The organism is Streptomyces sp. NPDC019937 (genome assembly GCF_040631655.1).
GTDB lineage: Bacteria > Actinomycetota > Actinomycetes > Streptomycetales > Streptomycetaceae > Streptomyces.
Genome location: NZ_JBEYAL010000007.1, coordinates 224852 through 271438 on the forward strand (window position 1 = coordinate 224852; position 46587 = coordinate 271438).

The 46587-nt window shown below is 71.9% G+C and carries 48 protein-coding genes and 2 pseudogenes (1 of these 50 running past the window's edge); 23 read left to right on the forward strand and 27 right to left on the reverse strand.

The window, feature by feature from the left end:
* Nucleotides 1-353: the end of a GvpL/GvpF family gas vesicle protein gene (locus ABZ562_RS09430; RefSeq protein WP_361475924.1), read on the forward strand. Its footprint begins 469 nt before the window's first position; the window shows 353 of its 822 coding nt (coding positions 470-822); its start codon lies beyond the left edge, outside the window; the stop codon is at nt 351-353.
* Between the two features lie 7 nt (nt 354-360).
* Here the strand turns inward: ABZ562_RS09430 and ABZ562_RS09435 are convergent, their stop codons facing one another.
* The 3 genes from ABZ562_RS09435 to ABZ562_RS09445 all read right to left on the reverse strand — a co-directional run bounded on the left by ABZ562_RS09435 (nt 361) and on the right by ABZ562_RS09445 (nt 2822).
* Nucleotides 361-1368 carry a hypothetical protein gene (locus ABZ562_RS09435; protein ID WP_361475926.1) on the reverse strand — a complete coding sequence of 336 codons (1008 nt, stop codon included), beginning with the start codon at nt 1366-1368 and terminating at the stop codon, nt 361-363.
* Nucleotides 1369-1587: 219 nt separating this feature from the next.
* Nucleotides 1588-2034, reverse strand: coding sequence for a hypothetical protein (locus tag ABZ562_RS09440; protein WP_361475928.1), 447 nt, complete (start codon nt 2032-2034; stop codon nt 1588-1590).
* Nucleotides 2035-2150: 116 nt separating this feature from the next.
* Nucleotides 2151-2822 carry a PepSY domain-containing protein gene (locus ABZ562_RS09445; RefSeq protein ID WP_361475930.1) on the reverse strand — a complete coding sequence of 224 codons (672 nt, stop codon included), beginning with the start codon at nt 2820-2822 and terminating at the stop codon, nt 2151-2153.
* A gap of 240 nt (nt 2823-3062) precedes the next feature.
* On the opposite strand from ABZ562_RS09445, the gene ABZ562_RS09450 reads away from it, so the two are divergent.
* Nucleotides 3063-4154: a hypothetical protein gene (locus tag ABZ562_RS09450; RefSeq protein ID WP_361475932.1), complete on the forward strand. Its 1092-nt coding sequence runs from the start codon at nt 3063-3065 to the stop codon at nt 4152-4154.
* Here the strand turns inward: ABZ562_RS09450 and ABZ562_RS09455 are convergent, their stop codons facing one another.
* From ABZ562_RS09455 to ABZ562_RS09465, 3 genes are all read right to left on the reverse strand, one after another.
* A complete protein-coding gene (locus ABZ562_RS09455; RefSeq protein ID WP_361476033.1) occupies nt 4155-5237 on the reverse strand; it encodes a transposase in 1083 nt (360 codons plus the stop codon).
* On the reverse strand, nt 5234-5449 hold the full coding sequence (locus ABZ562_RS09460; protein ID WP_361475934.1) for a transposase: 216 nt from the start codon (nt 5447-5449) through the stop codon (nt 5234-5236). Before ABZ562_RS09460 ends, ABZ562_RS09455 begins: the two co-directional genes overlap by 4 nt.
* A gap of 324 nt (nt 5450-5773) precedes the next feature.
* Nucleotides 5774-6346 carry an XRE family transcriptional regulator gene (locus tag ABZ562_RS09465; RefSeq protein ID WP_361475936.1) on the reverse strand — a complete coding sequence of 191 codons (573 nt, stop codon included), beginning with the start codon at nt 6344-6346 and terminating at the stop codon, nt 5774-5776.
* 103 nt (nt 6347-6449) lie between these two features.
* Between ABZ562_RS09465 and ABZ562_RS09470 the strand changes: the two genes are divergently transcribed.
* The 3 genes and pseudogenes from ABZ562_RS09470 to ABZ562_RS09480 form a co-directional block, all read left to right on the forward strand.
* Nucleotides 6450-7307 (forward strand): EamA family transporter, encoded by an 858-nt coding sequence (locus tag ABZ562_RS09470; protein WP_361475938.1) that lies wholly within the window; start codon nt 6450-6452, stop codon nt 7305-7307.
* Nucleotides 7308-7362: 55 nt separating this feature from the next.
* On the forward strand, nt 7363-7851 hold the full coding sequence (locus ABZ562_RS09475; protein ID WP_063733689.1) for a prolyl-tRNA synthetase associated domain-containing protein: 489 nt from the start codon (nt 7363-7365) through the stop codon (nt 7849-7851).
* A gap of 80 nt (nt 7852-7931) precedes the next feature.
* Nucleotides 7932-8512 (forward strand): annotated as a pseudogene (locus ABZ562_RS09480) (methyltransferase); the annotation flags it as partial.
* A 93-nt stretch (nt 8513-8605) separates the two neighbouring features.
* Here the strand turns inward: ABZ562_RS09480 and ABZ562_RS09485 are convergent.
* Nucleotides 8606-9895, reverse strand: a complete 1290-nt coding sequence (locus ABZ562_RS09485; protein ID WP_361475940.1) for an MFS transporter — start codon at nt 9893-9895, stop codon at nt 8606-8608.
* 93 nt (nt 9896-9988) lie between these two features.
* Between ABZ562_RS09485 and ABZ562_RS09490 the strand changes: the two genes are divergently transcribed.
* On the forward strand, nt 9989-10942 hold the full coding sequence (locus ABZ562_RS09490; protein WP_361475942.1) for a LysR family transcriptional regulator: 954 nt from the start codon (nt 9989-9991) through the stop codon (nt 10940-10942).
* Here the strand turns inward: ABZ562_RS09490 and ABZ562_RS09495 are convergent.
* A complete protein-coding gene (locus ABZ562_RS09495; RefSeq protein ID WP_361475944.1) occupies nt 10899-11639 on the reverse strand; it encodes a TetR family transcriptional regulator in 741 nt (246 codons plus the stop codon). The two genes, ABZ562_RS09490 and ABZ562_RS09495, sit on opposite strands and share 44 nt — an antisense overlap.
* A gap of 210 nt (nt 11640-11849) precedes the next feature.
* On the opposite strand from ABZ562_RS09495, the gene ABZ562_RS09500 reads away from it, so the two are divergent.
* Genes ABZ562_RS09500 through ABZ562_RS09510 form a run of 3 tightly spaced genes read left to right on the forward strand, consistent with a single transcriptional unit; the run spans nt 11850 to nt 16130 of the window.
* On the forward strand, nt 11850-13160 hold the full coding sequence (locus ABZ562_RS09500) for a UDP-glucose/GDP-mannose dehydrogenase family protein (protein ID WP_361475946.1): 1311 nt from the start codon (nt 11850-11852) through the stop codon (nt 13158-13160).
* 48 nt (nt 13161-13208) lie between these two features.
* Nucleotides 13209-14441, forward strand: a complete 1233-nt coding sequence (locus ABZ562_RS09505; protein WP_361475948.1) for a glycosyltransferase — start codon at nt 13209-13211, stop codon at nt 14439-14441.
* Between the two features lie 60 nt (nt 14442-14501).
* Nucleotides 14502-16130: an MDR family MFS transporter gene (locus ABZ562_RS09510; protein ID WP_361475950.1), complete on the forward strand. Its 1629-nt coding sequence runs from the start codon at nt 14502-14504 to the stop codon at nt 16128-16130.
* Between the two features lie 16 nt (nt 16131-16146).
* On the opposite strand, the gene ABZ562_RS09515 is transcribed toward ABZ562_RS09510, so the two are convergent.
* Both ABZ562_RS09515 and ABZ562_RS09520 read right to left on the reverse strand, forming a co-directional pair.
* On the reverse strand, nt 16147-16401 hold the full coding sequence (locus ABZ562_RS09515; protein WP_361475952.1) for a hypothetical protein: 255 nt from the start codon (nt 16399-16401) through the stop codon (nt 16147-16149).
* A complete protein-coding gene (locus ABZ562_RS09520; RefSeq protein ID WP_361475954.1) occupies nt 16398-17738 on the reverse strand; it encodes a S8 family serine peptidase in 1341 nt (446 codons plus the stop codon). The genes ABZ562_RS09515 and ABZ562_RS09520 overlap by 4 nt, the downstream gene beginning before the upstream one ends.
* Before the next feature lie 215 nt (nt 17739-17953).
* Here ABZ562_RS09520 and ABZ562_RS09525 point away from each other — a divergent pair, with 215 nt between their 5' ends.
* On the forward strand, nt 17954-19120 hold the full coding sequence (locus ABZ562_RS09525; RefSeq protein ID WP_361475955.1) for a hypothetical protein: 1167 nt from the start codon (nt 17954-17956) through the stop codon (nt 19118-19120).
* A gap of 92 nt (nt 19121-19212) precedes the next feature.
* On the opposite strand, the gene ABZ562_RS09530 is transcribed toward ABZ562_RS09525, so the two are convergent.
* Nucleotides 19213-19977, reverse strand: coding sequence for an alpha/beta hydrolase (locus ABZ562_RS09530; RefSeq protein WP_361475957.1), 765 nt, complete (start codon nt 19975-19977; stop codon nt 19213-19215).
* A 102-nt stretch (nt 19978-20079) separates the two neighbouring features.
* Between ABZ562_RS09530 and ABZ562_RS09535 the strand changes: the two genes are divergently transcribed.
* The gene (locus ABZ562_RS09535) at nt 20080-21246 is read left to right on the forward strand and encodes an adenosine deaminase (RefSeq protein WP_361475959.1); all 1167 of its coding nucleotides are present in this window, start codon (nt 20080-20082) and stop codon (nt 21244-21246) included.
* 138 nt (nt 21247-21384) lie between these two features.
* Nucleotides 21385-21696 carry an ATP-binding protein gene (locus ABZ562_RS09540; RefSeq protein ID WP_361475961.1) on the forward strand — a complete coding sequence of 104 codons (312 nt, stop codon included), beginning with the start codon at nt 21385-21387 and terminating at the stop codon, nt 21694-21696.
* 96 nt (nt 21697-21792) lie between these two features.
* Here ABZ562_RS09540 and ABZ562_RS09545 read toward each other — a convergent pair whose 3' ends face one another.
* From ABZ562_RS09545 to afsQ1, 5 genes are all read right to left on the reverse strand, one after another.
* On the reverse strand, nt 21793-21996 hold the full coding sequence (locus tag ABZ562_RS09545) for a PspC domain-containing protein (protein WP_055546981.1): 204 nt from the start codon (nt 21994-21996) through the stop codon (nt 21793-21795).
* 68 nt (nt 21997-22064) lie between these two features.
* Entirely contained in the window at nt 22065-22640 is a 576-nt protein-coding gene (locus tag ABZ562_RS09550) for a VanZ family protein (RefSeq protein ID WP_361475963.1), read from the reverse strand.
* A 147-nt stretch (nt 22641-22787) separates the two neighbouring features.
* Nucleotides 22788-23405 carry a hypothetical protein gene (locus tag ABZ562_RS09555; protein WP_361475965.1) on the reverse strand — a complete coding sequence of 206 codons (618 nt, stop codon included), beginning with the start codon at nt 23403-23405 and terminating at the stop codon, nt 22788-22790.
* Nucleotides 23402-24916, reverse strand: a complete 1515-nt coding sequence (locus ABZ562_RS09560) for a HAMP domain-containing sensor histidine kinase (protein WP_361476035.1) — start codon at nt 24914-24916, stop codon at nt 23402-23404. The genes ABZ562_RS09555 and ABZ562_RS09560 overlap by 4 nt, the downstream gene beginning before the upstream one ends.
* 142 nt (nt 24917-25058) lie before the next feature.
* Nucleotides 25059-25736, reverse strand: a complete 678-nt coding sequence (gene afsQ1, locus ABZ562_RS09565) for a two-component system response regulator AfsQ1 (RefSeq protein WP_009717259.1) — start codon at nt 25734-25736, stop codon at nt 25059-25061.
* A 196-nt stretch (nt 25737-25932) separates the two neighbouring features.
* Between afsQ1 and ABZ562_RS09570 the strand changes: the two genes are divergently transcribed.
* From ABZ562_RS09570 to ABZ562_RS09585, 4 genes are all read left to right on the forward strand, one after another.
* The gene (locus tag ABZ562_RS09570; RefSeq protein ID WP_361475967.1) at nt 25933-26727 is read left to right on the forward strand and encodes a SigE family RNA polymerase sigma factor; all 795 of its coding nucleotides are present in this window, start codon (nt 25933-25935) and stop codon (nt 26725-26727) included.
* A gap of 260 nt (nt 26728-26987) precedes the next feature.
* Nucleotides 26988-27305 (forward strand): hypothetical protein, encoded by a 318-nt coding sequence (locus tag ABZ562_RS09575; protein WP_361475969.1) that lies wholly within the window; start codon nt 26988-26990, stop codon nt 27303-27305.
* A gap of 14 nt (nt 27306-27319) precedes the next feature.
* Nucleotides 27320-28237 carry an aminoglycoside phosphotransferase family protein gene (locus ABZ562_RS09580; protein ID WP_361475971.1) on the forward strand — a complete coding sequence of 306 codons (918 nt, stop codon included), beginning with the start codon at nt 27320-27322 and terminating at the stop codon, nt 28235-28237.
* A 249-nt stretch (nt 28238-28486) separates the two neighbouring features.
* Nucleotides 28487-28759: a hypothetical protein gene (locus tag ABZ562_RS09585; RefSeq protein WP_361475973.1), complete on the forward strand. Its 273-nt coding sequence runs from the start codon at nt 28487-28489 to the stop codon at nt 28757-28759.
* Between the two features lie 161 nt (nt 28760-28920).
* Here the strand turns inward: ABZ562_RS09585 and ABZ562_RS09590 are convergent, their stop codons facing one another.
* Nucleotides 28921-29550 carry an ATP-binding protein gene (locus ABZ562_RS09590; RefSeq protein WP_361475975.1) on the reverse strand — a complete coding sequence of 210 codons (630 nt, stop codon included), beginning with the start codon at nt 29548-29550 and terminating at the stop codon, nt 28921-28923.
* A gap of 120 nt (nt 29551-29670) precedes the next feature.
* Here ABZ562_RS09590 and ABZ562_RS09595 point away from each other — a divergent pair, with 120 nt between their 5' ends.
* Genes ABZ562_RS09595 through ABZ562_RS09605 form a run of 3 tightly spaced genes read left to right on the forward strand, consistent with a single transcriptional unit; the run spans nt 29671 to nt 31452 of the window.
* Complete coding sequence (locus ABZ562_RS09595; protein WP_361475977.1) at nt 29671-30276, forward strand: TetR/AcrR family transcriptional regulator; 606 nt, start codon at nt 29671-29673, stop codon at nt 30274-30276.
* A 10-nt stretch (nt 30277-30286) separates the two neighbouring features.
* A complete protein-coding gene (locus ABZ562_RS09600; RefSeq protein ID WP_361475979.1) occupies nt 30287-30958 on the forward strand; it encodes an enoyl-CoA hydratase-related protein in 672 nt (223 codons plus the stop codon).
* A 50-nt stretch (nt 30959-31008) separates the two neighbouring features.
* Nucleotides 31009-31452, forward strand: a complete 444-nt coding sequence (locus ABZ562_RS09605; protein ID WP_361475981.1) for a PaaI family thioesterase — start codon at nt 31009-31011, stop codon at nt 31450-31452.
* 50 nt (nt 31453-31502) lie between these two features.
* Here ABZ562_RS09605 and ABZ562_RS09610 read toward each other — a convergent pair.
* From ABZ562_RS09610 to deoC, 4 genes and pseudogenes are all read right to left on the reverse strand, one after another.
* Nucleotides 31503-32733 (reverse strand): annotated as a pseudogene (locus ABZ562_RS09610) (GNAT family N-acetyltransferase).
* 148 nt (nt 32734-32881) lie between these two features.
* Nucleotides 32882-33742: an aldehyde dehydrogenase family protein gene (locus tag ABZ562_RS09615; RefSeq protein WP_361475983.1), complete on the reverse strand. Its 861-nt coding sequence runs from the start codon at nt 33740-33742 to the stop codon at nt 32882-32884.
* Nucleotides 33735-35168, reverse strand: a complete 1434-nt coding sequence (locus ABZ562_RS09620; protein ID WP_361475985.1) for an aldehyde dehydrogenase family protein — start codon at nt 35166-35168, stop codon at nt 33735-33737. The genes ABZ562_RS09615 and ABZ562_RS09620 overlap by 8 nt, the downstream gene beginning before the upstream one ends.
* Nucleotides 35169-35174: 6 nt before the next feature.
* The gene (gene deoC / locus ABZ562_RS09625; RefSeq protein ID WP_361475987.1) at nt 35175-36170 is read right to left on the reverse strand and encodes a deoxyribose-phosphate aldolase; all 996 of its coding nucleotides are present in this window, start codon (nt 36168-36170) and stop codon (nt 35175-35177) included.
* A 134-nt stretch (nt 36171-36304) separates the two neighbouring features.
* Between deoC and ABZ562_RS09630 the strand changes: the two genes are divergently transcribed.
* On the forward strand, nt 36305-36970 hold the full coding sequence (locus tag ABZ562_RS09630; RefSeq protein WP_361475989.1) for a PH domain-containing protein: 666 nt from the start codon (nt 36305-36307) through the stop codon (nt 36968-36970).
* Between the two features lie 10 nt (nt 36971-36980).
* Here the strand turns inward: ABZ562_RS09630 and ABZ562_RS09635 are convergent, their stop codons facing one another.
* The 4 genes from ABZ562_RS09635 to ABZ562_RS09650 all read right to left on the reverse strand — a co-directional run bounded on the left by ABZ562_RS09635 (nt 36981) and on the right by ABZ562_RS09650 (nt 41485).
* Nucleotides 36981-38672, reverse strand: coding sequence for a phospho-sugar mutase (locus ABZ562_RS09635; RefSeq protein WP_361475991.1), 1692 nt, complete (start codon nt 38670-38672; stop codon nt 36981-36983).
* Nucleotides 38673-39079: 407 nt separating this feature from the next.
* Nucleotides 39080-39910, reverse strand: coding sequence for a purine-nucleoside phosphorylase (locus ABZ562_RS09640; RefSeq protein ID WP_361475993.1), 831 nt, complete (start codon nt 39908-39910; stop codon nt 39080-39082).
* 80 nt (nt 39911-39990) lie between these two features.
* Nucleotides 39991-40926: a hypothetical protein gene (locus ABZ562_RS09645; protein WP_361475995.1), complete on the reverse strand. Its 936-nt coding sequence runs from the start codon at nt 40924-40926 to the stop codon at nt 39991-39993.
* Between the two features lie 121 nt (nt 40927-41047).
* Nucleotides 41048-41485 carry a gamma-glutamylcyclotransferase gene (locus ABZ562_RS09650; protein WP_055547017.1) on the reverse strand — a complete coding sequence of 146 codons (438 nt, stop codon included), beginning with the start codon at nt 41483-41485 and terminating at the stop codon, nt 41048-41050.
* A gap of 108 nt (nt 41486-41593) precedes the next feature.
* Between ABZ562_RS09650 and ABZ562_RS09655 the strand changes: the two genes are divergently transcribed.
* Both ABZ562_RS09655 and ABZ562_RS09660 read left to right on the forward strand, forming a co-directional pair.
* Complete coding sequence (locus ABZ562_RS09655; protein WP_361475997.1) at nt 41594-43099, forward strand: NAD(P)H-quinone dehydrogenase; 1506 nt, start codon at nt 41594-41596, stop codon at nt 43097-43099.
* 148 nt (nt 43100-43247) lie between these two features.
* Nucleotides 43248-44255: a DeoR/GlpR family DNA-binding transcription regulator gene (locus ABZ562_RS09660; RefSeq protein ID WP_361476037.1), complete on the forward strand. Its 1008-nt coding sequence runs from the start codon at nt 43248-43250 to the stop codon at nt 44253-44255.
* 31 nt (nt 44256-44286) lie between these two features.
* On the opposite strand, the gene ABZ562_RS09665 is transcribed toward ABZ562_RS09660, so the two are convergent.
* Complete coding sequence (locus ABZ562_RS09665; RefSeq protein WP_361475999.1) at nt 44287-44886, reverse strand: helix-turn-helix domain-containing protein; 600 nt, start codon at nt 44884-44886, stop codon at nt 44287-44289.
* A gap of 261 nt (nt 44887-45147) precedes the next feature.
* Here ABZ562_RS09665 and ABZ562_RS09670 point away from each other — a divergent pair, with 261 nt between their 5' ends.
* Nucleotides 45148-46326, forward strand: coding sequence for an alpha/beta hydrolase-fold protein (locus ABZ562_RS09670; protein ID WP_361476001.1), 1179 nt, complete (start codon nt 45148-45150; stop codon nt 46324-46326).
* Nucleotides 46327-46392: 66 nt separating this feature from the next.
* Here the strand turns inward: ABZ562_RS09670 and ABZ562_RS09675 are convergent.
* Nucleotides 46393-46587: biotin/lipoyl-containing protein (locus ABZ562_RS09675; RefSeq protein ID WP_361476003.1), on the reverse strand; the 195-nt coding region annotated here is incomplete at its 5' end.

The window sequence follows — 46587 nt, forward strand, 5'->3', positions numbered from 1 at the left end:
GGGCCCGGTCACCCGGTATGCGCAGGCTCCTGGCCAAGCAGCGGGAGCAGGACGCCCGCAACGCGGCCGGGCAGCTCGCCGACACGCTGCACGCCGAGATCCGGCGCCGTCTGCTGTCCGTCGCCGAGGACTTCCGCGACCGCGGACCCACCCACCGAGCCGCCGACGAGACGGACGTCCTGTCCGCCGCCCTGCTCGTCCGGCACGAGGACGTCGACACCGTCGGCACGGTGCTGAGCGAAGCGCGGACCCAGCACCCCGCCCTGCGCATCCGCTTCCTCGGCCCCTGGCCCCCGTACTCCTTCACCGACGCCCGGACCGATCCCCTCGCCGCGGCGGAACGCCTCCAGTAGGAGCGCGTCACCGGCGCGAAGTCGTGGACGCCTCCTCACGAGCGCGCAGCTCTCCATGGAGACGGGCGAACACCGCGCACACCACCGGCATGACCACCGGCGGCAGCAGGAGAAGGGCCACGGCTGTGGGCAGGATCTTCACCAGCACGCCGGTGATCCACACATTGTCGTCGCTGAGCCACAGCATGCCGAGTCCGGCGGGGTGGGTGAGGGGAACGGCCGCGTACCGGCCGAGCCAGAAGACGAGCACGGCGGCCGCGGCGACCAGCGCGCCCATGCCGAGGGTGCGCCGTCGCGCGCGGCGGGTCAGCACCCACGAGCGGTACAACGCCACGAACGGGGAACGACGCTCCAGCACCGTCTCGGCGGTGGCCACCGACAGGCGGGAGTACAGCAGCGGGCCGAGACACCCGATGGCGATCGGCAGCACCCACCCCACCAGCGTGTACTGCGGGCTCGCGGTTCCGCCCAGAGGGGTGGGTTCGACACCGGGCACCTCGTGGCTCTCCACAAGGCTCCACCACATCAAAGCCGCCACCTCCACTGCACCCACGGCCAGTCCGGCCAGCACGTTGACCGAGAGGGCGGCGGGAAACCGCCGACGGCCGCGCCGCCACAACTCACGGGCGGTCAGCGGCCCGCCGTCGCGCGCGGCGTGGGAGGCGCCGACGGCATACGCGGTGTGCAGGACGGAGACGACGAGGAGCCCCAGCACGAGCAGCAGCAGCGACACCACGAAACCGACCCTGACCAACGGGGCCAGGCCGCCGTCGGCGTAGGCCACGTAGGAGTCCTCGTTGGCGATGTTGCGGTCCGCGTACTCCCGGACGTTCTCGAAGCCGTCCCATGCCGCCGCGAATCCACCGGCCACGATCGCGCAGCCGAGCACGGCCGTCACGGCGGCCACGCGGAGGGTGAAACCGTACAGCGCGCGCCGGTAGCGCCCGACGACGCCGAGCACCCCGCCAATGCCGTCTGCCGCCAGGCCGGTCGACGGGTTTTCGTCCTGTGCCATGAGCTGATCTGACCTGACCTTCGTACGGCTCTGTGGTGACGGCAGCCAAGACGTGTGCCGGACGCGTGGGGTTCCGTGGGAGTGGCATCGCCGCCCACGATGTGGGGCTGGATCAGACGGAACATGGCCGTCATGCGCTGATCCGCGCGACCCGACCGCACCAGCCGGTAGTCGTCCAAAGCCCGGCCAGGCTTCACCTGCACGTGGCAGGGACGGCTTCTAGTCGCCGACGACGGCCTCCACCGCCTCGGGGACGAGCACGACCTCCTGCGGGGTCCAGCAGTCCGAACGCTCGGTGGCCACTTCGGCCGCGCACTGGCGGCACACCAGGTTCGGGCCGTCGCAGCCGTCCAGGCCGCAGCAGCCGTTCCGCCGGCCGCGCAGCGAGGTCGGCTCGGTGCCGTGCACATCCGCCCGGGCCAGGACGATGCCGTTCAGCCCCGCGCGCCGCAGCCCCAGGGCCGCACCCGCGAGGTGTGGCCGGAAGACTCGCTCCCCGGCCTCGGGCGGATCGTAGGCGAAGGTGCCCGGACGCATCCGTGGCGGGCACTCCTCGCCCCTCGGCAGCTCGTACGGCGCCGGGGCGCTGTCCACGTCGGGCAGCGGTACCTCGCGTACGGGTCCGGCGACATCGCCGTGGCAGCGGCGGCAGCGGAAGACGACCATGCCCGCCATTGTCCGCCCGCTCCCGGGCTCCGGTGGCTCAGGACAGGAAGCGGGCGAAGGGGCCGCGCCCGCAGGACAGTTGCGGGCGCGGCCCCTTCGGGCTCGGGGGAGGCCGGTCAGTCGTCGTGTCGGTCGTCGTCCTGGTCGACGTGCCGGCCCAGGACCTTGCCGTTGGCGGCGTCGACGGTCACCTCGTGGCTCTTGTGGTCCTTGCCGAGGACGTCGACCTCCCAGACGGCGGAGCCGCTGCGGTCGTCGTCGTCCAGGCCGTAGGAGGTGACGGTGCCGGGGACGGCGTTCAGGGCCCGGTCGATGGCCTTGCCGTAGCCGGTCTTGTCGGCCTTGAGCTGCGCCTTGGCCTCGGCGGCGTCCTCGGCGTCGTCGTCGCGGTCGGTGTGCTGGGTGAGGACCTTGCCGTTGCCCGCGTCGATCGTCACGTCGTGGCTCTTGTGGTCCTTGCCGAAGACGTCGACCTCCCAGACGAGGGAGCCGTTTCGGTCGGCGTGGTCGAGTTCGGCGGAGGTCGCGGTGCCGGGGACGGCCTTCAGGGCGGCGGCCGTGGCCTCGTCGTAGCCGACCTTGTCGGCCTTGACCTGCGCGCGGTCCTGCTGCGCGGTGCCGTACAGGTGGGCTTGCGTCTGGGAGAGCTTGGCCGTGGAGTTCGGCGCCGGGCCGTCGTCGTCCGCGAAGGCGGTCGCGGCACCCGTGCCGCCGATCAGGGCGACGGCGGCGGCCGTGGCGAGGACGACGGCGCGGGGGGCGAGCGTGCGCTTGGCGTTGGCCTTCATGGGGACGGTTCCTCCGGTTCGTGTCGCGGTCGCGTTCCGCCGGTGGGCCCTGTCGTGCCCTTCCGACGCCCACTACGTTGCCGAACCGGACCTGAAGGGACGCTGAAATCCTGAAGCGGTCTTCAGGAAGCGGACCGCGACGACGTCGCCTGTCCGGGACATTCCGGGTTCCACCCGGGGCGGCGTAATGTCCGGGAAGGGGGGTCGGCCAACGGCCCGGGGGCGGGAGGGGAAACAGGGATGACGGACCGGGCACCGAGAGCGCCCCGCGCGTGGGAGTGGCTGCTGCCCGCCGGCTTCGGCCTGCTCTGCGTGCTGGTCTCCGCCGGGCTGTTCGCCATCGTGCCGGGCACGCTGGCGGACGAGCGCGCGTACGCCACCGCGCCCGCCTGCCCGGGCGGCACGCGGTCGGACGCGTGCACGGTGACGGTCCCGGCGACCGTCAAGGGCACGGAGGACCAGCCCAGCGGCAAGAGCGTCCGCTACTGGCTCCTCGTCACCGAGCGGGGCACGGACGTCGTACGGCGCGTGCGCATGGCCGGGTCGGAGCCGGTGTACGACTCCGTGCGCGCGGGCGACGAGGTGACGCTGACGTACTGGCGGGGCGAGATCCGCACCGTGACATTCGGCGCCGCCGCCCAGGACACCCACGCCTCGCCCGCCCACGGCTGGCGGCTTCCCGTGGCCTTCGGCCTCCTGGCGCTGCCGTTCGGGATCGCCATGCTCCTGGCCGGCTGGGCGCACCGCTACCGCCCCTTCCCGGCGCACACCGCCCCCTGGCCGCTCACCGTGGGGGTGCTGGGCAGCGCCTTCCTGGGCGGTGCCGGTTTCCTCGGCGGCATGGTCGGCGGCGAGGTACGGGACGCGTTCCTGATCACGGCGGCAGGCACTCCGCCTTCCGTCGGCCTGGCCGCCCTGTACGCCTGGTGGCTGCGGCGGCGCACCGCCCGCGCCGCGGACACCAGCGACATCGTCCCGCTTCCCGCCACGGAGCCGCGGTGCGTGCGCGCGTCGGTCCACGGGGACGTCCCGTACAGCGGGGGCGGCTGCGACCACGTGGTGGTGGGAGACGGCCGGCCGGCGGCCACCCCGGACCCCACGGGGCACTTCGCCCGCAGGACGCTTCCGGAGACGCTGGCCGTGCGGGGCGTCCGGGGGCTGGGGCCCGACGACCCCGCCGGCTGGTACACGCTCTACAAGTACGACGGCGTCGTCATCGAATGCCGGGACGGCGACCGCCCGGTCCTCGTCGCCACCGGGCGGCGTGACGCCCCCTGGATCCTCGGCGCCCTGGTCCCGCCGTCCAGAGGCTTGGTGATCGGTCGACGGTGATCAGCCGAGGAGGGAGGCCGGGACGACCGCGCGGGCGCGCTCGTGGAGTTCGCGGGCGGCCTGGTTCTTGAGGTGGGGTTGGATCAGGCCGAACATGGCCGTCATGCGCTGATCCGCGCGCCCCGATTGCACCAGTGGGTAATCGTCCAGAGCCCGATGCCAAGTGGCGCAGGCTGCTTCCAGGTGGCCAACGGCGAATTGCCGCTCGGCGAGTAGCGCCCGTTCTTTGACCCGGGTACGCCGGTACACGTCATGGCGAAGGTTGTCCGACCGTTGCATTGCTTCAACGGCGCCCCGCACGTCGCCCAATTCGTAACGCACCTGACTCGTGTGGTAGTTCAGCGACGACGGGTCATAGGAACCGAACGCCTTCTCCCTGGACGCGGCCTTGTCCATGGCGACTTCCGCTTCCCGGAGGTGCGCGAGCGCCCTGTCGCGCTCACCGATCTGCGCCGCCGCATGCGCCTGTTGCCCTGCGAGAAAGGCCCGCATCCGGGGTCCGGCCTGCGGGGAAGCCGCAGCGGCGGCGTCGGCCAGGCGCATGGCTTGCCGGCCGTGGCCCAGGTCGACGGCCTGCACACTCATGCCGCGCAGGGTGGTGCAGTAGGTCAGGTGGTCCTCCGAGGCTCCGGCCAGTTCCAGAGCCTCTGCGGCGGATGAGCAGGTGGCGGTGGCCGCCGGTGCCGGTATGGATCCAGGCCCAGTCGTAGTACCGCGGCCCCTTCGCACCATTGCCGGCACTGTGCCGTTGCCAGGCCGTGGGGGCAGGCGGCCGGCGATGATGTCCGCACGGACGGCAGTGCGGCCGTGGTTGATCATCACCCGCATCGAGCAGGCGACGGCCATCACGTAGCCGACGCCGCGTGCCTCGAGAGCGGCGCGGAGCCGGGGGTCCTGGCCGTAGGCTTCGTCGCCGGTCACCCAGGAGGCGGTGATCCCGGCATCCAGCGCGCCGGTGATCATTTCTCCGGCCAGTTGGGGCTTGGTGGCGAACTGGATGCCCTCGGGGATCCCGGCCGCCAGGCGGCGTTCGGGATCGGAGCACCAGGAGTGCTCGGGTAGGTAGAGCCGACGGTCGATCAGGGCCCGTCACCGGCTGGTGGCCAGTGTTCGGCGGCGTACGCGCGGATGTCGTCGCGGACGGCATCGGCGTCCCAGCAGGCGTAGCGCAGCAGGCGCTGCATCGGCCCGGGCCGCCCATGGCCCGCCTGTTCGGCCAGCTGCCAGCAGTTCTTCCGCTCGACGTTCGACAGCAGGCCGAGCAGGTAGGCACGAGCGGTCGCCCGAGGTTCCACCCGCCAAAATCGGCTCGCGATCCGGGCCGTGACCTGGTCGAACATCACTCGCCAGCGGGCAGGGTCTACCTGTGGCCCGCGGCCACCGCACGATCTTCAGGAGTCCACACAACCCCCGATGATCACGCGGTGGCCGTACCCGTTCCCAGCCGGGTCCGCGTGAGCCGAGGCTCAGTAGTTGTCACCAGCAGAGCCAGTTGAGCTGGTGAACGAGACCGGTGACGCAGTCTGGTTGCCACCCGTGAGGCACTCGGCTTGTCACAACTGCTCGATCAGCAATCCTTCTGTCACCTGGAGCTCGGGGAGTCGCCCAGTGATTGGTACTCAGCGTGAGGGCGGGACGGAGATGGTCATCATCATCGTCGTGGGGGTGTCGCCGGCGTTGCTGTAGGTGTGGGCGGCGCTGGCTTCGAAGGAAGCGCTGGAGCCGGCCGGGACGTGGAACTCGGTGCCGCCGACCGTGAGGGTCAGTTCGCCGCCCGTGACGTGGATGAGTTCGAACGTGCCCGCCGGGTGCGGGTCGGAGGAGCTGCTGTCGCCGGGCATCAGCTGCCAGTCCCACATTTCCAGGGGGCCGGGGGCCTCGGCGCCCGCGAGGAGGCGGTTATAGCTGCCGGCATCGGTGTGCCACAGCCGTACGGCCTGCTCGGCGGAGACGACGCGGACCGCGGGCCCCTGCGCGTAGTCGAGCAGGGTGGTGATGCTGACCCCGAGAGCGTCGCCGATCTTGACGACCGTGCCGATGCTGGGGTTGGCGCGGGCCTGCTCGATCTGCACGAGCATGCTGCGGCTGACGCCGGCCCGGGCGGCGAGCGTGTCCAGGCTGAGGTTGCGCTCTTTGCGGCAACGCCTGACGTTGCCCGCCAGGGACTGGGTCAACTGATCAAGGTCCGACACGGTCCACCCACGAAGTAGTTTACTATTTTGGACGGTCCAGTTACTTTATCGAACTGCACTGAACTAGCCTGGCCGTCCATTAAACTACACTGCGAGGCGGATTGTGACCGCGTTGTTTGCCCTGGCCACCAGCGTCCTGTACGGGCTGGCCGACTTCGGCGGCGGACTGCTGACGCGCCGCATCCCCGCCCTCACCGTGGTCGTGGTCTCGCAGCTGATCTCCGCGGTCGTGCTCGGTCTGATCGTCGCCACCACCGGGGCGTGGGGTGAGGCAGGGCCGCGGCTGTGGTTCGCCGTCGCGGCCGGACTGGTGGGACCGGTCGCCATGATCGCCTTCTACCAGGCGCTGGCCCTGGGCCCCATGGGCGTCGTCTCCCCGCTGGGCACCCTGGGCGTGGCCGTCCCCGTCGGCGTCGGACTCGCCCTCGGCGAGCGTCCCGGGCTGGTGGCGGTCGGAGGCATCCTGATCGCCATCACCGGCGTCGTGCTCGCGGGCGGACCACAACTCAAAAGCGCCCCGGTGCAGCGCCGGGCCGTCCTCCTCGCGCTGGTGGCCGCACTCGGTTTCGGCACGGTCTTCGCGCTGATCGCCGAAGCATCGACGACCATCCCCGGACTCTTCCTCGCCCTGTTCGTCCAGCGCGTCACCAACGTGGTCGCCGGCGGCGCCGCACTCCGGGTCTCCGTCCGGCGCGGCACCCCCGCGCTGCCGGACACCGGCTTCCCGTGGGCCTCCCTGCCGGCCCTCGCCTTCGTCGGCCTGGCCGACGTCGCGGCCAACGGCACCTACTCCATCGCCGCCCAGCACGGACCCGTCACGATCGCCGCCGTGCTGGCATCGCTCTACCCGGTGGTCACCGCCCTGGCCGCACGCGGCTTCCTGCGCGAACGGCTGCAGGGACTACAGACGCTCGGCGCGGGTCTTGCACTGGCCGGAACAGCGCTCCTGGCCGCCGGATGACCCGAAACCCGACCGACGCGACGAACCGCCACGCACGCACCACGCAGGAGTACACATGATCACCCGCAGCGACATCACCGGCGCGCTCGACGCCGCCGGCATCACGTTCTCCCTCGTCGAACACGAGGAGGCGCGAACAACCGCGGAGGCCGACGCCTTCATCGAGGGCTACGAAGGCGTCCGGACGAAGAGCCTGTTCCTCGTCAACCGCAAGCGCACGGCCCGATACCTGCTAATCATGGACGACCAGAAGGAACTCGACCTGAACAATCTGGTCACCACGCTCGGCGAGAACCGGCTGTCGTTCGGCTCCGCAGAGCGGCTGGCGACCGCGCTCGGACTCGAACCCGGAGTGGTCTCACCGTTCGGCCTCATCGACCCGCACCACCGCGAGGTGACGCTGCTGTTCGACACCGAGATGCTCGAAGAGAAAACCCTCACCTTCCACCCCGGGGACAACAGGGCGACGATCTTCATCGCCACCAAGGACCTGCTCGCCTTCCTCGACGGACTCGGGGTCGAGTACCGCATGATCAAAGTCTGAGCCCCGGCGAAGCCGGTCCGGGTGCCCGTCAAAGCCCATACCGAGCCACCCCGTGGACACCAGAACAGCAGCACCCAGCCCAGTACGACGCCGTCCTCGCGGCAAGCGCCGCCGCGCATCTGAGCGAGGCCGGATGCGCGCCCACGCTCGCGGTCGGAGACGGACTCCAAGGGTGCAAGAAGCACGCCGACTACGACGCGATCATCGCCACCTGCTCCGTTCGGTCCCTCCCGCACTCGTGGTTCCGGCAACTGAACGACGGCGGATCGATCACCACCACCATCTGCGGCTGGATGCTCGCAGCCGGGATGATCCGCCTCGTGCTCGACGACGAGGGAACCGCCCGCTCCTGGAGGAGTGGGCGGGACGGTTCGTCGCTCAGCTCGCGGCACCCTCCGCCGAGCTGATGACCACCAGCTCCGGCATCATCCTCCGCGACGTGGCGACCGGCTCGCAGGCTTGGACCGAACCCGACGGCGAGGGATGGACCGTGTGCCAGCACGGTCCGCTCCGGCTCTGGGCCCAAGTGGAACAGGCCCTTCTCCTGTGGCGGGACGCGGGGGCGCCGGACCTGACGGAGTTCGGGATGACCGCCACCCCCTTCGAACAAACCGTATGGACCGGCTCTCCGAAGGGGCCGAACTGGCAGCTACCCGTCTGACCGTGGCGTATCCCGATCGCTGGAGTCGTCCGACGGGCGAAGGGGCCGCCCCCGCCGGACAGTGGCGGGGCGGCCCCTTCGGGCTGGGGGGCGTCAGGCGTGGGCCGGGGCGGGAGCCATGCGGCGCTCGACCCGGGCCTTGCGCGTCCCGTACAGGGTGATGGCCGTGGCGCCGACGACGGCCAGCAGGCCGAGGGCGACGGTGCCGGGCCAGCCGCCCGTGTGGAAGGCCATGGCGCCGAGCGTGCCGCCCGCGCTGCTGCCGACGTAGTACGCGGTCTGGTAGAGCGCGGCGGCCTGGGCGCGGCCCGTCTTGGCGGTGCGGCTGACCGCCGAGGAGGCGGCGGCGTGGCCCGCGAAGAAGCCCGCGGTGATCAGGATCAGGCCGAGCAGGACGGACGCCAGCGAGTCGGCGAGGCTCAGCAGGAGCCCGGCGGTGGTCATGGAGACCGCGACGTACAGGGCGCCGCGGCGGCCGAGGCGGCCGACGAGCTTGCCGGTGGCGGCGGAGGAGACCGTGCCGACCAGGTAGATCAGGAAGATCGAGCCGATCATGCTCTGCGAGAGCCCGAAGGGCTCGCCCACCAGGCGGTAGCCGATCACCGTGTAGACGCCGCCGAAGACGGTCATGAAGAGCGCGCCGATGGCGTACAGGCGGCACAGCAGCGGGTCGGACAGGTGCCGGGTCACGGTGCGGGCCAGGTCACGCGGGCTGACCTTGGCGGGGGAGAAGTTCCGGGCCTTGGGGATCAGCAGCCGGAAGGCGATCCCGCAGACCAGCGCCATGGCGCCGACCGCCGCGAGGCCCATGCGCCAGCCGTAGCCGTCGGCGACCCAGCCGGTGATGAGGCGGCCGCTCATGCCGCCCACGCTGTTGCCCGCCACGAACAGCCCGATCGCGCCGACCAGCGCCCGCGGTTCGACCTCCTCGGAGAGGTACGCCATCGCGGAGGCCGGAATTCCGGCGATCGCGGCGCCCTGGACCGCGCGCAGCGCGATCAGCCAGCCCAGGTCGGGGGCGTACGGCACGACCAGCGCGACCGCCACCGCGATCGTCAGCGAGACGGTCATCATCGTGCGGCGGCCGAACCGCTCGGACAGGGCGCTCAGCGGGACGACCATCAGGGCCAGCGCGAGGGTGGCCGCGGACACGCTCCAGCTGGCCTGGTCGGCCTGGACGTGCAGATCGTCGGAGATCGCGGGGAGCAGCGCCTGCGTCGAGTAGAGCAGGGCGAAGGTGGCGAGTCCGGCCGTGAAGAGGGCGAGCCTCATCCGGATGTAGCCGGGGCGGCCGGGTGCCATGCGCTCGGAGTCGGAGGAGACGGGCGGTGCGGAGGCGTCCACGCGGCTGTGGGTGGACGCCCCGGTATCAGCAGGAGGCATGGTTCGACCGTAAGGACCGGAATACTGATGCGTCCAATGCACGGAATCGAGATAATCGATGCACCAGAGCATGAGTAAAGGTCAGGGGCGTTTATGTCACGCATCCGCAACGAAAAAGACATTCCGGTGACAGTCGAGGTCGAGTCCGAGTCCTGGGCGGCGGCCCTGACGCCCCGCCTCGCCCAGTTCGCCGCGGTCGCCCGCCATGAGCACGTCACCCGGGCCGCCCAGGAGCTGGAGGTGCCCCAGTCCACGCTCAGCCGGGCGATGGTGCGGCTGGAGGAGGACCTGGGCGTGGCGCTGTTCGCCCGCCGCGGCCGTACGGTGGCGCTCACCCCGGCCGGGCGTACGTTCCTGCGCTCGGTGGAACGGGCGCTGGCCGAGGTGGACCGGGCCGCCGAGACCGTACGGGCCGACGCGGACCCGGCGGCGGGCCGCATCGCGTTCGGCTTTCTGCACACGCTCGGCTCGGAGACCGTACCCGGCCTGATCCGCGCCTTCCGCGTCCACCACCCCCGCGTCCGCTTCCAGCTCGTCCAGAACTACGGGGAGGCGATGATCGAGCGGATGCGGGCGGGCGGCCTCGACCTGTGTCTGACCTCGCCCGTCCCCGACGCACCCGACCTGGTCGCCCGCCGTCTGGACGAGCAGCGGCTGCGGCTGGTGGTGCCGGACGACCACCGGCTGGCGGGCCGCCGCCGGGTCCGGCTCGTCGAGGCGGCGACGGAGCTGTTCGTGACCCTGGAGCCGGGCTACGGGCTGCGCCGGATCACCGACACGCTGTGCGCGGAGGCGGGCTTCACGCCGAAGATCGCGTTCGAGGGGGAGGAGGCCGAGACGATCCGCGGCCTCGTCGCCGCGGGGCTGGGCGTGGCGCTGCTGCCGCCGCCCGCCGTGCCCCGCCCGGGGGTCGCGGAGCTGACGGTCACGGCGCCGCGCGCGGTCCGGGAGATCGGTGTGGCCTGGCTGGACGGCCACCCGGACACGCCTTCGGTGGCCGCCTTCAAGCGGTTTCTGCTGAGCCGCCGCGGTCAGCTTCTCGACTGAGGTCTTCTTGACTGACGTTTTCTCGGCTGAGGTCTTCCCGGCCGGGGTTGTCCCGGTCGGCGGTCTCCCGGCTGAAGCTCGCGGCCTCCGGGCTGATCAGCACGTCGATCCCGGCCCGCAGGAACTGCTCGAACACCTCCTGGTTCTCCGCCGAGGCCAGCGCCGGGGTCTGGATGGTGCCGCGCATCAGGCTGGTGCCGAGCACCCAGGCCACCAGCAGCTCGGCCCGCACCTCGGCGTGCGGTCCGTCCAGGCGGGCGGCGAACCGCTTGGTGAAGAAGTTGGTCAGTTCCCCGCGCAGCCGGCCGATGGCCTCGTCGCGGCTGGAGGAGCGGAGCACGGTGAGCACGGGGTGGGGGAAGTCGGCGTCCTTGGGTTCCCCCGCGATCAGGGCGCTGAACCAGTCCGCGACGCAGTCCAGCGGCACGTCGAGCAGCGGCTCGAAGACCTTGGAGTTGCTGGACACCGTCTCGAACAGCGCCTCCTTTGAGCCGAAGTACCGGTAGACGAGCGCGGCGTCCACGCCGACGTCCCCGGCGATGTCGCGCACGCTGGTGCCGTCGTAGCCGTACCGGCCGAAACGGAAGGCGGCGGCGGACATCAGCGCGGTGCGGGTCCGCTCCGCGCTGCGCTTGCGCGCGGGCGTGACGGGGTCGGCACAGGCCTTCGACGTCCCGTCGTTCGCTGGTTCGTTCACCCGATAACTCCTCGCGCAGTACGCCGCAGTACGGCTGTTCGCCGGTCGCCCATCCTCCAGGCTCTGCTGACTGTCTCAAAGTCACCGATCGTTGTCAGCGCTTGTTGACTTCGCGTTGATCGTCGATGCACGATGATCGATAAGTCAACGATCGATGACTTATGGGTTGGGAGACCATCTGTGTCTGATCTATCTGGTCGACGTGTCGCCGTGATCGGAACCGGCTACGTCGGACTGACCACCGGCGCCTGTCTGGCGTCCCTCGGCCACCACGTGGTGTGCGCGGACGCCGACTCCCAGAAGGTCCAGCGGCTCCGGCGGGCGGAGGTCGACATCCTCGAACCCGGCCTGCCGGAGCTCGTCCGGGACACCGCGGCCGACGGCCATCTGGAGTTCACGCAGGACACCGCGGCCGCCGTGGCGGAGGCCGAGGTGGTGTTCCTCTGCCTGCCCACGCCCATGGGCGCGGGCGGCGCGGCCGACCTGGCCGCCGTCGAGACGGTGGCCGGGGAGATCCGGACCGTCCTGCCGGAGGGCAGCGTGGTCGTCAACAAGTCCACCGTGCCCGTCGGCACCGCGCAGCGCGTCGCGGAGCTGCTCGGCCGCCCGGACGTGACGGTGGTGAGCAATCCGGAATTCCTCCGCGAGGGCCGGGCCGTGCACGACTTCCTCCACCCCGACCGCATCGTGATCGGCGCCGAGAAGGAGGCGGACCGCGAGGCCGCGCAGCGCGTGGCCGACCTGTACGGCACGCTCGACGCGCCCGTGGTGCTGACCGACGCGGCCAGCGCCGAACTCACCAAGTACGCGGCCAACTTCTTCCTCGCCATGAAGCTGTCGTTCGCCAACAACCTGGCCACCCTCTGCGAGCACTTCGGCGCCGACATCGGCGACGTCACCGAGGGCATCGGCCACGACCCCCGCATCGGCCCCGCGTTCCTGCGGCCCGGCCCCGGCTGGGGCGGCTCCTGCCTGCCCAAGGACACCCACGCCCTGCTGACGATCTGCCGGCAGGCCGGGGTGGACTTCCCGCTGCTGCGGGCCACCATCGAGACCAATGTCGAGCACCAGCACCGGCTGGTGGAACGCATCGCGGCCGAGCACGGGAGCGGCGACGGCTCGCTGCGCGGCGTGAGGCTCGCGCTGCTCGGCCTGACCTTCAAGGCGGGCACCTCCGACCTGCGCGACTCACCGGCCCTGGCCATCGCCCGGCTCCTCAAGGAGCGCGGCGCCGAACTCCTCGCCCACGACCCCGCGTTGCGGGGCACCACCCGCCCCGACCTCAGCGATCTGCTCACCCTCGCCGACGACCCGCTGGACGCGGCGGCCGGTGCGGACGCGTGCGTCGTCCTCACCGAGTGGCCGCAGCTGCGGGACCTCGACTGGGAGGCCGTCGCCGGGCGGCTCGCCACCCCCACCGTCCACGACTTCCGCAACCTCCTGGACCCGGTCCGGCTGGAGCGGGCCGGGCTGCGGTGGCACGGAGTCGGCCGTACGCCCGCCCTGGCGCCGCGCGGCTGAGCCGTCCGTACGCCCGTACCACGTCACCGAAGAGAAGGGTTTCACCCCATGCGGGTCCTGTGCACCACAACCGGCAGCGCCTCCCACGGGCGCGCCCAGCTGCCCCTGCTCCGCGCGCTCGCCGCCGCCGGACACGAGGTCCTGGTGGTCACCAACCCCACCCTGGCGTCGGTCTTCGAGGACGACGACGTCCGCGTCGACACCACCATGCCGGACCTCGATCCCCGCGCCCGGATGATGGAGCGCGCCGACGAACTGACCGCCCTGCCGACGGGCGACAAGGCCGCCCTGCACTCGGCGGTGGCGAAGCTGATGTTCCGCGGCATGGCCGGCACCGGGGCGAAGATCTCCCTGGAGGGCGTCTTCCCGCTGGTGAAGGAGTTCCAGCCCGACCTCATCCTGCGCGACGGCTTCGACATGGGCGCCGTCCTGATCGCCGAGCGGCTGGGCATACCCCAGCTGCCCACCCCCTCCGGGGCCATGAACGTCGTCGACCCCGTCGATCTGCTGCCGTACCTCAACGCCACCCGCGAGGAGATCGGGCTGCCCACCCACGACGACCCGCTGTCCGTCGTGCCGCACGGGCGCGTCGACTGCGTACCGCCGGAGTTCACCTTCGCCCGGAACCTGCCCCCGACGTGGTCCTACCGGCAGACCGTGGACGTCGAGCGGGCCTCCGTGCTGCCGCGCTGGGTCGCCGAACTCCCCACCGACAAACCGCTGGTGTACGCCGCCATCGGCACCGCGCTGCCGAAGATGCTCGAACTGACCAACAACGCTCCCCAAGGCGCCCCCGAAGGGCCCGCGCTGCCCATCGAGTTCCCGGACCCCACCGCCACGCTGCGCACCATCGCCGACGCCGTGTCCCGGCTGGAGGACTGCACCGTCGTCCTCACCACCTCGGGCGTGCCGCTGGACACCGACGGTCTCCCGTCGCACGTCCACGTCACCGAGCGGCTGCCGCAGCCGATCCTGCTGGAGTCCGTCGACCTGTTCCTCACCCACGGCGGCTTCAACAGCATCCGTGAGTCGCTGCGCACCGGCACCCCGCTGGCCGTCCTGCCGCAGTTCGGCGACCAGCACGCCAACGCGCGGCGGGTCCAGGAGCTGGGCATCGGCCGGGCCGTCACCGACACCACACCGGACGGCGTCGCCGCCGTCTGCCGGGACGTCCTCGCCGACAAGGCCATCACCGCCCGCGCCCGCACGGCGCGGCTGGCGATGCTGGCCACGCCGGGCATCGAGACCGCGGTCGGCGATCTGGAGAAGCTCGCCGGATAGCCGCCCCGCACCCTCACGTCACCGATACGACGCGACCCCCGGGAAGAGACGGACCTCCTCGTGACCACCTCCGACACGACCGAGCGGGGCGCGGCCCCCGGCGCGGACGGCCCGCCCGTACGGCTCACCCACCGCCAGATCACCACCGTCATGTCGGGTCTGGTGCTCGGGATGTTCCTGGGGGCGCTCGACGGGACCGTGGTGTCGTCCGCGCTGCGCACCATCGCGGACGACCTCCACGGCCTCACCGCCCAGGCGTGGGTGACCACGGCCTACCTGATCACCGCGACCATCGCGACCCCGCTGTACGGCAAGCTCTCCGACATCCACGGCCGCCGCCCGGTCTACCTGGCCGCGATCGTGCTGTTCACCCTCGGTTCGCTGCTGTGCGGGGTCGCCACCTCCGTGTACGAGCTGGCGGCCTTCCGGGCGGTCCAGGGCCTGGGCGGCGGCGGGCTGATGTCGCTCGCCATGACGATCATCGCGGACATCACCTCGCCCCGGGAACGCGGCCGCTACCAGGGCTACTTCATGGCGGTCTTCGGCGGTTCCAGCATCGTCGGCCCGCTCGTCGGCGGGGCGCTGGCGGGCCGCGAGACCCTGCTGGGGATCGACGGCTGGCGCTGGATCTTCCTGATCAACGTGCCGCTGGCGATCCTGGCCATCACCGTGATCCTGCGGGTGCTGCGCTTCGTCCCGCACCGCCCGGTGAAGCACCGGCTGGACTACGGCGGCGCGGCCGCCCTCGCCATCGGGCTCGTCCCGCTGCTCACCGTGGCCGAGCAGGGGCGCAGCTGGGGCTGGGGCGCGCCGCTGTCGCTGGCGATGTACGCGGTCGGGGCGCTGGGCCTGGCCGGGTTCGTGCTGGTGGAGCGGCGGATGGGGGACGCGGCGCTGCTGCCGCCGCGGATGTTCCGCATCAGGTCGTTCCGCATGGGCACGACGCTGCACTTCATCGTGGGCATCGGGATGTTCGGCGCGATGACGACGCTGCCGCTGTATCTGCAGCTGGTCAAGGGCATGAGCCCGATCGGGGCCGGGCTCGCCACGCTGCCCACCGTCGCGGCGAACCTGACGGTCACGCTGGTCGTCGGACGTCTGATCTCCCGCACCGGGCGGTTCAAGGTGTATCTGGTGACGGGCATCGGCTCGTTCACCGCCGCCATGGTCGTCTACGCGACGCTGGGGGTGGACAGCCCGCTGTGGCACGTCTCCCTCGGCATGGTGTTCATGGGCGCCGGGCTGGGCGCGGCGATGCAGACGCTCACCACGCTCGCCCAGAGCGAGGTGCCCCGGACGGACATGGGCGCGGCGACCGCCGGGGTGAACTTCTTCCGTTCCAACGGCGGCACGGTGGGCGCCGCCGCCTTCGTCTCCATCCTCTTCTCGTTCGCGGGGACGCGGATCGGCGACCGCTTCACCGAGGCGCTCGGGGACCCCGCGTACCGCAAGCTCGCGGAACAGCCCGCGAACGCGGAGGCGCTGAAGGCGGCCGTCGGCCCCGGCGGCACGGTCAACCTGGAGGACTCCGCCTTCCTGCACACCCTCGACCCGCGGGTCGCCCAGCCGTTCCTGGAGGGGTACGTGGGCTCCCTGCGGATCGTGTTCCTCACCGGCGCCGCCGTGCTCCTGGTGGCGTTCCTGATCGCCGCCGCACGGGTGCCGGACCTGACGCTGTCGGACGAGTAGAGGCCCGTTGAGCGGCTCACTGGAGCGGCGAGTCCGGCGGCGGGATCCCCATGATGCGCTCCCGGTCGACGGCCTCCACCCCGTCCACCGCCTCCAGTACCGGAATCCGGTCCTCGGCGATGGTGCCGGTGAGGAAGCCGAGCAGCGGCTGTTCACCGGTGACCGTGAGACCGGCTCCGCTGGCGGCCCGCACCACGTCCGCGAACCGGTCGGGGTCGACCGAGACGATCACCCCGACCGGTCCGGGCGCCTCGTGCGCGGGGCCCGTCACGGTGCCTGCAGCAGACCCGCGCCCGCGTCCGTGGCGGGGAGCGGCAGCGGGTACGCCCCGGAGAGCAGCCGGGCCCGCAGGCCGGACGTCGAGGACTCCGGATGTGCCTGGGCGATCAGCGCGAGCACCCCGGCGGCGTGCGGGGTGGCCATGCTCGTGCCGCTCAGCGTCTGGTACGAGCCGTCCGGCGCGGCCGAGAACACATCGACGCCGGGTGCCGCGATGTTCACCTCGCCGCCCTCGCCGTTGATCGCGCCGCACGAGAAGAACGCCGTCGCCAGCTCCTTGCCGAGCGCGGCCACCGCCAGGGCGGAGGGGCAGTTGGCGGGCCGGCCGACGGGGGCCACGAACCCCGGTCGCCGGCTCTCGTTGCCCGCCGCGGCGATGGTGACCGTGCCCGGCTCGCGGTGCAGCGCGCGCCGGAACACGTTCTCGTACGTCTGCGGGAACAGTTCCCCGGGGGCGACCGGCGCCCCCAGCGACATGGAGATCACCCGGGCGCCGTGCGCGACGGCCCAGGCGTAGCCCGCCAGGATCTGCCCGTCGGTGCCCCTGCCGCGATCGTTCAGCACCTTGCCGGCCAGGATCCGCGCTTCGCCCGCCACCCCGTAACGGGGCGCGTGTTCGGGCTTCGCGGGACCGGCGACGGTGCCGATGCAGTGGGTGCCGTGGCCATTGCCGTCCTCGACGCTCGCGCCAGGTACGAAGGAAGCCGTCTCCTCCAGGCATCCCGCCAGGTCCGGGTGTTGGGTGGCCACTCCGGTGTCCAGCACGGCCACCTTCACCCCGCGCCCGGACAGGGTGGAGAAGTTCGCCCGGATCGCCTGGAGGCCCCAGGTGACGCTCTCCTCGTCCCAGGCGGGGCCCAGCGAGGAGGCGAGTTCGGTCCTGGTGTGGCGGTCGACCTCGTCCTCGTCGCTGCGGTAGGTCGGGAAGAACCCGGTCAGGGTCCGCTGCGGTTCGGTGATCACCGAGGCGTACACCATCCGTTCCGGCTCGGCGGCGATGATGGCGGGCTCGGTCTGCGCCGTGGTCACCAGCGTGTGCCGCTGGTCGGGCTGCACTTCGACGACGGCGGCGCCGAGTTCGTCGAACAGCACCGAGGCATCGGGCCGCTGGAGCAGCTCGGCGGCGCCGGCGACCTCGGTGCCGCGGACGCGTTCGACGGACGCTATCCCCGCGGACGAGCGCAGCGCGTCCAGTCCGCGTTCCGTCTCCCGCTGGTCGAGCAGCACCACGTACCGGCCGGTGTACTCGGTGGCGTGGGGCATGAGCGGCACATCGGCCCGCTCGGGATGTTCGCCGTTGGGCGGCCTGCCCATGGGTTCGTTCGTCATGGGGATTCTCCGCTTCTTGAGCTTGCGTGCGCTGTCTCCCCCGAGAGAGGGGACGTGCGCCGCTGCGCGCGGAGGGTGGGGCGACGCCCCTCATCCACCGTCACCCCGCCCACCGGGGCTCGCAACTCAGCCGATCAGCCCTGCCATACGTACGTCACAGTGATAAATAAGAGTCAAAACAGAACATAACGGACTCAAGAGTTTAACTTTACGTCATGAATTCTCACTCTGTGTCCGTCGCGTCGGCCGAGACGCGGTCGCGACGTCCCCGGCTGCCCCGGCGTCGCTCACTCGTCTCGGCGGTCGCCGCGCTCGCCGTCGGTCTCGGCGGCACCTCGGCGGCCGCCGCCCACCACGGGACCTTCCTCGGCCCGCTGCACACGGTCACCACGATCGCGTCCACAGTCCCCGCCAACGGGGACCTCAACCCGTACGGCACGGCCGTGGTCCCGCAGAGCATCGGCGCTCTGCACAAGAACAACGTGCTGGTCAGCAACTTCAACAACGCCGCCAACGAGCAGGGCACCGGCACCACCATCGTCCAGGTGCAGCCGAACGGCGGCGTCAGCCAGTTCGCCCGGATCAACCCGAGCCGGCTCCCGAGCCCCTGCACCGGCGGCATCGGCCTCACCACCGCGCTGTCCATCCTGCCCGGCGGCTGGGTCGTGGTCGGCAGCCTGCCCACCGGCGACGGGAACGCCGCGAACGCCGAGGCCGGATGTCTGCTGGTGCTGGACAGCCGCGGCACCGTCCGTGAGACGTTCACCGGACACGGCATCAACGGCCCCTGGGACATGACCGCGGTCAGCCACGGAAACCGCGCCGACCTGTTCGTCACCAACGTGCTGGGCGGCACCGTCGCGGGCGGCGGCAATGTGGTCAACCGGGGCACCGTGCTCCGCATCGCCCTCGAGCTGCACGGCAACCAGCCGCCGACCCGCGAGAAGACCACGAAGATCGGCTCCGGCTTCGCCCAGCGGACCGACCCGGACGCCCTCGTCGTCGGCCCCACCGGCGTCGGCCTCGGACACGACGGCACCCTCTACGTGGCCGACACCGTCAACAGCCGCATCGCGGCCATCCCGGACGCCCTCAAGCGCAGGACCAGCGCGGGCACCGGCCGCACCGTCAGCTCCGGCGGTGCGCTCAACGGCCCGCTCGGGCTCGCCATCGCGCCGAACAACAACATCCTCACCGTCAACGGCGGTGACGGGAACATCGTCGAGACCACCCCGGCCGGCCGCCAGGTGGCCATCCGCCAGCTGGACTCCACCGGCACCCCGCCGGGCGCGGGCGCGCTGTTCGGACTGGCGGTCGCACCGAACGGCCGCTCGGTGTACTTCGTCGACGACGCCTCCAACACCCTGAACCTGCTCCACTGACCGGCGACTGATCCACGACCACCCATGACGTGGGGTGGGGCCCGCCACCCGGCGAGCCCCACCCCACGCCGCGTCGGGCACTCCCCAGGAGGTCAGCGGCGCAGCGTGGAGCCGAAGCCCGCCGCCAGCGGCATGCGCAGACCCAGCGGGGGCGGCGCGGCCAGGGCGTCGGCCACCGGGCGGGAGTAGCCGGTGGCGAAGAGGGAGCCGAGGAGGAAGTCGATGGCCAGCGCCTGGACCTCGTGGCGGTGCTGGTGCAGCCCGTGCCCGTCGGTGTGCACCTCGAAGCGGCACACATCGCGGTTGACCTTCTTGGCGCGCTCGGCGAACCGGTACGACAGGTCCGGGTCCACGCGCTCGTCGTTCGTCCCGTGGGCGATCAGCACCTGCCGCCCCACCAGGTGCTTGACCGGCTCGGGGTCCAGGGTGTCCGCCTCCGGGAGCCAGGGCGCCAGGGCCACCACCGAGGTGACGGCGGGATGCCCGGCGGCGCGCAGCGCGGCGCGGGCGCCCATCCCGTGGCCCGCGAGGCACACCGGGACGTCGCCGTAGCGCCGTACGACCTCCTGGGTGGCCCATTCGGCGTCGGCGGCCGCGGAGGCGTCGGGCCCGTTCCAGCCGCGGCAGCGGTAGTGCACCACATGGGCGGCCAGCCCCTCCTCCTCGCCCGCCCGGACCAGCCGCCGGGCCAGCGGCAGCACGGCCGCGGCGGACATCCGGGTGGGCCGCCTGGTGCAGCCGTCCGGATCACCGCCCGGAAGCAGCAACACCACACCGTGCACGGTCCTCCGCGAGGCGGCCGCGCCCATCGGCCGCCCCAGCCGGGCGCCCCGTTCGGGCAACGCTTGCTGAGCCATGGCAAAACGATCGCAGAACGGCGAGTGGAGTCCACTACCCCTGCGGGTCACTGTTCCGTATCTATCGCGGCCATCTACGCGCGTAGGGGCTATGGTGCGCAGATGACGAGCGAGCACACCCACCAACCCACCCCGGAACAGATCCGCCGTGCCCCCAAGGTGCTGCTGCACGACCACCTCGACGGCGGGCTGCGCCCCGGCACGATCATCGACCTCGCCCGGGAGACCGGGTACGAGGCGCTGCCGGAGAGCGAACCGGACAAGCTCGGCCTCTGGTTCCGCGAGGCGGCCGACTCCGGCTCGCTGGAGCGCTACCTGGAGACCTTCTCCCACACCTGCGCCGTCATGCAGACCCGCGACGCCCTCGTCCGGGTCGCCGCCGAATGCGTCGAGGACCTGGCCGAGGACGGCGTCGTCTACGCCGAGATCCGCTACGCCCCCGAGCAGCACCTCACCGAGGGGCTCACCCTGGAGCAGGTGGTCGAGGCGGTGAACGAGGGCTTCCGCGAGGGGGAGCGGCTGGCCCGGGAGAACGGCCACCGCATCCGCGTCGGCGCCCTCCTCACCGCGATGCGCCACGCGGCCCGCGCCCTGGAGATCGCCGAACTCGCCAACCGCTACCGCGACCTCGGCGTCGTCGGCTTCGACATCGCGGGCGCCGAGGCGGGCTTCCCGCCCACCCGCCACCTGGACGCCTTCGAATACCTGAAGCGGGAGAACAACCACTTCACGATCCACGCGGGCGAGGCCTTCGGGCTGCCCTCCATCTGGCAGGCGCTCCAGTGGTGCGGCGCCGACCGGCTGGGCCACGGGGTGCGCATCATCGACGACATCGAGGTCGCCGACGACGGCTCGATCACGCTGGGCCGCCTCGCCAGTTACGTCCGGGACAAGCGCATCCCGCTGGAGCTGTGTCCCACCTCCAACCTCCAGACGGGCGCGGCCACGTCGTACGCCGATCACCCCATCGGGCTGCTGCGCCGCCTGCATTTCCGGGCCACCGTGAATACGGATAATCGTCTGATGGGCGGTACGAGCATGAGTACCGAATTCCAGCACCTGGTCTCGACGTTCCAGTACACGCTGGACGACATGCAGTGGTTCACCGTTAATGCGATGAAGTCCGCCTTCATTCCTTTCGGTGAACGTCTGGCGATGATCAATGACGTGATCAAGCCTGGGTATGCTGAATTGAAGTCCGAATGGCTGTTCCGGCAGGTGGGCTCGACCACCGCTGTGACCAGGGGATCTGCGGTCGAGGGCAGCTGATCGTACGGACGGAAGAAAAGTCCGGGGGAAGGGGTCGGTGGCCGCCCGGGCGCCACTTTTCCCTGTTTGCGGGCGTCTGAAATCCAGGGCTACGTTTCCGTATCGGTCAAGCCCCCCGTCTGCAAGGACAGATTTCTGATGAAGCAGGGAACCCTCAAGACCCTCGGCGTGATGGCCCTCGGTGCTGCCGCCCTCGTGGCCGGTGGCGGTGTCGCGTCCGCGGCCGGTGCCCCGGGCCCGCAGGGCCACGGCGCGTCCGGCCTCGGCGGCCAAGGCGTCGGCGTCTCCGCCCCGCAAGCGCTCCCCGGCGGCCAGGCCCCGGGCAAGGCCCCCGGCCGCCCCGCCGCCGGCCGGCCCAGCCAGCCCGAGGCCCAGGGCCTGCTGGGCAACCTCGGCAACCTCGGCGGGCTCAAGAACCTGCCGACCAACAACCTCATGCGCCTGGGCTGATCCCCCTCCGGCACACCGGCCGGGCCGCACACCCGCCTCGGGTGTGCGGCCCGGCCGCGTCGTCACCGGCTTCCTGGTGTCACCGGCTTCCTGCCGTCACCAGGCCTCGCGGTAGGAGTCCTCCGCCGGAAGGAGGATCCACAGCGCGATGTAGAGCAGGAACTGCGGACCCGGCAGCAGACAGGAGACCAGGAAGATCACCCGCATCGTGGTCGGGGTCGTCCCGAACCGGCGGGCCAGACCGGCGCAGACACCGGCGATCATCTTGTGGTTGCGGGGGCGGACCAGTGCGGCGGCCATGATGGCGACTCCTCGGCGTATCGGTTCGTACCGTCCCGGGTCGTGTTGCCCGAGCTGATACCTCCACGCTAGGTACGGGAGCCGGATGAGGCGTCGCTCCAGGGGGCGAGGCCGACCCTGGTCCTCGTCGGGGGCACCGCCCGGCCGCTCTCCTCCCGGGGGAGGGCCGCGCCCCTGGTCCCGTCCCTCCGGCGGCGGACCAGCGTCCGTACGGCGGGCACCACCAGCAGATGCGCGAGCGCGACCCCGACGGTGTTCAGCAGCAGCGCGTCCACGCTCACGATCTGGCCGGTCACCTCGCTGCGCAGCAGCGCGATCCCCATGGCCGTCATCGCCCCGGTGAAGGCCGTCCGGACGAACGAGGCGAACGGGTACGCGTCCACCCGGCCCCCCGCCAGCGGCAGCAGCACCCCCAGCGGCGCGAGCAGCAGAAGCCCCCCGCCGATCGAACGGGCCGCGGCCCACGGGGTGAGCGCCAGATCGGCGCGGATCGCGCCCAGCGGTTCCAGGGTCTCGGCCGTCACCCACGGCACGGTCAGCGGGCGCAGGGTCAGCCAGCAGACGAACGCAAGGTGGGCGACGAGGAGAACGAAACCCGCGGCGCGGTAGCGGAAGGCGGCCCGACGGCCGAAACGACCCTGCACGTATCTCAGGACGCGACCGGCCCGGCTCCCGGTTCCGTGCGCACCTCGCTGGTCAGTAACGGGTTACCGACGAGTTGGTCACCGGGTCGCCACGGCGAACGGCCCGGGAACCGGCGGCGAACCGCAGGGAATCGGTCAGTCCGCCGGTCAGGACACCAGCACCCCGGAGTTCACCGCGACCTCCGGACGGCTCCGCATCTCCTCCGTGCACTCGTACCGCTTGAGCGGATCCCGGTCACTGTCCGGACCGCCGAGCACCACCTCGTGCTCCTCGTCCGCCGCCGCCGAGCCCGCGAACGTGCAGATGATCTGCGCCAGCGCGTACGACGGCAGTTCCTCCGGCGGCCGGTTCAGCCGCAGCGCCCCGTCCGGATCGCCCTTCGCCGGGCCGGAGACCGTGACCCAGTCCTCCACCGCGGTGGAGAACCCGGCCGATGACTCGGCCGCCGTGGGCGGCTGCCGCAGCTGCTCCAGCAGCGCCCGGGCCGCCGCCACCCGCTCGACCGGCGCCTTCTTCCCCGGCAACTGGGCGTTCCGGTTCACCGACAGGATCCGCGAGGTGCACAGCAGATAGATCCGTACGGAGGCCCGGCCCGCTCCCTCGGCGGCCCGCCCCGTCTCCGGCGCCCGGCACGACGCGCGCGAGGGCGCGGGCCCGGCGTCCACCGGCACCGACGTGCCGCGTATGCCGCACCCGGCCGCCAGCAGCGCGACCACCACGGTCAGCAGCAGGGCGGCGGGTCGCCGGGTCGCTCGCGGGCTCATGACGCGCCCCCTTCGTTCGTACGGCCCTCGTCGCCCTTCCGCTCGTCGCCCTTCCGCTCCTCGCGCTTCTCCTCCTCGCGCTTCCGCTCCTCGATCGAGGCGAGGCGCGAGGCGTCCATGGGCAGCCGCAGGGTGAAGACGGCCCCGCCCTCCGGCGAGTTCGCGGCGCTGATGTCACCGCCGTGGATGTGCGCGTTCTCCATCGCGATCGACAGCCCGAGGCCGCTGCCCTCCGAGCGGGGCCGGGAGGCGCTGGCCTTGTAGAAGCGGTCGAAGACATGCGGCAGCACGTCCTCGGGAATACCCGGGCCGTGGTCCCGCACCTTGATCAGCAGGTCATCGCCCTCGGGGATCACCGACACCCGCACCGGGGAGCCGCCGTGCTTGAGCGCGTTCCCGATGAGGTTCGCCAGGATGACGTCCAGCCGTCGCGGGTCCAGCCGGGCCACGATCCCGCGCGCCGCGTCCAGCTCCACCGCGTCCAGCCAGGCCCGCGCGTCGATGCACGCCGTCACCTGGTCCGCCACGTCGACGTCGTCGAGCACCAGCCGGGCCGTGCCCGCGTCGAAGCGGGTCACCTCCATCAGGTTCTCCACCAGGTCGTTCAGCCGCCGGGTCTCGCTGACCACCAGCTGCACCGCCGGGGCGATCATCGGGTCGAGGGAGTCGGCCTCCTCCTCCAGCACCTCGCTGACGGCCGTGATCGCGGTGAGCGGGGTCCGCAGCTCATGCGACATGTCCGCGACGAAGCGCCGGCTGGACGCCTCCCGCGCGCTCAGCTCCGCCACCCGCTTCTGCAGCCGCTCCGCGGCCCGGTTGAAGGTGTGCGACAGATTGGCCAGCTCGTCCGAGCCCGAGACCTGCAGCCGGGTGTCCAGATGCCCCTCGCCCAGCCGGTTCGCCGCCTCGCCCAGACGCTGCACCGGCCGCAGCACGGTGGCCGCGGCCGCCTGCGCGAGCAGCGCGGAGCCGACCAGCGCCAGGGCGGTGGCGATGCCCAGCGACCAGGCGAGCGAGTTCAGGTCCTGGCGCTCGGTATCCAGCGACTTGAGCATGTAGCCGGTCGGCCCGCCCCCGTTCACCTTCGCCCCGCCCACCAGGTACGGGGTGCCGTCCAGCGTGATCCGCTGCCAGTAGAGGTGGTACGGGGCGGACCGCGAGCCCTCGGCGGCGCGCCGCTCGTCCACCGCGCGGCGCAGCACCCCCGGCACGGCCTTCAGGGTGAACAGGTCCGGCGCGGAGGCCGCCGGGCAGGGGCCCTTGTCCCGGGTCCGGGTGACCAGCAGCACCTCGTACTTCTGCGTGTTGTCCGCCATGCGGTCCGCGGCGTCCTGCAATTCGGGACAGGTCGGCCGGGCGGGCAGCGGATCGGTGTCGTCCTTGAGCGCCTTGCGGAACTCGTCCAGCGCCGCGTCCTGGGTGCGGGTGAGCACCGCGTCACGGTTCAGCCAGTACGCGATCGCCGACGCGGACACCGCGGCCGCCAGCGCCACCAGCCCGAACACCAGCATCAGCCGCAGCCTCAGGCTGAGCCACCGCAGAATCCCCGCGGCCCAGCCCCGCGCCCGGCCGGGCTCCTCGTTCACACCGCTCAATTCCGTATGTCTCCGCCCCACCCGTGCGCAGCGGCGTACGCGGCCGCGTCCCTCACTCTCACGCCGGAGCGTCCAACCGGTACCCGACCCCACGCACCGTGCGGATCAGCGTCGGCGACGACGGCACGTCCTCCACCTTGGCGCGCAGCCGCTGGACACACGCGTCCACCAGCCGGGAATCACCCAGATAGTCGTGTTCCCACACCAGCCGCAGCAGCTGCTGCCGCGACAGCGCCTGCCCAGGGCGCCGGCTCAGCTCCAGCAGAAGCCGCAGCTCGGTGGGGGTCAGCTGAAGATCCTCACCGTTCTTGGTCACCGTCATGGCCGCCCGGTCGATCACCAGGCTGCCGAACGACGCCGCGTCGTTCGCCTCCCGCTCGCCACGGCGCAGCACCGCGCGGATACGGGCGTCCAGCACCCGCCCCTGCACGGGCTTCACCACATAGTCGTCCGCACCCGACTCCAGCCCCACGACCACATCGATGTCGTCGTTGCGGGCCGTCAGCAGAATGATCGGCAACTGGTCGGTGCGGCGGATGCGGCGGCACACCTCGAAGCCGTCGATCCCGGGCAGCATCACATCCAGCACGATCAGGTCCGGCCGCTGCTCGCGCAGCAGTTTCAGGCCATCCTCGCCCGTCGCCGCCGTCGCCACACGGTGGCCCTGGCGGGACAGGGAGAGCTCGAGGGCCGTGCGGATGGCGTCGTCGTCCTCGATCAGCAACAGGAAAGGCACGTTGGTCATTCTGGCCTACAAGGGGCCTGTAGTTCGACCGTCGGGAACGCGCGACCTTGATCCCCTGTGACGAGCCTGTGACAGTCGGCGGACAGCGCCATGAAACTGGTTCGGCAAAGTCTTCTGTGCACCGGCCGGAACGAGCGGCCGGGCAGCCAGCAGACGACCGAGCAGGCTCCACGACGGGGGGCGCGACATGAGCACACTGCACTTCACTCACGACAGCGCAGTCATTCGCACGCGCCTCCACGACGCCGGCCGGAGCACGGAGAAGTCCGGTGCCGTGAGCGGGCGGGGGTGCGCTCGCGGCACCGGGCGTCAGCGGCCGCCGTACATGGTGGCCATTGACGCGAAGCCGGGGGCCGGGGAGGGCCCCGGGGGGCACGGGGGTCCCGGGGGGGACCACGGGGGCGGCAACGGGGGCAGCTCGTACGGGGAGGCCACGGGGGAGCGGCGCGCGCAGAGCGGGGCGGAAGCGGAATTCACCGCGTACGTCCAGGAGCGCCGCGCCTCCCTGTACGCAACCGCCTACCACCTGACCGGTGACCGGTTCGAGGCCGAGGACCTGCTGCAGAGCGCCCTGTTCTCGACCTACCGGGCCTGGGACCGGATCAGCGACAAGGCCGCGGTCGGCGGCTACCTGCGCCGCACCATGACCAACCTGCACATCAGCGCCTGGCGCCGGCGCAAGCTCAACGAGTACCCGACGGAGGAGCTGCCGGAGACGGCGGGCGACCAGGACGCGATGCGCGGCACCGAGCTGCGCGCCGTGCTCTGGCAGGCCCTGGCCCGGCTCCCAGAACTCCAGCGCACGATGCTGGTGCTGCGCTACTACGAGGGCCGGACGGATCCGGAAATCGCGGACATACTCAACATAAGTGTCGGCACGGTCAAGAGCAGTATCTGGCGCTCGCTGCGCCGGATGCGCGAGGACGATTCCCTCAGCTTCGGCCGTGACGAGGAGGAGTCCTTCGGCGAACTCGTCGCCTGAGGGCAAGGGGAAAACGGGGGCCGGTGCTCGGGGGAGCGCCGGGAGCACGGGAAAACGGGGAATCGGGGATAACGGGGGACGGAGGGAAACAGGGGAAAGGGAGAAATCGGGGGAAACGGGATCGGGGGATCCCAACGGGGGAGAGCGGGTCCGGACGGCCGGGGGGTCTGTCCGGGCCCGTTCTCGTGTGCGGGCGTACGGAGCGGTTTGAGTACGGATACTCATGCCCGCGTATCGCCCGTTTCGGCAGGCTGAGCCGCATGCTGATCCGCAGGAAAACACGCGACGTCCTCCGACGCGTCCTCGATGTGGTCGCGGGCGACTGGCTCTCCCGCGGCTACCTCGCCGTGGTCTTCGCCCTGCTGGCCTGGGCCTGGGCGGACGCGAGCTTCTTCCCCTACGACGACGCCTCGTTGGCGGCGGTCGTCCCCGCCCTCTTCACGGCCCCGGCCAGCCTGCTCTTCGTCCTCCTCCCGGAGGGCACCGAGACCTCCTACTTCGGCCTGGTCATCGCGGCCGCCATGCTCAACGCCGCCACGATCACCCTCCTGGCCCGCACGGCCCGCAGCGCCTTCTAGGACAAGGGTTTCCGTTGAGCGATATCCCCGACCTCGGCCCGTTGCCGAAGCGAGTCTCCGTCGACGTGGCGCAGGTCGAGCGGCTCATCGCCGAGCAGTTCCCCCAGTGGGCCGCGCTCCCGATCGCGCCGGTGGCGAACAGGGGCTGGGACAACGTGACCTTCCACCTCGGCGACACGATGCTGCTCCGCCTGCCCAGCTCGAGGGAGTACGCCCTGGCCGTCGACAAGGAGCACCAGTGGCTCCCCGTGCTGGCACCGGCCCTCCCGCGCCCGATCCCCGTGCCGCTGGCCAAGGGCGAGCCGGGGGCGGGCTACCCGTTCTCCTGGTCGGTCTACAAGTGGATCGAGGGCCGGCCCGCCAGCTTCGAGACCGTGGCCGACCCCGTCGGCTTCGCGGCGGACCTGGCCGACTTCGTCGTCGCGCTGCAAGGCGTCGACGCCTCCGCGGGTCCGCGACCGGGCATCCACAACTGGTTCCGGGGCGCGACACTGCTCACCTACGACGAGAAGGCGCATGGCGCGCTGTCCGAGCTGCGCGGCCACATCGACGACGAGCCGGCCCTGGAGATCTGGAAGCACGCGGTGGAGTCGCGTTGGGACGGCGTCGACGTCTGGTTCCACGGCGACCTGGCGCAGGGCAACCTGCTGCTCGACGGGGGCAAGCTCCACGCCGTCATCGACTTTGGCACCTGTGGCGTCGGCGACCCCGCGTGCGACCTGGCGATCGCCTGGACGCTGCTGACCGCTGAAGGTCGTGCGGTCTTCCGGAAGCGGCTGGCCGTCGATGACGCGCTGTGGTCCCGCGGCCGCGGCTGGGCGCTGTGGAAGACGTTGGTGACCTGCGCCAACGGCCTCGACTCCGCCGACGCGGGAGCAATGGACGCCCGCCGTGTACTCGACGAGATGCTCACCGAGTACAGCACGCGCTGAAGACAGGGGATAAGAGGCAGGCAGGCGAGGCCGGGCCTCCCCGGCCTCGACAGCAGCACGTCCACCATCCGCGGGAATCCTGCCCTCCAGTGGTCTGAGGGAATTCCGGTTGCTTGGTCCGTGCGTTTCTTTGCTTTTCCCTAGTGTGGCGCCGACAAAGCGCAATGTTCGGGGCAGTCGATACTCGCGTATTGATACTCTCCTTTTCGTCGCCCCTGTCGCCCGGAACGCGGGCCGTGCGGGGGTGAAATGACGGATCGTGTGGTTCCGTACTCGATGGGAGATCTGATGAAGAAGGCCATGCGGGTGAAGGCACTCGCCGTAACCGCGGTTGCCACGGCCGCCGTTGCCCTGCCGCTCGTGACGGCGGGCACCGCCTCCGCCGAGACCCGTCTCCTCCCGCACTACACGCACTCCTTCCTGGAGTGCCAGACGCTGGGCAACCGGGCGGCACAGGCCGGTCAGCTGACCGGCTTCAACTGTGTCCAGGAGGGCAGCTGGGTCGTCATGTACCCCTGGTAAACACCCTTGGTGAACAGCACTTCCAGCGGCCCTTTTCCGGCCGTGTGCTGAATACCCCGGCGGGGCGCCACGCTTTCGAGGTGCCCCGCCTTTTCGTATCGCGTGAAAGCCGTCGCCCATCGGGCGTACCGAGGCGTGCCGCGGAATGAGGCCCGCGCCGCTCAAGCCCGTACGTTCTCCCGGCGCCCCGTCGTGTCCGCCGCCGCTATCCGCTCCAGCGCCTCGTCCCGGCCGCACGCGTACGCGCCCAGCGCCGTCTGCCGCTCCACGATGCCGCGCTCGGACCGCATCAGCCGCCAGCCCCGCCGCACCAGATACGGCGCCGACTTGCGCCCCTCCCGCAGGTCGCGCGTCAGCCGCCGCCGGAACGTGGTCGAGGGCCGCCCCCGCAGACAGATCGCGTCCGCCAGCACCCCCAGCGCCCGGCACCGGTCGACGATGTCCGCCGCGAAGATCCCCTCCGCCACGAACAGCGCCGCCGACCCGATGTCCATGGGCTCCTCGCCCACCCGCGAGCTGGAGGAGATGTCGTACACCGGCACGATCGTCCGCGACGTCCGGCACAATGCCTCGACCGCCGCCACCGCCGCGTCCGCGTCCCACGCCAACGGCGAGTCCCAGTCGGCTCCTTCACCCCCGGCGAGCTGCGGGAGCGTCGAGTCGTCCCCCTCCTTGTAGAAGTCGTCGAGATTCAGCACGGGCAGCCCGGTACGGGCCGCGAGGGACGACTTTCCCGAACCCGAGGGCCCGGTGAGCAGGACGACGCGCGCGGAGGCTGGATGAAGGGTCACGGAACACCAGTGTGCTGCATCCGCCGTCCCGCATGAACGGAAAGACCGCCGGAACCCCTCTTGCATGTTCTATGCCATACCCCATAAGTTACCGGCAGGTATGCCGGAAGGGGTGAGCAGGTGAGTCCGCGCAGGAGTGACAGCCGGGACCGGATGATTCGCAGCGCCGCCGCCCTGCTGCGCGAGCATGGGGCGAGCGCGACCAGCATCGACCGGGTGCTCGCCCACAGCGGGGCGCCGCGCGGCTCGGTGTATCACCACTTTCCCGGCGGACGGACGCAGCTCATCGACGAAGCGGTCGCGCTGGCGGGCGACTTCATCGCGGGGCTGATCGATGCCGCCATGCAGGCCGACGATCCAGTGCGGGCCGTCGACGCGTTCTTCGCGTTGTGGCGCGACCGGTTGGTGGAGAGCGGCTTCCGGGCGGGCTGCCCGATCGTGGCGGTGGCCGTGGAGACCAACGACGAAGCACCCCAGCTCGCTCGGTCCGCCGCCACCGTCTTCGCCCGCTGGCGGGAGGCACTCACGGTCCTGTTCGTCCGGCACGGTCTGACCGAGGAGCGCGGCCGGAGGCTCGGTGCCTTCATCATCGCGGCGGTCGAAGGCGCCGTGGTCATGTGCCGGGCCGAGCAGAGCACCGCTCCGCTGGAGGCTGCCGCCGCTGAGATCCACGACCTGCTGCTCAACGCCCTGCACCACCGGCCCGAGGCCGGATCCCGGCCGTGAAGGAGTCGTCATGACCTCGCTCGACCGTCAGGACAACGTCTTCGTCCTCGATCTGGGAGACGACGAGAACCGCTTCCACCCCGACTGGATCGCCGCCGTCAACGCCGCACTCGACGAGGTGGAGAAGGCGGAAGGCCCCCGGGCCCTGGTCACCGCCGCCACGGGCAAGTTCTGGTCCAACGGGCTCGACCTGGACTGGCTGTTCGCCCATGCCGACCAGCACCAGGACTATGTCGTCTCCGTCCACGAGCTGTTCGCGCGGCTGCTGTCGCTGCCGGTCGTCACGGTGGCCGCGCTGCAGGGCCACACCTTCGCCGCGGGCGCGATGTTCTCCCTGGCCCACGACTTCCGCGTCATGCGCGCCGACCGCGGCTACTGGTGCCTGCCCGAAGCGGACATCAACATCCCCTTCACCCCCGGCATGTCCGCCCTCATCCAGTCCCGGCTGACACCGCGGACCGCGCACGAGGCCATGGTCACCGCCCGCCGCTACGGCGGGTCCGACGCCGCGGCCGCCGGCATCGTCGACCAGGCGGTCGCCGAGGACGCCGTGCGCTCCACCGCCATCGAGATCGCCCGGGCCCAGGTGAACAAGGCCGGCGACACCCTCGCCACCATCAAGGCCCGCATGTACGCCCCGGTCCTGGCCACCCTGCGCGACACCGCCGACCCGCTCGGCTGACCAGCACCGCGCCAACGCCCGCACGCCCGGCACCACCTAGGAGAACGACCGTGACCACCACCGACCTCGCAGCCATGACCGGCCTGGAACTGATGCGCTGGGTGCAGACCGAACGCCCCACCGACATCCCGTCCATAGGCCGCCTGCTCGGCATGCGCTTCGACGAGGTCGAGCACGGCCGCATCGTCATCTCCCTCGACACCCGCCCCGACTTCGCCAACCCCCTCGGCACCGTCCACGGCGGCATCGCCGCCACCCTCCTCGACTCCGCCATGGCCTGTGCCGTCCACACCACCCTCCCCGCCGGGACCGGCTACACCACCCTCGAACTCAAGGTCAACTACATCCGCGCCGCCCGCACGGACGGCCAGACCCTCACCGCCGAAGGCACCGTCATCCACGCCGGCCGCCGTACCGCCACCGCCGAGGGCAAGGTGCTGGACGACCAGGGCAACCTGATCGCCCACGCCACCACCACGTGCATGATCTTTTAGGGTGCCCTCCGGCACGGACGACGGGCTGACGGGACCTGTGCGGGGCGCGGTCAGAACCAGTGCAGGCAGTGCGGGGGGCGGTCGGTGCGGAAGAGGGCGTCGGCGAGGGTGGCCGCGTCCGGGTGGTGGGCCCGGATGTGTCCGGCCCGCACGAGCGTGCTCGGGGCGGTGCCGCCGAGGTAGACCGATCCCAGGTCGCTCACGTCCAGGGACAGGTCGGGCTCCCGGTCCGTCGGGACGCAGTCGGCCTTGCCCTCCCGGATGGTCAGCAGATAGCGGTCGTGCTCGCCGAGGAACGGGTCCTCGACGTCGAGGACCAGCTCGCCGTCCGTGAGCCAGCCGCGCGCGGTCAGCGCGCGCGGGACGTCCAGCAGCCGCGCCCAGAGCCAGTCGGTGTCGCCGCTCACCTCGCCGGCGCGGAAGTCAGCGAACTGCCAGCGCAGCGGGTGCTGGGGCGGGACGTGCTTGAACACGACCTGGGAGACCAGGTCGTGGCCGAGCACGAACCGGGCCAGGGCGGTGAAGACGGCGTCGTCGCTCGCGATGGTCTCGTCGACCGTCAGGGTGCCGGCGTCGAGCGAGTAGCTGGCGTACCCGTCCGGGACGCCGTCGGCGTCCCGGTGGACGGCGACGTAACGCGGCGCCGGAGAGATCGGGGGCTGCCCCGCGCGCGAGGCCCACCAGCGGTGCGGCCGGGACAGCGCGCCGGGCTGGGCGCGGCGGTACCGGTCGTAGACCTCTTCCAGGATCGTGCCGCACTCGGCACGACGCAGCACCTCGACCGGGTCGCTGTCCGGGCCGGTCGCTCGTGCGGCGGCCGTTCCGCGCGCCCGGGGGAGGGCGAGGGCGGCCCGGTGGCGCGGCACGGTCAGCCGCTGCGTGTAGGTCGCCGGTCCGTAGCCGAACCTGCGGTAGATCAGGGCCTCGGAAGCCAGCAGTACGGAAAGGAACTCCCCACGGGCCCGCAGCTCGGTGAGCTGATGGCGCATCATCGCGCTCAGCACGCCCCGGCGCCGGTGCGAGGGCAGGACGCCGACGGCGGTTACTCCGGCGGCCGGGGCGAGGACGCCCACCCGGCAGGGTGAGCTCGAAGGAGTACGCACCGGCGGTGCCGACGGGCCGCCCGTCCGCCGTCAGGGCGAGCAGGTTGCGGTCCATTTCGAGCGCCGACCACCAGAGCCCGCCGTCCTCGGCCGGGGTTTCCGGGAAGATCCCGAACGCGGCGTGGAGTGTGTCGACGAAGACGTCGCGATCCTTGTCGGTCGTGGAACGTATCTCCATCGCTGCCGCTGCCTCCTCGGGATACCGGCACCACGACTGGCGGTGCCCGGCCACCATGCGGCGTCGACCCGTGGTCCGGTCAAACGAATTTCGGCTCGGCCCGCGGAGCGCGGGCCGCCCCCGCGCCGGGGCGGGGGCGGCGTACGCGTCAGACGCCCATGGGGTGCCAGACCGTCTTCGTCTCCAGGAAGGACAGGAGACGGCCGGTGCCCGGCTCGGCGGACCAGTCCACAGGGTGTGGACGGACCACGCGCTTGAGGTTGTCGGCGGCGGCCCTCTCCAGATCGGCCGCCGGCTCGGGGGCCGCGCCCGTCAGGTCGATCGCGTTGACGTCCTGGTGGGCGGCGAGCGGGGTGGCCAGTTCGGCGGTGCGGCCGGAGAGGATGTTGACCACGCCGCCGGGGAGGTCGGAGGTGGCCAGGACCTCGGCGAGGGAGAGGGCGGGAAGGGGGGCCTTCTCGCTCGCCACGACGACGGCCGTGTTGCCGGTGACGATCGCGGGGGCGACGACCGAGACCAGGCCCAGGAAGGAAGAGTCCTGAGGGGCCAGGAGGGCCACCACGCCGGTCGGTTCGGGGGTGGAGAGGTTGAAGTACGGCCCGGCCACCGGGTTGGCGGAGCCCGCGATCTGGGCGACCTTGTCGGACCAGCCCGCGTACCAGACCCAGCGGTCGATCGCCGCGTCGACCTGGGCGGTGGCCTTCGGCTTGGACAGGCCCTCCGCGTCCGCCACCTCGTGGACGAACTGGTCGCGGCGGCCCTCCAGCATCTCGGCCACGCGGTAGAGGATCTGGCCGCGGTTGTACGCGGTGGCCCCGGACCAGCCGCCGAACGCCTTGCGCGCGGCGACCACCGCGTCGCGGGCGTCCTTGCGGGAGGCCAGGGGGGCGTTGGCCAGCCGGCGCGCCTTGGGATCGGTCACCTCGTACACCCGGCCGCTCTCGGAACGCGGGAACTTCCCGCCGACGTACAGCTTGTAGGTCTTGAAGACGCTCAGACGGTCAGACATCGAGATATGCCTCCAGGCCGTGGCGGCCGCCCTCGCGGCCGTAGCCCGACTCCTTGTAGCCGCCGAACGGCGAGGCGGGGTCGAACTTGTTGAACGTGTTGGACCAGATCACCCCGGCGCGCAGCTTGCTCGCCATCGCCAGGATGCGCGAGCCCTTCTCCGTCCAGATGCCCGCCGACAGGCCGTACGGGGTGTTGTTCGCCTTCGCCACCGCCTCGTCGGGGGTGCGGAAGGTCAGCACGGACAGGACCGGGCCGAAGATCTCCTCGCGGGCGATCCGGTGGGCCTGGGTGACGCCGGTGAAGAGGGTGGGCGCGAACCAGTAGCCGGAGCTGGGCAGCTCGCACTCGGGCGCCCAGCGCTCGGCGCCCTCGGCCTCGCCCGCGTCGGCCAGCTCGCGGATGCGGGCCAGCTGCTCGGCGGAGTTGATCGCGCCGATGTCGGTGTTCTTGTCCAGCGGGTCGCCCACCCGCAGCGTGCGCATACGGCGCTTGAGCGCGTCCAGCAGCTCGTCCTGGACGGACTCCTGGACCAGCAGCCGGGAGCCCGCGCAGCAGACGTGGCCCTGGTTGAAGAAGATGCCGCCGATGATGCCCTCGACCGCCTGGTCGATCGGCGCGTCGTCGAAGACGATGTTCGCGGCCTTGCCGCCCAGCTCCAGGGTGACCTTCTTCTCCGTACCGGCCACCGTGCGGGCGATCGCCTTGCCGACCTCGGTCGAGCCCGTGAAGGCCACCTTGTCGATCCCCGGGTGGGCGACCAGCTCGGCGCCGGTCGAACCGTCACCGGTGACGATGTTGACCACGCCCTTCGGCAGACCCGCCTGGCGGCAGATGTCCGCGAAGAACAGGGCGCTCAGGGGCGTCGTCTCGGCGGGCTTCAGCACCACCGTGTTGCCGCAGGCCAGCGCCGGGGCGATCTTCCAGGCCAGCATCAGCAGGGGGAAGTTCCAGGGGATGACCTGGCCCGCCACGCCCAACGGCTTCGGATCGGGGCCGTAGCCCGCGTAGGCGAGCTTGTCGGCCCACCCCGCGTAGTAGAAGAAGTGCGCGGCGACCAGCGGCAGGTCGGCGTCCCGCGACTCGCGGATCGGCTTGCCGTTGTCCAGCGACTCCAGCACCGCCAGCTCGCGGGAGCGCTCCTGGATGATCCGCGCGATGCGGAACAGGTACTTGGCGCGCTCGGCACCGGGCAGCGCCGACCAGCCCTCGAACGCCTTACGGGCCGCCTTCACCGCACGGTCGACGTCCTCGGCATTGGCCTGGGCGACCTCCGACAGCACCTCCTCCGACGAGGGGGACAGCGTCTTGAAGACCTTCCCGTCACCGGCCTCGCGGAACTCGCCGTCGATGAACAGCCCGTACGAGGGGGCGATGTCGACGACCGCGCGGGACTCGGGAGCGGGGGCGTACTCGAAAACGGGCATGGCGTATCAGTCCACCGTCACGTAGTCGGGACCGGAGTACCGGCCGGTGCTCAGCTTCTGGCGCTGCATCAGCAGGTCGTTCAGCAGACTCGACGCGCCGAAGCGGAACCAGTCCGCGGACAGCCACTCCTCGCCCAGCGTCTCATTGACCATCACCAGGTACTTGATGGCGTCCTTCGTGGTACGGATGCCACCGGCGGGCTTGACCCCCACCTGCACCCCGGTCGCGGCCCGGAAGTCCCGGACCGCCTCCAGCAGGACGAGGGTGACCGGCGGCGTGGCGTTGACGGACACCTTGCCGGTCGACGTCTTGATGAAGTCGGCGCCCGCGAGCATCGCCAGCCAGGACGCGCGGCGCACGTTGTCGTACGTCTGCAGCTCGCCCGTCTCGAAGATGACCTTCAGATGGGCGGCGCTGCCGTCCGGGCGGACGCACGCCTCCTTCACCTGCCGGATCTCCTCGAAGACCTCCAGATAGCGGCCGGAGAGGAACGCCCCGCGGTCGATCACCATGTCGATCTCGTCCGCCCCGGCGGCCACCGCCTCCCGGGTGTCGGCCAGCTTCACGGAGCGGGCCGCCCGGCCGGACGGGAACGCGGTCGCCACGGCCGCCACGTGGATGCCACTGGCGCCCAGGGCCTCCTTGGCGGTCGCCACCATGTCGCCGTAGACGCAGATCGCCGCGACCTTCGGGACGGTGCGGTCGGTGGGGTCGGGACTGATCCCCTTCGCGCACAGCGCCCGGACCTTGCCCGGGGTGTCCGCGCCCTCCAGGGTCGTCAGGTCGATCATCGAGATCGCCAGGTCGATGGCGTACGCCTTCGCCGTCGTCTTGATCGAGCGGGTGCCGAGGGTCGCGGCACGGGCCTGCAGGCCAACCGCGTCGACGCCCGGCAGGCCGTGCAGGAAGCGGCGCAGCGCGCTGTCGGTGGCGGTCACGTCCGCCATCGACGCCAGTCGCTCCGCGGCCTCTTTGCCGTATGCGGGAACAGTGGTGGGCATGGTCACCACCTGAGCATATCTACGCGCGTAGCAGTATGTCACCCCCCGGCCTTGATCGAGCCCGGGCCCGATCGTGCTCGTTCCGTGTTGATCCCGAGGCCCAAGGGGAGGGGCCGTGCGGCACAATCGGCCCCATGACGAGCCCGGACGACCCCGCCGACCCTGCGCAGCCCGCCGAGGAGCCCACCTCGTACGCCGACCGCGTCTACCGCTCCCCGGGCGGCATCGTGGGCGGCGTGCTGCTGCTCGGACTCGGCGGCTGGCTCGGCATCGACGCCATCCTGCGCGGCGAGGGCCGCACCCCGTGGCTCGCCCTCGCCGGGCTGCTGTTCGCGGTGCCGGTGGTGATCGCCTTCACCGTGCGCCCGGCGGTGTACGCGGGCGCGGACCGCCTTCTCGTACGCAACCCCTTCCGCACCATCACCCTCCCCTGGGGCTCCGTCGACACCCTGCGCGCGGGCTACACCAGCGAAGTGCTGGCGGGCGGCGCGACGTACCAGCTGTGGGCCGTCCCCGTCTCGCTGCGGCAGCGCAAGCGGGCCGCCCGGCAGCAGAGCCGCGACACGGCGGCGGGCTCCTTCGGCCGTACGCCCGGCGCCACCGGCCGCGCCTCCGGCCCGGGCGCGACGGCGGACCGCCGCGCCCAGGCCGACCAGACCATCGGCGATCTGCGCGAACTGGCCGAGTCCAACGCCGCCCGCGACGGCGCGCAGGGCGAGCCCGAGGTGCGCTGGGCATTCGAGGTCATCGCGCCCAGCCTGGCCGGGGCGCTGCTGCTGGTGATCATGCTGCTGATCTGAGGGCGGGGCGTCAGATCCCGGCCGCCGCCGCCAGGTCCTTCTTCAGGGCCGCCAGCACCGTTTCCGCGGCGCTGCGGGCCGGGGGCAGGTCCGCGGCGCCGGGCACGTCCACGACCACCTCCAGGTAGCACTTCAGCTTCGGCTCCGTGCCGCTCGGGCGGACGATCACGCGGGCCGAGCGGACCGCGTCCTTCCCGGCGAGCCGATAGCGCAGGCCGTCCGTCGGGGGCAGGGCCTCCGTCCCCCGCGTCAGATCCTCGGCCGAGGCGATCTTCAGGCCCGCCAGCTCGGCCGGGGGCCGCTCGCGCAGCCGCCGCATCGCCGCCGCGATCAGGGACAGGTCCTCGACCCGTACGGACAGCTGGTCCGTGGCGTGCAGACCGTGCGCGACGGCGATGTCGTCCAGCAGGTCGGTGAGCGTCCGCCCCTGCTCCTTCAGCTCCGACGTCAGCTCCGCCACCAGCAGCGCCGCCGTGATCCCGTCCTTGTCACGCACACCGTCCGGGTCCACGCAGTAGCCCAGCGCCTCCTCGTACGCGTACCGCATGCCGTCCACCCGGGCCAGCCACTTGAAGCCGGTCAGCGTCTCGGCGTACGGCAGGCCCGCGTCCGCCGCGATGCGCGACAGCAGCGACGACGACACGATCGTCGTCGCGAAGGCGCCGCGGGCGCGCTTGTGCACGAGGTGGGTGGCGAGCAGCGCGCCCACCTCGTCGCCGCGCAGCATCCGCCAGCCGGTGTTCGTCCTCGTACCCGTCCCCGGCTCGGGGACCGCCACCGCGCAGCGGTCCGCGTCCGGGTCGTTCGCGATGACGATGTCGGGCGCCGCCTCGCGGGCCGTCGCGAACGCCAGGTCCATCGCCCCCGGCTCCTCCGGATTCGGGAACGCCACCGTCGGGAACGCCGGGTCGGGCTCCGCCTGCTCCGGCACCACCGTGGGCGCCGGGAAGCCCGCCCGCGCGAACGCCGCCGTCAGCGTCTCGCGGCCCACGCCGTGCAGGGGCGTGTAGACGACGCGGGCGTCACGGGGCGAACCGGGCGTCAGCACGGCGTCGGTGCGCGCCAGGTACGCGTCGAGGATGCCGTCGTCCAGCGTCTCCCACCCGGTGTCCGGGCGGCGCACGCCGTCCAGACCGCCCACCGCCGCGATCTCCGCCGCGATCTCCGCGTCGGCGGGCGGGACGATCTGCGAACCGTCGCCCAGGTAGACCTTGTACCCGTTGTCCCGCGGCGGGTTGTGGCTCGCCGTGACCTCGATCCCCGCGACCGCGCCGAGGTGGCGGATCGCGAACGCCAGCACCGGCGTCGGCAGCGGTCGGGGCAGCAGTGCCGCGCGGAAACCGGCACCCGTCATGACGGCGGCCGTGTCGCGGGCGAAGTCCGCGCTCTTGTAGCGGGCGTCGTAGCCGATGACGACGAGGCCGCCCGCTCGCTCCGGCTGCCGCGCGAGGTACGCGGCCAGACCGGCGGCGGCGCGGATGACGACCGCGCGGTTCATCCGCATGGGCCCGGCGCCCAGTTCGCCGCGGAGGCCGGCGGTGCCGAACTGCAGCGTGCCGGAGAAGCGCTCGGCGAGCGCGCGCCGCGCCTCGTCGTCGCCCCCCTCGGCCGCGGCGAGCAGCGCGCGCAGCTCGTCGCGGGTGTCGGGGTCGGGGTCCTCGGCCAGCCAGGTGGTGGCCTGGTCGATGAGGTCGAGCGCCATGGGGGGCCTCCTGGGGCTGCGGTGTGCGGTGGCTGGGTGCCGGTGTGGGGGTGGTGCGCCTGGGGTGCGTGGTGGGTGCCGGGTGCGGGGCCTCCGGGGCAGGGCCCTGGACCGTATGTTTACGGCGCCGCCGCCGTGAAGCGTGAGGTGGGCCGGAAGCCCACGGCGCCACACATACACGTCAGCGTCCAGGACCCCACCCCTGCGGCCCTACCCCCTCCGCCGTACGGCGGAGGCCCGCGACGGCACGATGGCGGGCCCCTGGGCGCGACCGGGATCCGGCGTGGCCGGTGCCACTGGCCGGAGGCCCCGCACCGGCACCACCCGGCCGCACCTCGCGCCGGGGTCCGGGGCGGAGCCCCGGCGGGGGTTTGGGGGCGGAGCCCCCAAGACCTCAGCCCCCAACCTCAGAGGCGGTCCAGGACCTGGGACAGGAGCGTGCCCATGCGGGTGGCGGAGTCGCGGCCGGCCTGGAGGACCTCCTCGTGGTTGAGGGGTTCGCCGGTCATGCCCGCGGCGAGGTTCGTGACCAGGGAGATGCCCAGGACCTCGGCGCCCGCCTCGCGGGCCGCGATGGCTTCGAGGGTGGTGGACATGCCGACGAGGTCGGCCCCGATGGTGCGGGCCATGGTGATCTCGGCGGGCGTCTCGTAGTGCGGGCCGGGGAACTGGGCGTAGACGCCCTCTTCCAGGGAGGGGTCGATCTGCTGGCAGAGGGCCCGCAGCCGGGGCGAGTAGAGGTCGGTGAGGTCGACGAAGTTGGCGCCCACGATGGGGGAGGCGGCGGTGAGGTTGATGTGGTCGCTGATGAGGACCGCTTGGCCGGGGCGCATGCCTTCGCGGAGGCCGCCGCAGCCGTTGGTGAGGATGATGGTCTTGCAGCCGGCGGCGACGGCGGTGCGGACGCCGTGGGCGACGGCGGCGACGCCGCGGCCTTCGTAGTAGTGGGTGCGGCCGAGGAAGACGAGGGCCCGCTTGTCGCCCAGCTTGTACGAGCGGATGGTGCCCGCGTGGCCCGCGACGGCGGGCGGCGGGAAGCCGGGCAGCTCGGTGACGGGGAACTCGTGCTCCGGGCTGCCGAGCGCGTCGGTGGCGGGGACCCAGCCGGAGCCCAGGACCAGGGCGACGTCGTGGGTCTCCGCGCCGGTCAGCTCGCGCAGGCGCGTGGCGGCGGCGTCGGCGACGGCGTGGGGGTCGGCGGGTTCGCCCTGGCTGTTCCTGGTAACAGATGCGTTCACGCGCACGAGGGTAGCCGGTTACACCCTACGCGCGTAGATGCGCATCCATGACGGTGCTCGGATCGTTGTGAACGGGTGCGCTACGAGAGGGCGGCGAGGCGTTCGTAGGGCTGGGAGAACCGTTCCAGCGGGTCGCCGTCGGCGTTCCAGGGCCAGGGCGTCACCACGCCCGTGGTGGCGCGCAGGACCGTCGTGGCGTCGGCCATGCGGCCGGACCTGACCAGGGCGTAGGCCAGGACGTTGAGGTCCGCGAGGGCGGCGGCGTGGCGGAGGAAGCCGGGGCGGGTCCAGTCCTGGGTGGCCTGGTCGAGGACCGAGGCGACCTGCTCCCGCCGCCAGTGCTCCCCGGCGCTGATCGCCTCCATGCCGCCGGTGGCCATGGCGCGCTGGTGGCCGCGGACGATCGCGGTCAGCTCCAGGGCGGCGGCGGGGGCGTCGGCGGGCATGCGGCCCCGGACCGAGTCGAGCAGGTCGAGGAGTTGTACGGCGGAGCCGCACTCGTCGGGGGACAGATAGCCGAGCACCTGGAGGTGCGCCTCGCGGTTCCACGGGTCGCGGGTCATGACCTCCTGCCAGACCGCCGACAGCTCGCGGTGGGGGCGCCGCTCGCGGCGCAGTGTGGCCAGGTGCACCACGTACGGGGTGGGGTCGGCGGGAACCAGCTCGGCGGCGAGGCGGCAGGCGTCGCGGGCGTCGCTCAGGTCGGCCTGGGCCTGGGCCAGGTCCGACCAGGCGTGCAGCAGCAGAGCGCCCTGGTCGCGGGGGTGGTGACGCCGCCAGATCCCGGGCAGTGCCCGCCCCGCGGTGGCGGCGAGTACGGCGAGGCGGTGGCCCTTGCGGTCCCAGTCCTGACCGGCGTCCTCGACCACCCTGGAGACCTGGGCGATCACCGTGGTGTCGAGTTCGCCGCGGATCCAGCTCGTTTCGAGGCGTTGCCGGACCCGGCCGAGGGCGGTGTCGTCGAGTTCGGGGACCAGGCGGGGACGGTTGCCCTTGCGGCGCCTGAAGACGGGCATATCGGTCGGCTTTCGGTGGTGGCGGTCGAGATCAAGCCGCATCCTCGCCCGGGCCCCGTGGGGGAGAACAGAGGGACGGCCGCATCGGCACGATGACTTCACCAGCCGCGCGCAAGCGGAGTCAGCAGGGGCGCTTGCGCAGTTCCATGACGTAGTCGTGGGGCGCCCCGGCGGATTCGGCGGCGTCGGCGATCTCGCCGAGGTAGCGGGCGGAGGGCAGACCGCCCTCGTAGCCGTTGAGGACGTACAGCCAGGCGGGTTCGTCGCCGTCCAGTGTGTGGACGCGGATCCGCATGCGGCGGTATATGTCCAGGCCGACGCCCTCCCAGCGGTCCATGGAGTCCTCGTCCATGGGGGCGATGTCATAGAGGGCGACGAAGACCTGCGAGCGCGGGGCTTCGACGATGGTGGGGAGGGCTCCTTCCCAGCCCATCTGCTCCCCGCCGAAGGTCAGGCGCCAGCCGGTGATCCAGCCTGTGCCGCGCAGGGGTGAGTGCGGTGCGCGGCGGGACATCAGCCGCGCGTCGAGGTTGCCGGCGTACGCGGCGTAGAGCGACATGGATCAGAGGGTACGGGAGAGGGGTGGAAGCGCTCTTGGGGTGGCGGGTTCGTAGCGGAATGCGCACTCGAACCCCCGGGCGGAAGCCTAATGGGTGGGTACGGGACAATGGAGCATGTGACTCGGATCGTGATCATTGGTGGCGGACCCGGCGGCTACGAGGCGGCACTGGTCGCCGCCCAGCTCGGTGCGGAGGTGACCGTCGTCGACTGCGACGGTCTGGGCGGGGCGTCGGTGCTGACCGACTGCGTGCCGTCGAAGACGTTGATCGCCACGGCTGAGGTGATGACGACGTTCGACTCTTCGTACGAGGAGTTGGGCATCATCGTCGCCGATGACACCCCGCCGCTGGAGCAGGCGGCCCGGGTGGTGGGCGTGGACCTGGGCAAGGTCAACCGGCGGGTGAAGCGGCTGGCGCTCGCGCAGTCGCACGACATCACGGCCTCCGTGACGCGCGCCGGCGCGCGGGTCATGCGGGGGCGTGGGCGGCTGGAGCCCGCGCAGGGGCCGGACGGATCGCGGAAGGTGATCGTCCGGGCGGCGGACGGCTCCGAGGAGACCCTGGTCGCGGACGCGGTGCTGGTGTCGACCGGCGCGCACCCGCGGGAGATCCCGGACGCGCAGCCGGACGGCGAGCGCATCCTGAACTGGACGCAGGTCTACGACCTCGATGAGCTGCCCGAGGAACTGATCGTGGTCGGGTCCGGTGTCACGGGCGCCGAGTTCGCGGGCGCGTACCAGGCGCTGGGGTCCAAGGTCACGCTGGTCTCCAGCCGGGACCGGGTGCTGCCGGGCGAGGACCCGGACGCGGCGGCGGTCCTGGAGGACGTCTTCCGGCGGCGCGGGATGAACGTGATGTCCCGGTCGCGGGCAACGGCGGTGAAGAGGGTCCCCGGACCTGCATCGGCACAGGGACCCTCCTCGCCGAAGGCGGGCGAGGAGGGACGCGTCGGGGACCGGGTGGAGGTCACGCTCGCGGACGGGCGGGTCATCACCGGCAGCCACTGTCTGATGGCCGTGGGCTCGATCCCGAACACCGCGGACATGGGCCTGGAGGAGGCCGGGGTCCGGATGAAGGAGTCCGGGCACATCCTGACCGACAAGGTGTCGCGCACCAGCGCGCCGGGCGTGTACGCGGCCGGTGACTGCACCGGGGTGTTCGCGCTGGCGTCGGTGGCGGCGATGCAGGGCCGGATCGCGATGTACCACTTCCTGGGGGACGCGGTCACGCCGCTGAACCTGAAGACGGTGTCGGCGAACGTCTTCACCGACCCCGAGATCGCCACCGTGGGCTACTCGCAGTCCGATGTGGACGCCGGGAAGATCGACGCCCGGGTGGTGAAGCTGCCGCTGCTGCGCAACCCGCGGGCGAAGATGCAGGGCATCCGGGACGGCTTCGTGAAGATCTTCTGCCGTCCGGGCACCGGCATCGTGGTCGGCGGTGTGGTGGTCGCGCCGCGCGCGAGCGAGCTGATCCACCCCATCGCGCTGGCGGTCGACAACAACCTGACGGTCGAGCAGATCGCCAAGGCGTTCACCGTGTACCCCTCGCTGTCCGGCTCGATCGCCGAGGTGGCACGGCAGTTGCACACGCGCAAGTCGTCCGAAGGGTAGTCAGGACGGCGGCGGCGTGTGAGGTGCGCCCCTTATAGCAGCTTGCGCCCGCGCAGATGAACAACTTCTGCTAATTAGTGCAAGCTGCTGAAAACAGACAGTCGTTGGCGTTACTGTCAGTTTCGTGTTCGCTGCAGAACGTCGCCAATTGATCCTTGAAATGGTGCGTGCGAACGGAGCGGTGTCGCTCCGTGAGCTCGCCCGCGTCGTCCAGACCTCCGAAGTGACCGTACGGCGTGATGTGCGGGCGCTGGAGGCAGAAGGACTGCTCGACCGCCGGCACGGCGGTGCGGTGCTGCCGGGCGGATTCACCAGGGAGTCCGGCTTCCCGCAGAAATCCCATCTAGCGACCGCGGAGAAGACGGCGATCGCCGATCTCGCGGCCGGTTTCGTCGAAGAGGGCGAGGCCGTCGTGGTCGGCGCCGGTACGACCACGCAGGAGCTGGCCCGCCGGCTCGCGCGGGTCCCCGGGCTGACCGTGGTCACCAATTCCCTGCTGGTCGCACAGGCGTTGGCGCATGCCAACCGGGTCGAGGTCGTGATGACCGGCGGCACCCTGCGCGGCTCCAACTACGCGCTGGTCGGCAGCGGCGCCGAGCAGTCCCTGCAGGGGCTGCGGGTCTCGCGCGCCTTTCTGTCCGGCAGTGGGCTGACCGCCGAGCGCGGGCTGTCCACGTCCAACATGCTGTCGGCCAGCGTCGACCGGGCGCTGGTGCAGGCCGCGGCGGAGGTGGTGGTGCTCGCCGACCACACCAAGCTGGGCACCGACACCATGTTCCAGACGGTGCCCACCGATGTGATCACGCGGCTGGTGACCGATGAGCCACCCGCCCAGGACGAGCGCGCGCTGACCGAGTTGCAGGCCCTGGCCGACCAGGGCGTGCAGATCGCGGTGGCGGGGCCGGGCGCGGGGTCCGGCCCGGCCGGGGGCGAGGGCAGCGGCGGATCGTCGGGCGCGGGCCGCCAGGCGGGGCGGCTGGGCTCATCGGCCCCGCGGGCCGGATCCGGCGAGGACGGGCTGCCGCTGCCCGGGCCGCGCCGCAATCCGCACGGCCAGGGGCCCGGCGGCGCAGCCCAGCTGCGCAGCGCGGCCTCGCTGCCCGAGCAGCAGACGGGCGGTGGCCGGGTCGCGGATCTGGCACCGCGCCGCCGCTGACCGGGCGCTGAGCGGTGCGAGGGTGATCGGTTCAGTGCGCCTTGAGACCGGTGAAGGTCAGGGCGAGCAGCCGGTCCGCCAGCTCCGGGTCGTCCGGCGACTGCTCGACGGCCAGCGCGATGGCGTTGGTCAGCTGCATCAGGTCGGCGATCACCACGTCCGGCCGCACGGCCCCGGCCCGCTGGGCGCGGGCGAGCAGTTCGCTGCCCGCCTCGCGCAGCGGCAGCCGGCAGCCCCGGGACAGCTCCGAGCTCTCGTCGCCCGAGCAGGCCATCAGGGCCTGGGCGAGCCCGCGGTAGGTGCTGGCGTGGTGGACGATCGCCCGCAGCCAGTCGACCAGCGCGGTGCACGGCTGGGGCGCCTTCGCCAGCTCGCGGGAGCGCGTCAGCAGCGCGTTCATCTCGCCCTGGAAGACGGCGCCCATGAGCGCGGTGCGGTTGGGGAAGTGCCGGTAGAGCGTGCCGATGCCGACGCCCGCGCGGCGCGCGATGTCCTCCAGCGAGGCGTCGGTGCCGTGCTGGGTGAAGGCGGTGCGCGCCTCGGCCAGCAGCCGCTCGTAGTTGCGGCGCGCGTCGGCGCGCATGGGGCGGGGCAGCGGTGGCGTGTGCGCCGGGGCTGTCTCGGTCGCCATCGCGGTCCTCCCTGCTGTGCCTTGCTGTGCCTGCCGGTAGGTCAAGCATGCCATCACGCGGCATGGGGGTGTCCGGATACCTCGCTCTCCGGCCGTCCGGGGTGCCGCAGCGGCCGCGCGGTGACGGGGCGGTGAACCGCGGGCGCGCGTGGGGGAACGGCGGGGAAACAACGTCGGCGCCGGGCAACGCCGTTTCGCGTAATCGCCATCAAACAGGGCGTAAGGCACCGTGCGTCGCGGTGACCGGGAGTGGAAGAACCCATGGAACTGACCAGTCGACCGCTGGAGTACGTGCTCATCGCCGTCGCCGTGGTGTGCGTCGCGCTCACGGCCTGGCTGTGGCCGCGCTTCGCCGGGCGGGGCGTACGGGCGTGGCTGGGCCGGCTCGGCTCGCTGGCGGTGACCCAGTGCGCGATCGTCGCCGCGCTGGCCCTCGCGGTGAACGCCAACTTCCAGTTCTACGGGTCCTGGGACGAGCTGCTGGGCCGGGGCGACGATGCCCCCGCCGCGCTCTCGGACGTGCACGGCGGCGGGGCGGTGCAGGGCGATCCGTCCGGCACCCTGGTGCAGCCCGCGCCGCCGCAGGGCCTGGACAAGGTGCACGGGCTGCCCGGCGGGCGGCCGGAGCAGACCGGGAAGGTCGAGTCGGTGCGCATCCTGGGCCGCCGTAGCCAGGTTGCCGACCCCGCGTACGTGTTCCTGCCGCCGCAGTACTTCCAGCGCCAGTACGCCCGCCAGCGCTTCCCCGTCATCGTCGCGATCAGCGGCTACCCCGGCGGGTCGTTTCTGCTGGCCCAGCACCTGCGGGTGCCGCAGACCGCGGGCGACCTGATCCGCCGGGGGACGATGCAGCCCGCCGTCATCGTGATGGTCCGGCCCACCATCGCCCCGCCGCGCGACACCCAGTGCGTGGACGTGCCCGGAGGGCCGCGGGCCGAGACGTACTTCGCCGAGGATCTCCCCGAGGCGCTGGTGCGCCACTACCGGATCGGCCACGACCCCAGCGCCTGGGGCGTCCTGGGCTACTCCTCGGGCGGCAGCTGCGCGCTCCAGCTGGCCATGCGCCATCCGCGGGTCTACTCCGCGGCGGCCGCCCTCTCGCCCGACTACCGGGTGGCTGACGATCCCACCACCGGGGACCTGTTCGGCGGCGGCCCGGCGGGGCGGCGGCGGATGCGGGAGCACGATCTGCTGTGGCGGCTGCGGCACCTGCCGGGGCCCGATGTGTCGGTGCTGGTGGCCTCCAGCCGCCGGGGCGAGTCGGACTACGGCGCGACCCGGTCGTTCCTGGCCGCCGTACGGCCGCCGATGCGCGCCGAGTCGATCATCCTGGACCGGGGCAGCCACAACTTCCGCACCTGGCGGCGCGAACTGCCCACGGCGCTGCGCTGGATGAGCGGACAGCTGACCTTCCCGCAGGACGTGGTGCGGGGGCGCTGAACGTGCGGCGGGCCCCGGCCGTCCCGTGGACGTCCGGGGCCCGTGCGAACCGGCCCGGGCGCGGCGTCAGTCCTTGATCTCGCAGATGACCGAGCCCGAGGTGATCGAGGCGCCGACCTCGGCGCTCAGCCCCTTGATGGTGCCCGCGCGGTGGGCGTTGAGGGGCTGTTCCATTTTCATGGCTTCGAGGACGACGATGAGGTCGCCTTCGGCCACGGTGTCGCCTTCGGTCACGGCGACCTTGACGATGGTGCCCTGCAT

What these genes read in the sequence shown, in the direction of transcription:
- ABZ562_RS09475 (WP_063733689.1), top strand. Translation starts at nt 7,363, where the DNA reads ATGATCACCCGCAGCGACATCACCGGCGCGCTCGACGCCGCCGGCATC.
- ABZ562_RS09545 (WP_055546981.1), bottom strand. Translation starts at nt 21,996, where the DNA reads ATGGCCGCCGCACTGGTCCGCCCCCGCAACCACAAGATGATCGCCGGT.
- ABZ562_RS09525 (WP_361475955.1), top strand. Translation starts at nt 17,954, where the DNA reads ATGAATTCTCACTCTGTGTCCGTCGCGTCGGCCGAGACGCGGTCGCGA.
- ABZ562_RS09505 (WP_361475948.1), top strand. Translation starts at nt 13,209, where the DNA reads ATGCGGGTCCTGTGCACCACAACCGGCAGCGCCTCCCACGGGCGCGCC.
- ABZ562_RS09585 (WP_361475973.1), top strand. Translation starts at nt 28,487, where the DNA reads ATGACGGATCGTGTGGTTCCGTACTCGATGGGAGATCTGATGAAGAAG.
- ABZ562_RS09485 (WP_361475940.1), bottom strand. Translation starts at nt 9,895, where the DNA reads ATGCCTCCTGCTGATACCGGGGCGTCCACCCACAGCCGCGTGGACGCC.
- ABZ562_RS09665 (WP_361475999.1), bottom strand. Translation starts at nt 44,886, where the DNA reads ATGGCGACCGAGACAGCCCCGGCGCACACGCCACCGCTGCCCCGCCCC.
- ABZ562_RS09435 (WP_361475926.1), bottom strand. Translation starts at nt 1,368, where the DNA reads ATGGCACAGGACGAAAACCCGTCGACCGGCCTGGCGGCAGACGGCATT.
- ABZ562_RS09670 (WP_361476001.1), top strand. Translation starts at nt 45,148, where the DNA reads ATGGAACTGACCAGTCGACCGCTGGAGTACGTGCTCATCGCCGTCGCC.
- ABZ562_RS09445 (WP_361475930.1), bottom strand. Translation starts at nt 2,822, where the DNA reads ATGAAGGCCAACGCCAAGCGCACGCTCGCCCCCCGCGCCGTCGTCCTC.
- ABZ562_RS09530 (WP_361475957.1), bottom strand. Translation starts at nt 19,977, where the DNA reads ATGGCTCAGCAAGCGTTGCCCGAACGGGGCGCCCGGCTGGGGCGGCCG.
- ABZ562_RS09645 (WP_361475995.1), bottom strand. Translation starts at nt 40,926, where the DNA reads ATGCCCGTCTTCAGGCGCCGCAAGGGCAACCGTCCCCGCCTGGTCCCC.
- ABZ562_RS09540 (WP_361475961.1), top strand. Translation starts at nt 21,385, where the DNA reads ATGAAGCAGGGAACCCTCAAGACCCTCGGCGTGATGGCCCTCGGTGCT.
- ABZ562_RS09650 (WP_055547017.1), bottom strand. Translation starts at nt 41,485, where the DNA reads ATGTCGCTCTACGCCGCGTACGCCGGCAACCTCGACGCGCGGCTGATG.
- ABZ562_RS09655 (WP_361475997.1), top strand. Translation starts at nt 41,594, where the DNA reads ATGGAGCATGTGACTCGGATCGTGATCATTGGTGGCGGACCCGGCGGC.
- ABZ562_RS09620 (WP_361475985.1), bottom strand. Translation starts at nt 35,168, where the DNA reads ATGCCCGTTTTCGAGTACGCCCCCGCTCCCGAGTCCCGCGCGGTCGTC.
- deoC (WP_361475987.1), bottom strand. Translation starts at nt 36,170, where the DNA reads ATGCCCACCACTGTTCCCGCATACGGCAAAGAGGCCGCGGAGCGACTG.
- ABZ562_RS09440 (WP_361475928.1), bottom strand. Translation starts at nt 2,034, where the DNA reads ATGGTCGTCTTCCGCTGCCGCCGCTGCCACGGCGATGTCGCCGGACCC.
- ABZ562_RS09490 (WP_361475942.1), top strand. Translation starts at nt 9,989, where the DNA reads ATGTCACGCATCCGCAACGAAAAAGACATTCCGGTGACAGTCGAGGTC.
- ABZ562_RS09635 (WP_361475991.1), bottom strand. Translation starts at nt 38,672, where the DNA reads ATGGCGCTCGACCTCATCGACCAGGCCACCACCTGGCTGGCCGAGGAC.
- ABZ562_RS09600 (WP_361475979.1), top strand. Translation starts at nt 30,287, where the DNA reads ATGACCTCGCTCGACCGTCAGGACAACGTCTTCGTCCTCGATCTGGGA.
- ABZ562_RS09450 (WP_361475932.1), top strand. Translation starts at nt 3,063, where the DNA reads ATGACGGACCGGGCACCGAGAGCGCCCCGCGCGTGGGAGTGGCTGCTG.
- ABZ562_RS09630 (WP_361475989.1), top strand. Translation starts at nt 36,305, where the DNA reads ATGACGAGCCCGGACGACCCCGCCGACCCTGCGCAGCCCGCCGAGGAG.
- ABZ562_RS09615 (WP_361475983.1), bottom strand. Translation starts at nt 33,742, where the DNA reads ATGTCTGACCGTCTGAGCGTCTTCAAGACCTACAAGCTGTACGTCGGC.
- ABZ562_RS09535 (WP_361475959.1), top strand. Translation starts at nt 20,080, where the DNA reads ATGACGAGCGAGCACACCCACCAACCCACCCCGGAACAGATCCGCCGT.
- ABZ562_RS09570 (WP_361475967.1), top strand. Translation starts at nt 25,933, where the DNA reads ATGAGCACACTGCACTTCACTCACGACAGCGCAGTCATTCGCACGCGC.
- ABZ562_RS09575 (WP_361475969.1), top strand. Translation starts at nt 26,988, where the DNA reads ATGCTGATCCGCAGGAAAACACGCGACGTCCTCCGACGCGTCCTCGAT.
- ABZ562_RS09560 (WP_361476035.1), bottom strand. Translation starts at nt 24,916, where the DNA reads ATGCTGGTGTTCGGGCTGGTGGCGCTGGCGGCCGCGGTGTCCGCGTCG.
- ABZ562_RS09555 (WP_361475965.1), bottom strand. Translation starts at nt 23,405, where the DNA reads ATGAGCCCGCGAGCGACCCGGCGACCCGCCGCCCTGCTGCTGACCGTG.
- ABZ562_RS09520 (WP_361475954.1), bottom strand. Translation starts at nt 17,738, where the DNA reads ATGACGAACGAACCCATGGGCAGGCCGCCCAACGGCGAACATCCCGAG.